Source organism: Xenophilus arseniciresistens, from assembly GCF_028023875.1.
Taxonomy (GTDB): domain Bacteria; phylum Pseudomonadota; class Gammaproteobacteria; order Burkholderiales; family Burkholderiaceae_C; genus Xenophilus; species Xenophilus arseniciresistens.
Genome location: NZ_JAQIPB010000010.1, coordinates 167,877 through 223,271 on the forward strand (window position 1 = coordinate 167,877; position 55,395 = coordinate 223,271).

At 68.5% G+C, this 55,395-nt stretch carries 50 protein-coding genes (2 of these 50 running past the window's edge); 32 read left to right on the forward strand and 18 right to left on the reverse strand.

The features are described 5' to 3' along the window. On the reverse strand, positions 1 to 106 hold the start of the coding sequence (locus tag PGB34_RS19700) for an IclR family transcriptional regulator (protein WP_271429809.1). Its footprint begins 692 nt before the window's first position; the window shows 106 of its 798 coding nt (coding positions 1–106); its start codon is at positions 104 to 106; its stop codon lies off the left edge, out of view. A gap of 187 nt (positions 107 to 293) precedes the next feature. Here PGB34_RS19700 and PGB34_RS19705 point away from each other — a divergent pair, with 187 nt between their 5' ends. The 4 genes from PGB34_RS19705 to PGB34_RS19720 all read left to right on the forward strand — a co-directional run bounded on the left by PGB34_RS19705 (position 294) and on the right by PGB34_RS19720 (position 5,389). Then, positions 294 to 1,859, forward strand: coding sequence for an acyl-CoA synthetase (locus tag PGB34_RS19705; RefSeq protein ID WP_271429810.1), 1,566 nt, complete (start codon positions 294 to 296; stop codon positions 1,857 to 1,859). Positions 1,860 to 1,904: 45 nt separating this feature from the next. Continuing rightward, the gene (locus tag PGB34_RS19710) at positions 1,905 to 3,044 is read left to right on the forward strand and encodes an FAS1-like dehydratase domain-containing protein (protein ID WP_271429811.1); all 1,140 of its coding nucleotides are present in this window, start codon (positions 1,905 to 1,907) and stop codon (positions 3,042 to 3,044) included. Between the two features lie 108 nt (positions 3,045 to 3,152). Beyond that, on the forward strand, positions 3,153 to 4,367 hold the full coding sequence (locus PGB34_RS19715; RefSeq protein WP_271429812.1) for a CaiB/BaiF CoA transferase family protein: 1,215 nt from the start codon (positions 3,153 to 3,155) through the stop codon (positions 4,365 to 4,367). Between the two features lie 47 nt (positions 4,368 to 4,414). Beyond that, positions 4,415 to 5,389 (forward strand): Bug family tripartite tricarboxylate transporter substrate binding protein, encoded by a 975-nt coding sequence (locus PGB34_RS19720; RefSeq protein ID WP_271429813.1) that lies wholly within the window; start codon positions 4,415 to 4,417, stop codon positions 5,387 to 5,389. A 45-nt stretch (positions 5,390 to 5,434) separates the two neighbouring features. Here the strand turns inward: PGB34_RS19720 and PGB34_RS19725 are convergent, their stop codons facing one another. Beyond that, on the reverse strand, positions 5,435 to 5,845 hold the full coding sequence (locus PGB34_RS19725; protein ID WP_271429814.1) for a Fur family transcriptional regulator: 411 nt from the start codon (positions 5,843 to 5,845) through the stop codon (positions 5,435 to 5,437). A gap of 346 nt (positions 5,846 to 6,191) precedes the next feature. Between PGB34_RS19725 and PGB34_RS19730 the strand changes: the two genes are divergently transcribed. Beyond that, the gene (locus tag PGB34_RS19730; RefSeq protein WP_271429815.1) at positions 6,192 to 8,483 is read left to right on the forward strand and encodes a DUF6351 family protein; all 2,292 of its coding nucleotides are present in this window, start codon (positions 6,192 to 6,194) and stop codon (positions 8,481 to 8,483) included. 25 nt (positions 8,484 to 8,508) lie between these two features. On the opposite strand, the gene PGB34_RS19735 is transcribed toward PGB34_RS19730, so the two are convergent. Further along, complete coding sequence (locus tag PGB34_RS19735) at positions 8,509 to 9,387, reverse strand: NUDIX hydrolase (RefSeq protein WP_271429816.1); 879 nt, start codon at positions 9,385 to 9,387, stop codon at positions 8,509 to 8,511. 185 nt (positions 9,388 to 9,572) lie between these two features. Between PGB34_RS19735 and PGB34_RS19740 the strand changes: the two genes are divergently transcribed. The 4 genes from PGB34_RS19740 to PGB34_RS19755 all read left to right on the forward strand — a co-directional run bounded on the left by PGB34_RS19740 (position 9,573) and on the right by PGB34_RS19755 (position 13,668). Next, complete coding sequence (locus PGB34_RS19740) at positions 9,573 to 10,454, forward strand: alpha/beta hydrolase (RefSeq protein WP_271429817.1); 882 nt, start codon at positions 9,573 to 9,575, stop codon at positions 10,452 to 10,454. Between the two features lie 122 nt (positions 10,455 to 10,576). Beyond that, entirely contained in the window at positions 10,577 to 11,317 is a 741-nt protein-coding gene (locus PGB34_RS19745; protein WP_271429861.1) for a transporter substrate-binding domain-containing protein, read from the forward strand. A gap of 289 nt (positions 11,318 to 11,606) precedes the next feature. After that, a complete protein-coding gene (locus tag PGB34_RS19750) occupies positions 11,607 to 12,605 on the forward strand; it encodes an arsenic resistance protein (protein ID WP_271429818.1) in 999 nt (332 codons plus the stop codon). Positions 12,606 to 12,663: 58 nt separating this feature from the next. Then, positions 12,664 to 13,668 carry an LLM class flavin-dependent oxidoreductase gene (locus PGB34_RS19755; protein WP_271429819.1) on the forward strand — a complete coding sequence of 335 codons (1,005 nt, stop codon included), beginning with the start codon at positions 12,664 to 12,666 and terminating at the stop codon, positions 13,666 to 13,668. A gap of 20 nt (positions 13,669 to 13,688) precedes the next feature. Here PGB34_RS19755 and PGB34_RS19760 read toward each other — a convergent pair whose 3' ends face one another. Further along, positions 13,689 to 14,114 carry a type II secretion system protein N gene (locus PGB34_RS19760; RefSeq protein WP_271429820.1) on the reverse strand — a complete coding sequence of 142 codons (426 nt, stop codon included), beginning with the start codon at positions 14,112 to 14,114 and terminating at the stop codon, positions 13,689 to 13,691. Between the two features lie 160 nt (positions 14,115 to 14,274). Here PGB34_RS19760 and PGB34_RS19765 point away from each other — a divergent pair, with 160 nt between their 5' ends. From PGB34_RS19765 to PGB34_RS19785, 5 genes are all read left to right on the forward strand, one after another. Then, complete coding sequence (locus PGB34_RS19765) at positions 14,275 to 15,474, forward strand: MBL fold metallo-hydrolase (protein WP_271429821.1); 1,200 nt, start codon at positions 14,275 to 14,277, stop codon at positions 15,472 to 15,474. A 9-nt stretch (positions 15,475 to 15,483) separates the two neighbouring features. Continuing rightward, complete coding sequence (locus PGB34_RS19770) at positions 15,484 to 15,870, forward strand: hypothetical protein (protein WP_271429822.1); 387 nt, start codon at positions 15,484 to 15,486, stop codon at positions 15,868 to 15,870. 150 nt (positions 15,871 to 16,020) lie between these two features. After that, positions 16,021 to 17,001: a Bug family tripartite tricarboxylate transporter substrate binding protein gene (locus tag PGB34_RS19775; RefSeq protein WP_408647927.1), complete on the forward strand. Its 981-nt coding sequence runs from the start codon at positions 16,021 to 16,023 to the stop codon at positions 16,999 to 17,001. A gap of 34 nt (positions 17,002 to 17,035) precedes the next feature. Continuing rightward, on the forward strand, positions 17,036 to 17,488 hold the full coding sequence (locus tag PGB34_RS19780) for a tripartite tricarboxylate transporter TctB family protein (RefSeq protein ID WP_271429823.1): 453 nt from the start codon (positions 17,036 to 17,038) through the stop codon (positions 17,486 to 17,488). Beyond that, positions 17,488 to 19,008 carry a tripartite tricarboxylate transporter permease gene (locus PGB34_RS19785; RefSeq protein ID WP_408647928.1) on the forward strand — a complete coding sequence of 507 codons (1,521 nt, stop codon included), beginning with the start codon at positions 17,488 to 17,490 and terminating at the stop codon, positions 19,006 to 19,008. The genes PGB34_RS19780 and PGB34_RS19785 overlap by 1 nt, the downstream gene beginning before the upstream one ends. Here PGB34_RS19785 and PGB34_RS19790 read toward each other — a convergent pair. Together PGB34_RS19790 and PGB34_RS19795 are read right to left on the reverse strand one after the other, a co-directional pair. After that, on the reverse strand, positions 18,990 to 20,393 hold the full coding sequence (locus tag PGB34_RS19790; RefSeq protein ID WP_271429825.1) for a sensor histidine kinase: 1,404 nt from the start codon (positions 20,391 to 20,393) through the stop codon (positions 18,990 to 18,992). The two genes, PGB34_RS19785 and PGB34_RS19790, sit on opposite strands and share 19 nt — an antisense overlap. After that, on the reverse strand, positions 20,390 to 21,061 hold the full coding sequence (locus PGB34_RS19795) for a response regulator (RefSeq protein ID WP_271429826.1): 672 nt from the start codon (positions 21,059 to 21,061) through the stop codon (positions 20,390 to 20,392). The genes PGB34_RS19790 and PGB34_RS19795 overlap by 4 nt, the downstream gene beginning before the upstream one ends. A 156-nt stretch (positions 21,062 to 21,217) precedes the next feature. Here PGB34_RS19795 and PGB34_RS19800 point away from each other — a divergent pair, with 156 nt between their 5' ends. Further along, positions 21,218 to 22,717 (forward strand): hypothetical protein, encoded by a 1,500-nt coding sequence (locus PGB34_RS19800; protein WP_271429827.1) that lies wholly within the window; start codon positions 21,218 to 21,220, stop codon positions 22,715 to 22,717. 6 nt (positions 22,718 to 22,723) lie between these two features. Here the strand turns inward: PGB34_RS19800 and PGB34_RS19805 are convergent, their stop codons facing one another. The 4 genes from PGB34_RS19805 to PGB34_RS19820 form a co-directional block, all read right to left on the reverse strand. After that, positions 22,724 to 23,608 (reverse strand): hypothetical protein, encoded by an 885-nt coding sequence (locus PGB34_RS19805; RefSeq protein ID WP_271429828.1) that lies wholly within the window; start codon positions 23,606 to 23,608, stop codon positions 22,724 to 22,726. Between the two features lie 153 nt (positions 23,609 to 23,761). Continuing rightward, the gene (locus tag PGB34_RS19810; RefSeq protein WP_271429829.1) at positions 23,762 to 24,541 is read right to left on the reverse strand and encodes a 5'-methylthioadenosine/adenosylhomocysteine nucleosidase; all 780 of its coding nucleotides are present in this window, start codon (positions 24,539 to 24,541) and stop codon (positions 23,762 to 23,764) included. Between the two features lie 72 nt (positions 24,542 to 24,613). Further along, positions 24,614 to 25,528 carry a LysR family transcriptional regulator gene (locus tag PGB34_RS19815; protein WP_271429830.1) on the reverse strand — a complete coding sequence of 305 codons (915 nt, stop codon included), beginning with the start codon at positions 25,526 to 25,528 and terminating at the stop codon, positions 24,614 to 24,616. A 128-nt stretch (positions 25,529 to 25,656) separates the two neighbouring features. Next, on the reverse strand, positions 25,657 to 26,754 hold the full coding sequence (locus PGB34_RS19820; RefSeq protein ID WP_408647931.1) for a porin: 1,098 nt from the start codon (positions 26,752 to 26,754) through the stop codon (positions 25,657 to 25,659). Between the two features lie 307 nt (positions 26,755 to 27,061). On the opposite strand from PGB34_RS19820, the gene PGB34_RS19825 reads away from it, so the two are divergent. Together PGB34_RS19825 and PGB34_RS19830 are read left to right on the forward strand one after the other, a co-directional pair. After that, entirely contained in the window at positions 27,062 to 27,913 is an 852-nt protein-coding gene (locus tag PGB34_RS19825) for a TauD/TfdA dioxygenase family protein (RefSeq protein ID WP_271429832.1), read from the forward strand. A gap of 271 nt (positions 27,914 to 28,184) precedes the next feature. Next, a complete protein-coding gene (locus tag PGB34_RS19830) occupies positions 28,185 to 29,177 on the forward strand; it encodes a Bug family tripartite tricarboxylate transporter substrate binding protein (protein WP_271429833.1) in 993 nt (330 codons plus the stop codon). 12 nt (positions 29,178 to 29,189) lie between these two features. Here the strand turns inward: PGB34_RS19830 and PGB34_RS19835 are convergent, their stop codons facing one another. The 4 genes from PGB34_RS19835 to PGB34_RS19850 all read right to left on the reverse strand — a co-directional run bounded on the left by PGB34_RS19835 (position 29,190) and on the right by PGB34_RS19850 (position 36,022). Next, positions 29,190 to 30,926: a long-chain-fatty-acid--CoA ligase gene (locus tag PGB34_RS19835; protein ID WP_271429834.1), complete on the reverse strand. Its 1,737-nt coding sequence runs from the start codon at positions 30,924 to 30,926 to the stop codon at positions 29,190 to 29,192. 191 nt (positions 30,927 to 31,117) lie between these two features. Then, positions 31,118 to 32,794, reverse strand: a complete 1,677-nt coding sequence (locus PGB34_RS19840; RefSeq protein WP_271429835.1) for a long-chain-fatty-acid--CoA ligase — start codon at positions 32,792 to 32,794, stop codon at positions 31,118 to 31,120. Positions 32,795 to 32,968: 174 nt separating this feature from the next. Further along, positions 32,969 to 34,381 (reverse strand): Re/Si-specific NAD(P)(+) transhydrogenase subunit beta, encoded by a 1,413-nt coding sequence (gene pntB / locus PGB34_RS19845; protein ID WP_271429836.1) that lies wholly within the window; start codon positions 34,379 to 34,381, stop codon positions 32,969 to 32,971. 33 nt (positions 34,382 to 34,414) lie between these two features. Then, a complete protein-coding gene (locus tag PGB34_RS19850) occupies positions 34,415 to 36,022 on the reverse strand; it encodes a Re/Si-specific NAD(P)(+) transhydrogenase subunit alpha (RefSeq protein WP_271429837.1) in 1,608 nt (535 codons plus the stop codon). Positions 36,023 to 36,344: 322 nt separating this feature from the next. On the opposite strand from PGB34_RS19850, the gene PGB34_RS19855 reads away from it, so the two are divergent. The 3 genes from PGB34_RS19855 (at position 36,345) to PGB34_RS19865 (ending at position 40,064) form a co-directional block, all read left to right on the forward strand. Next, positions 36,345 to 37,073, forward strand: coding sequence for a response regulator transcription factor (locus PGB34_RS19855; protein ID WP_271429838.1), 729 nt, complete (start codon positions 36,345 to 36,347; stop codon positions 37,071 to 37,073). A gap of 61 nt (positions 37,074 to 37,134) precedes the next feature. Then, the gene (locus tag PGB34_RS19860; protein ID WP_271429839.1) at positions 37,135 to 39,543 is read left to right on the forward strand and encodes a CHASE2 and HATPase_c domain-containing protein; all 2,409 of its coding nucleotides are present in this window, start codon (positions 37,135 to 37,137) and stop codon (positions 39,541 to 39,543) included. Positions 39,544 to 39,545: 2 nt separating this feature from the next. Continuing rightward, positions 39,546 to 40,064: an NUDIX hydrolase gene (locus tag PGB34_RS19865; protein ID WP_408647929.1), complete on the forward strand. Its 519-nt coding sequence runs from the start codon at positions 39,546 to 39,548 to the stop codon at positions 40,062 to 40,064. A 12-nt stretch (positions 40,065 to 40,076) separates the two neighbouring features. Here PGB34_RS19865 and mnmA read toward each other — a convergent pair whose 3' ends face one another. Together mnmA and corA are read right to left on the reverse strand one after the other, a co-directional pair. Next, complete coding sequence (gene mnmA, locus PGB34_RS19870) at positions 40,077 to 41,216, reverse strand: tRNA 2-thiouridine(34) synthase MnmA (protein ID WP_271429840.1); 1,140 nt, start codon at positions 41,214 to 41,216, stop codon at positions 40,077 to 40,079. A gap of 115 nt (positions 41,217 to 41,331) precedes the next feature. Beyond that, a complete protein-coding gene (corA, locus tag PGB34_RS19875; protein ID WP_271429841.1) occupies positions 41,332 to 42,318 on the reverse strand; it encodes a magnesium/cobalt transporter CorA in 987 nt (328 codons plus the stop codon). A 236-nt stretch (positions 42,319 to 42,554) separates the two neighbouring features. Between corA and PGB34_RS19880 the strand changes: the two genes are divergently transcribed. From PGB34_RS19880 to hprK, 4 genes are all read left to right on the forward strand, one after another. Further along, the gene (locus PGB34_RS19880) at positions 42,555 to 44,669 is read left to right on the forward strand and encodes an ATP-dependent helicase (protein ID WP_271429842.1); all 2,115 of its coding nucleotides are present in this window, start codon (positions 42,555 to 42,557) and stop codon (positions 44,667 to 44,669) included. A gap of 333 nt (positions 44,670 to 45,002) precedes the next feature. Continuing rightward, positions 45,003 to 45,335, forward strand: coding sequence for a ribosome hibernation-promoting factor, HPF/YfiA family (gene hpf / locus PGB34_RS19885; protein ID WP_271429843.1), 333 nt, complete (start codon positions 45,003 to 45,005; stop codon positions 45,333 to 45,335). 154 nt (positions 45,336 to 45,489) lie between these two features. After that, entirely contained in the window at positions 45,490 to 45,957 is a 468-nt protein-coding gene (locus PGB34_RS19890; protein WP_271429844.1) for a PTS sugar transporter subunit IIA, read from the forward strand. Positions 45,958 to 45,974: 17 nt separating this feature from the next. Continuing rightward, positions 45,975 to 46,919 carry an HPr(Ser) kinase/phosphatase gene (gene hprK / locus PGB34_RS19895; RefSeq protein WP_271429845.1) on the forward strand — a complete coding sequence of 315 codons (945 nt, stop codon included), beginning with the start codon at positions 45,975 to 45,977 and terminating at the stop codon, positions 46,917 to 46,919. A 15-nt stretch (positions 46,920 to 46,934) separates the two neighbouring features. Here the strand turns inward: hprK and PGB34_RS19900 are convergent, their stop codons facing one another. Beyond that, positions 46,935 to 48,056 carry a magnesium transporter CorA family protein gene (locus PGB34_RS19900; protein WP_271429846.1) on the reverse strand — a complete coding sequence of 374 codons (1,122 nt, stop codon included), beginning with the start codon at positions 48,054 to 48,056 and terminating at the stop codon, positions 46,935 to 46,937. A 21-nt stretch (positions 48,057 to 48,077) separates the two neighbouring features. Beyond that, on the reverse strand, positions 48,078 to 49,082 hold the full coding sequence (gene hemB / locus PGB34_RS19905) for a porphobilinogen synthase (protein WP_271429847.1): 1,005 nt from the start codon (positions 49,080 to 49,082) through the stop codon (positions 48,078 to 48,080). Between the two features lie 304 nt (positions 49,083 to 49,386). On the opposite strand from hemB, the gene PGB34_RS19910 reads away from it, so the two are divergent. The 8 genes from PGB34_RS19910 to fusA all read left to right on the forward strand — a co-directional run. Continuing rightward, positions 49,387 to 49,815 (forward strand): CopD family protein, encoded by a 429-nt coding sequence (locus tag PGB34_RS19910; RefSeq protein ID WP_271429848.1) that lies wholly within the window; start codon positions 49,387 to 49,389, stop codon positions 49,813 to 49,815. A gap of 45 nt (positions 49,816 to 49,860) precedes the next feature. After that, positions 49,861 to 51,021 carry a VanZ family protein gene (locus PGB34_RS19915; protein WP_271429864.1) on the forward strand — a complete coding sequence of 387 codons (1,161 nt, stop codon included), beginning with the start codon at positions 49,861 to 49,863 and terminating at the stop codon, positions 51,019 to 51,021. Positions 51,022 to 51,103: 82 nt separating this feature from the next. Further along, on the forward strand, positions 51,104 to 51,448 hold the full coding sequence (locus PGB34_RS19920; protein WP_408647930.1) for a (2Fe-2S) ferredoxin domain-containing protein: 345 nt from the start codon (positions 51,104 to 51,106) through the stop codon (positions 51,446 to 51,448). Positions 51,449 to 51,520: 72 nt separating this feature from the next. Continuing rightward, positions 51,521 to 52,156: an alpha/beta hydrolase gene (locus PGB34_RS19925; protein WP_271429850.1), complete on the forward strand. Its 636-nt coding sequence runs from the start codon at positions 51,521 to 51,523 to the stop codon at positions 52,154 to 52,156. Between the two features lie 78 nt (positions 52,157 to 52,234). After that, positions 52,235 to 53,407 carry a D-alanyl-D-alanine carboxypeptidase family protein gene (locus tag PGB34_RS19930; protein ID WP_271429851.1) on the forward strand — a complete coding sequence of 391 codons (1,173 nt, stop codon included), beginning with the start codon at positions 52,235 to 52,237 and terminating at the stop codon, positions 53,405 to 53,407. A gap of 191 nt (positions 53,408 to 53,598) precedes the next feature. Further along, entirely contained in the window at positions 53,599 to 53,976 is a 378-nt protein-coding gene (gene rpsL / locus PGB34_RS19935) for a 30S ribosomal protein S12 (RefSeq protein WP_066122869.1), read from the forward strand. A gap of 162 nt (positions 53,977 to 54,138) precedes the next feature. After that, on the forward strand, positions 54,139 to 54,612 hold the full coding sequence (gene rpsG, locus PGB34_RS19940) for a 30S ribosomal protein S7 (RefSeq protein ID WP_271429852.1): 474 nt from the start codon (positions 54,139 to 54,141) through the stop codon (positions 54,610 to 54,612). Between the two features lie 85 nt (positions 54,613 to 54,697). Then, positions 54,698 to 55,395 carry the 5' end (the start) of an elongation factor G gene (gene fusA, locus PGB34_RS19945; protein ID WP_271429853.1) on the forward strand. It continues 1,405 nt past the right edge of the window, so 698 of the gene's 2,103 nt are visible here — the first part of the coding sequence; the start codon lies at positions 54,698 to 54,700; its stop codon lies off the right edge, out of view.

Sequence of the window (55,395 nt, forward strand, 5' to 3'; positions counted from 1 at the left end):
TGTGCTGGCCCAGCAGCCGGAGGATGGCCAGAGCGCGCGAGACGGCGGGAACGGGGCGGACGCGGGGGCCGGCGGCTGGCGAAGGGGCGGGTGCGTTGGAAGGCATGGCAGGGGTGCGCGATGGAGGCCAAGCATACGGCCCTTTGCCGGGCGGAAGCCGCCCGCCCAGCCAGGCGATGTGAGGGTGTTCGGTCATGATGAGTTGTCTATAGACAACTGATAGTCGTATTTGACAATCTTAGGGCCGACGCGCAAAGTCTGTCCATCGACGAAAACACGCAGAGACAGACGCCATGACCCTTCTGACGGATCACACGAGCTACGCCGACGCGCAGGCCCTTTGCAGCCCGGCGCGGCTGTGGGAGCTGTTCGACGGCGATGCGCAGCAGATGAACATCGCGCACGAATGCATCGACCGGCATGCCGCTGCCGATGCCGGCCGCGATGCGGTGGTGCTGGTGCGCGCCGGGGGCGACGACGAGGTGCTGGGCTTCGGCCAGATCTCCGAAGCCTCGGCACGCCTGGCCCATTGGCTGGTGGCACAGGGCGTGCAGCCCGGCGATCGCGTGGCCGTGATGCTGGAGCCCTCGCTGGCCTTCTACGCCGCCATCTTTGGCGCGATGAAGATGGGGGCCATCGCGGTGCCGCTGTTCACGCTCTTCGGCCCCGACGGCATCCGGCTGCGCGTGCAGGACTGCAAGCCGCGCCTGCTGGTCACCAACGCCGAGAAGGCCGGCATGGTGCCCGCGGTCGAGGGCCTGCGGGTGGTGGTGGCCGACGATGCCTTCCTGGCGTCGCTGCAGGCCTATCCGGCGCAGTTCGCCACGCAGACGCGGGCCGACGACCTCGCCATCTTCCAGTACACCTCGGGCACCACGCGCGAGCTGCCCGATGCGGTGAAGCACACGCACCGCGCCATCGTCACGCTGATGCTGGCCGCGCTCTACGGCACCGGCGTGCGGCCCGGCGACCGCTTCATGTGCCCGTCCTCGCCGGCCTGGGGCCATGGCCTGTGGCACGGCACGCTGGCGCCGCTGGCCCTGGGCGTGACCGTGGGCGCCTATGCCGGCAAGTTCAGCGGCGAACGGCTGCTGCAGGCCCTGGAGGCGCATCGCTTCAACAACCTGTCGGCCGCGGCCACGCACTACCGGATGATGCGCAACTGCGGCGCCGCTCCCAGGCACCGCTACTTCCTGGACAAGCTCTCGTTCACCGGCGAGCCCATCGACAGCGAGACGGCGGCCTTCGTCCAGGCCACCTTCGGGCATCAGGCCTGCAGCATGTACGGCACCACCGAGATCGGCGTGTGCCTGGTCAGCTACCCCGGCGCGCCGGATTTCCCGGTCAAGGCCGGCTCGCTGGGCAAGCCGGTGCCCGGCCTGCGCGTGGAGGTGCAGGACGCCCAGGGCCGGGCCTGCCCGCCCGACGTCACCGGCGAGCTCAAGCTCTGGCGCCGCGGCGAATGGGTGGCCACCAAGGACCTGGGCCGGGTCGATGCCGACGGCTACTTCTGGCACGGCGGCCGGGCCGACGACGTGATCATTTCCGCCGGCTGGACCATCGGCGCGGTGGAAGTGGAGGACGCGGTCCTCAAGCACCCCGACGTCAAGGAGGCGGCCGCCATCGGCGTGCCCGATGCGCTGCGCGGGCTGGTCGTGAAGGCCTTCGTGGTGTCCGACCGGCCGGCCAGCGAGCTCTTCGTGCAGGAGATCCAGGACACCGTGCGCCTGCGCCTGAGCCAGCACGAGTACCCGCGCCAGGTGGCTTTCGTGGCCGAGCTGCCCAAGACGCCGGCCGGAAAGATCCACCGCAAGAAGCTGCGCGAGCAGGAGGCCGCAGGCGCTCCTGTCACCGCCTGAGCCCCCCCCTCATTGCCAGCACCTCATTCAACAGCAGGAGACAGCATGTCCACGACCATCGAACGCAGCTTTCCCAAGATCACCGAGAACGGCCTGGACGAGCTGCGCCAGCGCATCGGCCAGAAGATCGGTGCCACCGCCGAGCCCTGGTGCTACGAGGCCACGCGCGACAACATCCGCCACTACGCACACGGCATCGGCGACGACAACCCGCTGTGGTGCGACCCGGACTATGCGGCCAAGACCCAGTACGGCGGCATCATCGCGCTGCCCAGCTTCCTGTTTGCCACCAGCCGCATCGTGTCGGGCTACGTGGGCGGGCTGCCCGGCGTGCACGCCATGTGGTCGGGCGCCGACTGGCAGTGGCACCAGCCCATCAAGCGCAACGACACGATCCAGACCGAGGCCTACCTGAAGGACCTCATCGAACACGAGACGCGCTTTGCTGGCCGCGCCGTGCAGCAGATCTACCACGTCGACTTCTTCAACCAGCATGGCGACAAGGTGGCCGAGGCCGACAGCTGGTGCTTCCGCACCGAGCGCGACCATGCGCGCGAGCAGGGCAGCAAGTACAAGGAAGTGCGCGCGCGCGAGCCTCGCCGCTACTCGGTCGAGGAGATCCAGGAGGCGTACAAGCTCTACGCGCAGGAAGAAGTGCGCGGCAGCACGCCGCGGTACTGGGAAGACGTGAAGGAGGGCGAGTCCCTGCCCACCATGTTCAAGGGGCCGATGACCGTGACCGGCTTCATCGCCTACGCGCAGGGCTGGGGCGGCCTGTACATCCGCGCCAACAAGCTGGCCTGGAAGCTGATCGACGCGCATCCCGGCGTGGGCATCACCAACCGCTTCGGCATTCCCGACGTGCCTGAGCGCGTGCACTGGGAAGAGGACTTCGCGCTGGAGGTGGGCGCGCCCGGCGCCTACGACTACGGCCCGGAGCGCACCTCGTGGCTCACGCACCACCTGACCAACTGGATGGGCGACGCCGGCTTCCTGCGCAAGGCGCACTGCAAGATCCGGCGCCACAACCCCGAAGGCGACATGCTCTTCATCAAGGGGCACGTGGTGCGCAAGTTCGTCGAGAACGGCCGGCACCTGGTCGAGATCTCGCAGGAGGCGCACAACCAGGACGACGAGCTGTCGGTGCTCGGCTCCGGCGTGGTGGAGCTGCCCTCGCGCGGCTGAGCGACTCGCGCACCGGCGCGCCCGCGGGCTGCGCCGGGCTTGTTCATCGGGCACGGGCCGTCCCGCTGCAGCGCAGCGGGCTCGCGCCTGCCCTTCCAGAGGTCGGCCATGCCACATTCTTCGCAGCCTCCCCGGGGCGCGCTTGCGGGCCTGCGCGTCATCGATCTGTCGCGCGTGCTGGCCGGACCGCTGTGCACGCAGATGCTCGCGGACCATGGCGCCCAGGTCATCAAGATCGAACCTCCGGGCGGCGACGAGACGCGCACGCTCGGGCCGCCCTTCGACGACGAGGGCGACGCCGCCTACTTCACGGCCGTGAACCGCGGCAAGCGCGGCATGGCCATGAACCTGTCGCAGCCCGAGGGGCGGCAGACCCTGCTGCAACTGCTCGAAGGCGCGGACGTGCTGGTGGAGAACTTCATCCCCGGCACCATGCGGCGCTGGGGCCTGGACTTCGAGCGCGACCTGCAGCCGCGCTTTGGACGGCTGATCTACTGCGCGATCTCCGGCTTCGGCGCCGACGGCCCGATGGGCGGCCTGCCGGGCTACGACGCCGTGCTGCAGGCCATGTGCGGCCTGATGAGCGTCAATGGCGAGCCGGCCTCGGGGCCCACGCGGGTGGGCATTCCGGTGGTCGACCACCTGACCGGCTACAACGCGCTGACCGGCATCCTGCTGGCGCTGCACCACCGCGACCGCACGGGCGAAGGCCAGCGCGTGGAAGCGACGCTGTTCGACAGCGCGCTGAGCCTGCTGGTGCCGCACGCGGCCAACTGGATGTATTCGGGCCAGGCGCCCGAGCTGCTGGGCAGCGCGCATCCCAACATCGCGCCCTACGACCGCTTCGCCTGCCAGGACGGGGAGGTCTTCCTGGGCATCCTCAACGACCGCCAGTTCTCGCGCTTCTGTGCGCTGGTGGGCCTGCACGCGCTGCCCGAAGACGCGCGCTTCGCGACCAACGCCGCGCGCCTGCGGCACCGCGCGGTGCTGCGCGGCGAAATCGAGGCCGCGCTTGCGCACTGGCGGCGCGAAGCCATCTGCCATGAGCTGATGCGAAACGGCGTGCCGGTCGGCCCGGTCAACACCGTGCCCGAGGCCTTTGCGCAGGCCCATGCCGCGCACCGCGGCATGCAGGTGCAGGACGGCGGCTACCGCGGCATCGGACTGCCGGTGCGGCTGTCGGCCACGCCGGGCGCCGCCCGCGGCGCGCCGCCGCGCATGGGCGAGCACGCGCAAGCCATTCTTGAAGAAGCGGGCCTGGACGCGGCCGGCATCCAGCGGCTGCGGACACAGGGTGTGCTGTGTTCACGGGATGGACCCTGAGGGCGAAGAACCCCGGGGCCATGAAACTACCAACAGGAGACATCACCATGAAGTACTGGAAGCATCTCGCCCTTGCTGCGGCGCTGGTGTGGAGCGCCTCGGGCGGGTCCATCGCCGCCGCGCAGGCCTATCCCGCCAAGCCGGTGCGCATCATCGTGCCCTACCAGGCCGGCCAGGGCACCGACGTGGCCACGCGCTACCTCGCCGAACACCTGGCCCGCGCCATGGGGCAGCCGATGGTGATCGAGAACCGCGCCGGCGCGGGCGGCAACATCGGTGCCTCGGAGGCCGCACGCGCCGCGCCCGACGGCTACACGCTCGTGATGGGCACCAACGGCACGCACGTGCTGAACCCGTTCCTCTACGCCAGCATGCCCTTCGATGCCGAGAAGGACTTCGAGCCCGTCGCGCTGGTCAGCACCTTCCCGATGGTGGTGGTGGCGAACACGGCCAGTCCCTACAAGAGCGTGTCGGACCTGCTGGCCGATGCGAAGGCCAGGCCCGACACCGTGAACATGGCCTTGCCCAGCACCACGGCGCGGCTGGTGCTGGAGCTTTTGGGCCAGCAGGGCAAGGTGGCCATGCGCGGCGTGCCGTACAAGGGCTCCAGCACCTCGATGACCGATTTGATCGGCGGCCAGGTCATGGTGGGCATCGACACCGCCAGCGCCGCGCGGCCCTTCATCGCCAACGGACGGCTCAAGGCACTGGGCGTCACCTCGCTGGGCAAATCGGCGCTGCTGCCCGAGGTGCAGCCCGTGGCCACCTTGCCGGGCATGGAGGGCTTCCAGGTGGTGGCGTGGAACGGGCTGTACGCGCCGCACGGCACGCCTGCGGCCGTGGTGCGCAGGCTCAACGCCGAAGTGGCGAAGGTGCTGGCCCTGCCCGAGGTGCGGCAACGTCTTCTGGAGCTGGGCCACGAGGCCGCGGGCGGCCCGCCGGACGAACTGGCCGCCTTCGCGCGGGCCGAGCGCCACAAATGGGGCAGCCTCATCAAGACCGTTGGCCTGAAGGCGGAGTGAGCGCCGCGGCCCCTGCAAGGCGGCGCTGACCCGGCGCCTGCCCCGTCAGGCTCTGGCGGCCTTGCGCGCGCAGTCCGCGCAGCGGCCGTACAGCGTCAGCTCGTGTCCGTCCACCAGGAAGCCAGGCGGTGCCCAGCGCGCGAAGTCTTCGTGGCAGCCATGCACGTCGAACACGCGCTGGCAGCCGCGGCACTGGAAGTGATGATGGTGCCCATGGTGCGCCGACTCGAAGCGCGGCGCTTCGCCGGGCAGCTCCACGGCGCGGATCTCGCCGGCTTCCTGCAGCAGCTTGAGGTTGCGGTAGACCGTGGCAATGCCCATCTCGGCCACCTGGCGCTGAGCCAGCTCGAGGATCTCCTGCGGCAGCAGCGGCCGCTTGGCCGCATCGATGGCATGGCGGATGGCCGCGCGCTGGCGCGTGCCGCGCTGGAAGGTGCTGGGCGGGTCGATGGACATGCGCAGGACTATAGAAGAAGCGCCGCCGCCAGCGCGCCGCAGCGGCATGCGGCCTGATTCGAAAAGCCGATGAGTTGATCCAATCTTTCGATTTCACGGATCAAGGGCCGCCCCCTAAATTCGCTCCCCGGAGACAACACGACAAGGCCGCGGACGCACAAGAACAGGTCCGCAGGCCCGATGGAACGCACAAGCCGGCCCCGCGCGCCGGCTGGGGTTCCCCTGCGTCCACGAAACGCATCGCGCTGTCTCTGCCAGAAGTCGGCGCCAGCCGCGGCGGCGATTGCCGCCCCAAGGCAAAGGCTGCCGACTCCCCTTCAAGAGCGAGAGAGAGCGAGGAGCAAGGATGAGACGCAAGATTCGAATGCAGCAGGCCGCGCTGGTGGCGTGCATCGCCGCCCTGACCGCCTGCGGCGGCGGCAATGACGGGCCGCGGTTTCCGATATGGGGTGCCAACCCCGGCACACCGCCGCCCACCGGGCCGGGCAATCCCGAGCCCGGCGCCGCACCCACGCTCAGCGTGGTGTCCAACCGCGCCGACCTGGTCTCCGGCGGCAACGCGCTGGTGGAAGTGCGCACGGCCGACGGCGTCTACGAGCAGGTCAAGGTGATGCGCGACGGCCAAGACGTGAGCGCCGCCTTCGCGCTGCGCGAGAACGGCCGCTACATGGGGCTGGTCGAAGGCCTGGCCGTGGGTGCCAACACCCTCACCGCCACCGTGGGCGGCGGCCGCGCGGCCAGCCTGCAGGTCACCAACCATCCGCTGGGCGGCCCGGTGTTCTCGGGGCCGCAGGTCGACTTCTGGGAATGCACCACCAAGGTTGCCTCGCCCACGGCCAGCAACCCGGATCTGGGCGATGCGCTGGACGCGCAATGCAACATCGCCGCGCCCGTGGTGCGCTACCAGTACCGCACGCTGGCCGGTGCCTTTGCGAACTACGACCCGGCCAGCCCGCCCGACAGTGCGCTGATCGCGCGCACCACCACCGACGCCGGCCACAGCGTGCCCTACATCGTGCGCATCGAACGCGGCGTGATCAACCGCGGCAAGTACGACATCGCCATGCTGGCCAGCCCCACCGACGTGACGGCCCGCTGGCAGCCCTGGCAGAGCGTGGACAACTGGAACCGCAAGCTCTACTGGAAGTTTGGCTCGGGCTGCGAGTTCGGCCGCACCCAGACCAACCCCGGCAGCGTGATGGACCACGTGGCGCTGAGCCGCGGCTTCATGGTGGCCAGCTCCGAGATGACCAACTACGGCTCGCACTGCAACGACGTGACCTCGGCCGAGACGGTGATGATGCTCAAGGAGCACATCACCGAGCAGTACGGCCCGATCCGCTACACCATCGGCGAGGGCAACTCCGGCGGCGCGCACCAGCAGCACCTGCATGCCACCAACTACCCGGGCCTGCTGCAGGGCATCCTGCCTTCCAACGGCTGGCAGGACACCTGGACCACCGGGCGCGAGTTCGCCGACTGCGGCCTGCTCAAGCGCTTCTACGACGGCGGCTCCGCGGGCCTGAGCTACACGGTGATGAACCGCGCCAACATCGCGGGCCACCGCTGGAACCAGGTCTGCGAAGGCCCGGCCAACGTCAACATGGCCAGCCGCACGGCCTTCTACATCGACCCGACGGTCGGCGGCCAGGGCTGCGGCACGCATCCCAACCGCTGGTCGCTGGCCAACCTGGGCGGCATCCGCTGCACGCTGCAGGACTTCAACATCGCCATCTTCGGTGCGCGCGGCGCCAGCGGCTATGCCCGCACGCCGCTGGACAACGTGGGCGTGCAGTACGGCCTGGTCGCGCTGAACAAGGGCGAGATCGACGCCGAGCAGTTCGTGGCACTGAACGAGCAGATCGGCGGCTACGACATCAACGGCCAGTGGCAGCCCTCGCGCATGCGGGCCGACGAGGGTGCGGCGCGCATCGCGCATGCCTCCGGCCGGGTGGCGCACGGCAAGGGCCTGGGCGAGGTGGCCATCATTGCCGGCGTGAACTGGCAGATCCAGGAGGAGCACTACGACTTCCGCAACTACGTGATCCGCAACCGCATCCTGGAACACCATGGCGACCACGACAACCAGGTGCTGTGGCGCTACAAGGGCAACCCGCCCGACTTCGCCGAGCGCCGCTTTGCCACCATGAATGACTGGCTGGCCGCGGTGGAGCAGGACCAAAGCAGCACCCGCACGTCGCGCGAGAAGATCATCGCCAACAAGCCCGCGCTGGCCACCGACAGCTGCTGGAGCGCCAGCGCCGGCTGGAGCACCGATGCCGCGCTGTGCAACACCTCGGCCAACCCGCACACGCAGTCCACCATCACGGGATCGGGCGCCAGCGCGCTGTACGAGCCTGCCGAAGGCGAATGGCCGGTGTGGCGCGACACGCGCGTGGCCGCGGGCGAAGACCTCACCAGCGACACCATGCAGTGCCAGCTCAAGCCGCTGGTGGCCAGCGACTACCCGATCAGCTTCACCACCACGCAGTGGTCGCGGCTGAATGCGGTTTTTGCCGATGGCGTGTGCGACCACAGCAAGCCGGGCCAGGGGCAGAGCGGGCCGCCCGAGCAGTGGCTCAGCTACATGGATGGCCCTGGCGGCAAGCCGCTGGGCGCTGCGCCGCAGTCGCGCTGAAGCGCCAGGCCGTGCCCGCGGTCTTTCAGGCCAGGAAGTCCGCCAGGCCGCCGGCCGGCTCCATGCGCGCGCCGCGCTGCACCAGGCGCAGCGGGCCGGGCATCACCGGCCCGGGCTCGGGGTGGCGCGGATCGCCCGGGTAGGCGATGGCGCGCGCGCCTTCGTGCTCGAAGACCTCGGGCCGCACGCAATGCGGCGCGCGGGCCGCTGCGGCGGCCAGCAGGTCGGCCGTGCCGGCATGGCGCGCCAGGTGGGCCAGGCTCATCAGCTGCGGCGGCACCAGCAGCATCTCGCCCTCCCAGTAGCGCTGCAGCGCCTCGCGCGGCGTGAACCAGCGGCCATCGCTGGACTCGCGCGCGTCGGGCTCGGGCTGCTGGCCCTCGGGCAGGGCGGCGATGAAGAAGCGGGTGTCGAAACGGCGCGTGTTGATGAAAAGGCTCTGCACCGGCGTGACCCAGCGCGACCAGGGGCGCAGGGTGGCGGTGTTCAGCCGCAGGTCGTGCTGGCGCAGCAGGGCGCCGAAATCGGCGTCGCGCGGCGCGTCCAGCGGCAGTTGCGATGCCGGGCCATGCGCAAAGAGCACGCCGCATTCCTCGAACACCTCGCGCGCGGCCGCCACATGCAGTGCGGCAGCGGCGGCACGGTCGATCTCGCTTTCGGCCAGCCGCTGCTGCAGCGCCTGGGCCGGCAGATCGATGTGCGCCTGCAGGGCAGGGGCGGCGTCGGCCGCGTCCACCTTGCCGCCCGGAAAGACCCAGGCCCCGCCGAGCACGCTGGCCTGTTCATGCCGGCGCAGCAGATACACCTCCAGGCCGGCGGCGCCATCGCGCACCATGAGCACCGAGGCGGCCGCCTGTGGCAGGGCGGGCGCGGGGGAAGGCGACGCGGGATGAGGCTCGGGCAAGGACGGTCTCCGGTTGTTGTTGTGAGGGGCCTCGGCATTCTGCGCCCCGGGCTTGGCGGCGGCGGTGTCGCCAGGGCGGCATCCCCGGGTTGATCCGGGGCTGCCGGGCCGCCGCCAGCAGGCGCGGCGGTGTCGCGATAGGCTTGGATCTTCCACGCACCGCCTGCAGCGCACCGCCTCCGCCCATGACGCCCTTCGCCTTTCCCCACGGCTTCGACAGCCAGGCCGCCATCGATGCCGCCTACAACCCTTCGCTCATCGTGGTCGACCCGGTGGCCGAGCGCGCGCACTTCGAGGCGCGCAGCGACGAGGCGCGGCGTGTGCTGAGCTGCCAGCTCAACGTGCCCTTCGGCCCCACGCTCGACGAAACGCTGGACATCTTCCCGGCCGCGCAGCCCGGTGCGCCGGTCTTCGTGTTCATCCATGGCGGCTACTGGCGCGCCGGCACGGCGGCCGACTACAGCAGCGTGGCGCTGGGGCTGCAGCCGCTGGGCATCACCACCGTGGTCGTCAACTACGCGCTGTGCCCCAAGGTGCGGCTGGACGAGATCGTGCGCCAGGTGCGTGCCGCGCTGGCCTGGGTGCTGCGCAACATAGCCGCGCACGGCGGCGATGCGGCGCGCGTGGCCATCGGCGGCCATTCGGCGGGCGGCCACCTGGGTGCGATGGCGCTGCTGACCGACTGGGCCGGCGACTATGGCCTGGACGCAGACCCTTTTGTGGGTGCGCTGCTGGTCAGCGGGCTGTACGACCTGGCGCCGCTGCGCTACAGCTACCTGCAGCCCATGATCCAGCTCGATGAAGCACTGGTGCGCGAACTGTCGCCGCTGCACCAGGTGCGGCCCTGCGCCACGCCCGTGGTGCTGACCTGGGGCAAGCTCGAGCAGGATGCCTTTGCCCACCAGTCGCAGCGCTTTCAGGCCGCGTGGGCGCAGGCCGGCAACCGCGCCGAGCTGGTGCCGCAGGCCGACGCCAATCACTTCTCGGCCATCCACGGCTTCGAACAGCCGGGCAGCCCGCTGGCACGCGCCGTGCAACGCCTCCTGGGCCGCGCAAGGCCCGATTGAAATCGGAGGCTGGCGTATGCTGCGCGCGGCCTTTTTTCGTCTTCATCCATGGCCGCCCCACGAGGAGATCTCCCATGCGCCTGACCCGCCGCCGCCTTGCCGCCGCCACCACCACCGTGCTGATGGGCCTGGCCGTCTTCACGCTGCCTGCGCAGGCCGGCCCGCGGCTGGACAAGGTCATGGACAGCAAGACCCTGCGCGTGGGCACGCCCGGCGACTACCGGCCCTTCGCCATCAAGGCCGAGGGCGGCTACAGCGGCCACGACATCGACCTCATCGAGGCCATGGCCAAAGAGCTGGGCGTGAAGGTGGAATACGTCGCCACCAGCTGGCCCAGGCTCATGGCGGACCTGCAGGCCGACAAGTTCGACATTGCGGTGGGCGGCATCACGCGCAACGTGGCGCGGCTGCGCCAGGTGGAGATGCTTCCGGGCTACGCGCCCTTCGGCAAGGTGGCGCTGGTGCAGGCCGCGGCCAAGGCGCGCTTTTCCACCCCGCAGAGCCTGAACCAGGCCGACGTGCGCGTGATCAAGAACCCCGGCGGCACCAACGAGGCCTATGTGCTGCAGAACCTCACGGCCGCGCAGGTCAGCACGCACGACAAAAACGCCGAGATCCCGGGCCTGATCGCCGAAGGCAAGGGCGACGTGATGATCACCGAGACCTACGAGGCCCTGCACTACGCGCGCACCGACCCGCGCCTGCACGCGGCCTTCATCGACGCTCCGCTGACGCCCGTGAACACGCTGGGCTTCATGATGCCCGTGGACGACGCCGACTATGTGCGCGTGATGCGCTTCACCTGGGAGCTGATCGACAGCCGCGGCGCCGTCAAGGCCGCGGCGCAAAAGTGGCTGAAGTGAGCCGGGGCTCCGGCGCGGCTGGCGCGCTCAAGGCGTCCCGGCCTACAACGCCGACATCGCCGCTGCGCGAGAAACACCTTGCGGCCGGCCCCGACCTTCGGAGTTTCGGACGCCGCCACCGATTGGCTCGGTCTCAGTGCATTGCAAAGGGGAAGCCCGCTGCGAAGCCAGCAGACCGATGCCACGGCGGCAGCGCCCCCGGATTGACGGGTCGTCGCCAAGGGCACCTGCGGGTGCCCTTTGTTTTGCTGCACCTGCGGGTGCCCTTCGTTTTGTGCGGGCGCGCGCGATGAGCGGTGCAGCACGCATCGCCGGCTGGCGTGAATGGCTGGAGCACCAGCAGGTCGCGCTGTACCTGGCGGCGCTGGCGGGCGGCGCGCTCGTGGGCTGGCTCGGCCCCGGCGCGGTGCCGGCCGCACTGATCGACCCGGCCATTGCGCTCATGCTCTATGCCACCTTCCTGCAGGTGCCCATGCGCGCCCTGTGGCGTGGCTGGGGACAGGGGCGCTTCCTGCTGGCGCTGGGCGTCGCCAACTTCGTGCTGCTGCCGCTGCTGGTGTGGGCGCTGGCGCAGGCACTGCCCGCGACGCACCCGCAGGCCGAGCTGATGCGCCTGGGCCTGATGTTGGTGCTGCTGGCGCCGTGCATCGACTACGTGGTGACCTTCGCCCACCTGGGCCGGGCCGATGCGCGGCTGCTGCTGGCGGCTACGCCGCTCCTGCTGATCGCGCAGATGCTGCTGCTGCCGCCGTACCTGCACCTGATGCTGGGCGAAGCGGCGGCCCGTCGCGTGCAGGCCGGGCCCTTCGTGCAGGCCTTCGTCTGGCTGATCGCCGTGCCGCTGTTGCTGGCCGCGCTCACGCAGGCGGCCGCGGCGCGCCAGGCGTGGGCACGGCGCGTGTCCGAGGGCATGGGCCTGCTGCCCGTGCCGGCCACGGCGGGCGTGCTGTTCGTGGTGGTGGCGGCGCTGCTCGCGCAACTCGGCCCCGCGCGCGAGGCCGTCTGGCGCGTGGCGCCGCTGTATCTGCTCTTTGCCATGCTGGCGCCGCTGGCCGGCTGGGCCGTGGCGCGCGCGCTGCGCCTGCCGGCGCCCGCGGGGCGCGCCGTGGCTTTCAGCGCCGGCACGCGCAATGCGCTGGTGGTGCTGCCGCTGGCCCTGGCGGTGCCCGGCGGTGGCGCGCTGCTGCCGGCCGTGGTGCTGACGCAGACCTTCGTGGAGCTGCTGGCCGAGCTGGCTTATGTGCGCGTGATCGCGCGCTGGGGCGCAAAGCGGGCCGCGCTGAGCTAGCCGAAGTCGCAAGACCCTGCTGGAGCAGGCTGCGGCGCTTCGCGCCATCATTGCGCCCATGACCGACGTCGCCCTCTCCATCCTCGACCTCTCCCCGATCCGCGAAGGCGGCGATGCCAGCGAGTCCTTTCGCAACTCGCTGGCGCTGGCGCAGCACGGCGAGGCGCTGGGCTTTTCGCGCTACTGGCTGGCCGAGCACCACGGCATGCCCGGCATCGCCAGCGCGGCCACGTCCACGCTGCTGGCCTTCATCGGCGCGGGCACCCAGCGCATCCGCATCGGCGCAGGCGGCATCATGCTGCCCAACCATTCGCCGCTGGTCATCGCCGAGCAGTTCGGCACGCTGGCGGCGCTGTACCCGGGCCGCATCGACCTGGGCCTGGGCCGCGCGCCGGGCTCGGACCAGCGCACGGCGCGCGCGCTGCGCCGTGACCTGATGAGCGACGCAGACCGCTTCCCGCAGGACGTGGTCGAGCTGATGGACTTCATGAGCCCCGAGCCGCGCCAGAGCGTGCTGGCCGTGCCGGGCCAGGGCAGCCAGGTGCCGGTGTGGATCCTGGGCAGCAGCACCTTCGGCGCGCAGCTGGCCGCGCATCTGGGCCTGCCCTTTGCGTTTGCCTCGCACTTCGCGCCGCAGATGCTGATGCCCGCGCTGCAGATCTACCGCGACAACTTCCAGCCCTCGGCGCAGCTCGCCAAGCCCCATGCGATGGCCGGCTTCAACATCTTCGCGGCCGACGACGAGGCCCAGGCCCACTGGCATGCCAGCTCGTGGCAGCAGTCCTTCGTGCGCCTGCGCACCGGCATGCCGGGCCGGCTGCCGCCGCCCGTGGAAGGCTACCGCCAGCGCATCGGCGCGGCCGAGAACGCGCTGCTCGATTCGGTGCTGTCCTGCTCGGCCATCGGCACGCAGGAGCAGGTGGGCCAGCGCCTGCGCGAGTTCGTGGCGCAGACCGGCGTGGACGAGCTGATCATCGCCAGCGGCATCTATGACCATGCGGCGCGGCTGCATTCCTACTCGCTCGCGGCCGAAGCGGCCAAGGGGCTGCGCAAGCCGGTTTGAGGGCGGGCTCTGACATCGCGCTAGTCGTTGGCCGGCAGATTGAACTCGTCCTCGGCCGCCTGAATCATCTTCGGATTGGGCAGCGCATCGACCCTCACGGAGGGCAGCCGCGGGGCCGGGCCGTCCGTCGAAAGCGCATGCGCCTGCCTCATCAGCAGCCGCGTGAGGCTGCCGCCTCTGGCGCTCAGGATGACTTCGTCGGGATCGATGCGGTGCACCCGCCAGTGGGACGCGAACTCCGCGCCAACGCGGTACGGCGCGCCGGGATTGCCATCCGACGCAAGGATGGCAATGCTCGAAGAGGGCGTGTGCCGGATCAGCGTGCCTTCCAGGCGCACATTCAATGCGGCCAGTCGCGCCGCATCCGTGTCTTGCGCGAGGGCGTGCCGCAGCCACGACAGCGGCGCCGCTGCCGCGATCGCGCCGGCGAAATGTCGACGATTCATGCGATGACTTCTTTTCCACAGTGTCAGTTTTGCGACCGGGTGCCTCCTAGATAGGGCATGTCCCGACAGCCATTGAAAGCCGACTGAAAGGTGGGCGCGCAGATGCTTCGGGCCTCGGCGATGCCGCGTTGGCACCGCTTCACTCCCAGGAGACATACCGATGAAAAAAAAGCTGTGGGCCTTGTCGAGCGTGTGCGCGGCCGTGGTGATGCTTCAGGCATGCGGAGGCAGCGGCGGGTCCAATCCGTTCGCCGGCCTTCCCGCGCCCGCCCCGGCGCCCGCGCCTGCCCCCGCCCCCGCGCCTGAGCCGGAGCCCCCCAAGCCCGACCCGCTGGCCAAGGCTCCCGCCGACGTGAAGATGACCTGGTTCGGCATCACCAACTGGCACTATCAGATTGGCGACAAGGGCGTGATGCTCGATGGCGAGGTGGTCAACGGCGGGCGCAGCGCGAATGCCGCTGCGGTGACGAAGGCGCTGGACACCCTGATTTCAGGCGTGGAAGGAAATTCAGTCGATGTGGTCCTGCTGGGCCATGTGCATCCGGACCACTCCATCCAGCTTCCGGAATGGGCCAAGCAGACCGGCAAGAAGGTGTATGCACCGCCGGCCGCATGCACCACGCTCGTGGGAACGCATGGCATTCCCGCTGACCAGTGCGTGGGCCTCAAGGGCGGCGAGGTCATTGCGCTGGATGAGTTCACGAACATCCATGCCGTGCGCTGGGTCCATAGCGTGAGCTGCGATGAGTTCAGCAATGGCACGGGCGGGCCGGAGACCTTCGGCTTCCTCTTCGTCACCAGGATCAAGTCCGGCCAGACGCTCAGCTGGTTCGTCTCCGACAGCGGCGCCGGAGGGCCGGACCTGACTACACCCCGCAAGGTGACCACCACCGTGGACGGGCAGCAGGTCACCACGACCTATGGGTCGCCCATCGAGAACCTGAAGGCCGCACTCAAGGCGCAGGGGCTGAGCGGTTTCGAGGTCTGGCAGGGCGGCCCGGAATCCCGCATGGTCTACCAGGCGCGCACCGTGATTCCCGAGTTCGACGTCAAGCTCTTCATGCCGCACCACCTGAACTCCCGTTCGGCCGGCGGCCAGCCCTTCGACCTCACGTATGGGATGCACTATGCCTACAGCGAGGACGACCAGCCCAAGCTCAAGCAGTTCCTTGCCGCCGTCGAGGTGCCCCAGATGTACCCCACCAATTACTGGGACGCCTGGCGCTATGGCGCCGACGGCGTGAAGGCCATCCCGAATCCAAAGATGAAGGCCGCCTACGGCCTGCCAGAAAGCGGCCCGGGCCCCGGCAAGCTGTTCCCGAACCCGCGCGCCGGCGATCTGGAATGCGTCTATGACTGACGGTTTGCGATGCGCATCCAGCTGATCGCCCTTCTGGTGTCCCTGCCGCTGGCGGTCCTGGCGCACGGCGACTGGCCGCCCCGGCATGGCGGCACCATGAATGTCGGTGGTGAGACCTCTTTCGAGATGGTGCGCCACAGGAATGGCATGACCTTCCACATGTCCGACCACGGGGAGGACCTGCCCACGGCCGGGAGCAAGGCGGTGCTGACGGTCGGCCAGGCCGGCGAGCAGCGCCGCTACGAAGGGCAGGCTCGCGGCAGCAATGAACTCCACTTCCCGGGGGCCAGAGTCGCGCGCGGCGAGGCAGCGGTGGTCAAGGCAACGCTGGGCAACGGCGCCATCGTCGTCGGGCGATTTCCCGCGCAGCAGGCGGCGGCTTCTGCCAGGCCCTGAGCGGCCGACCCTGCGCAAACCACAAGCCATTGGGGCCATCGGCCCCATTCTTTTCGAGCCGCACGCACCACGGGTTTCCCCTTGCTTGCGGTGAAAGCTGAGCGAAAGCACGCCCGCGATAAGGTGCTCACTCAATTTCCTGGAGACACGATGACCATCCTCAAATTCAGCATGGCCGCAGCCCTGCTTGCAGCAACGGCCCTGGCTGCGGCCGGCCCGCTCGACAAGACCGAATGCATCGCGCCGGCCAAGCCGGGCGGCGGCTTCGACCTGACCTGCAAGCTGGTGCAAAGCGGCCTGCTGGAAGGCAAGTACATCGCCGATCCGATGCGCGTGACCTACATGCCCGGCGGCATCGGCGCGGTGGCCTACAACACCGTGATCGCGCAGCGCCCCGATGCCGCCAACACGCTGGTGGCCTTCTCCGGCGGCTCGCTGCTGAACCTGGCGCAGGGCAAGTTCGGCCGCTACAACGAGAACGATGTGAAGTGGCTCTCGGCCATCGGCACCGACTACGGCGCCGTGGTGGTGGCCGAGAACTCGCCCTACAAGACGCTGCAGGACGTGATGGCCGCCATGAAGACGGACCCCACCAAGGTGGTGCTCGGCGCAGGCGGCACCATCGGCAGCCAGGACTGGATGAAGGCGGCACTGCTGGCGCGCGCGGCCGGCGTGAACCCGCGCACCATGCGCTTCGTCGCCTTCGAAGGCGGCGGCGAGGCCATGACCGCGCTGCAGGGTGGCCACATCCACGTCTTCACCGGCGATGCCGCCGAAACCCTGCAGCAGCAAAAGGCGGGCGCGAAGGTGCGCGTGCTGGCCGTGATGGCCGACAAGCGCCTGCCCGGCGACATGGCCAAGGTGCCCACCGCCAAAGAGGCCGGTGCCGATATCCAGTGGCCCATCGTGCGCGGCTTCTACCTGGGCCCCAAGGTCAGCGAGGCGGACTACAAGGTCTGGGCCGACACCTTCGCCAGGATGATGGCCACGCCCGCCTATGAAAAGCTGCGCGACGAACGCGGGCTGTTCCCGCTCGCGCTGACGGGCCCGGAACTGGACGCCTACGTGAAGCAGCAGGTGGCCGGCTACCGCAAGCTGGTGGAAGAGTTCGGCCTGAAGGTGGCCAACTGAGTGGCGCACTGCAGAACATCAGGGAGTACGCATCTTGTTGAGTGACCGCATCCTGGGGGCCGTGTGCCTGCTGCTGGCCGTGTCGATGGCGTGGGCCGCGCAGTCCTACGTGGCTGAAATTTCCTACGAGCCCGTGGGCCCGCGCGCCTTCCCCATGCTGCTGGCGGCCCTGCTGGCCGCGGGCGGGCTGTGGCTGGTGTTCAAGCCTGCCGCCGAAGGGCAGGCCCGCTACGCGCAGGTGCCGCTGAAGCTGGTGGCCCTGACGCTGGGCACCGTCTTCGTCTATGCCTTTGCCTTTGAAACGCTGGGCTTCCCGCTGGCCACGGCGCTGATGGCCGTGCCCGTGGGCATGGCCTTCGGCGGCAGGCCGCTCAAGTGCCTGGCTGCCGGCGTGGTGCTGGGCGTGGGCTGCTTCTTCATGTTCGACCGGCTGCTGGACGTGGTGCTGCCCGCCGGTCTGCTGGCGCCGCTGCTGGGAGCGCTGTGATGGACATCCTTTCCCATCTGATCAGCGGCTTCGGCGTGGCCTTCACGCCCGTGAACCTGATCACCGCCGCGCTGGGTTGCCTGATCGGCACCGTGGTGGGCCTGCTGCCGGGGCTGGGGCCCATCAACGGCGTGGCCATCCTGATGCCGCTGGCCTTTGCCATGAAGCTGCCGGCCGAGACGTCGCTGATCCTGCTGGCCGCCGTGTACATCGGCTGCGAATACGGCGGGCGCATCTCGTCGATCCTGCTGAACATCCCGGGCGACGCCGGGGCGATCATGACCGCCCTCGACGGCTACCCCATGGCGCGCAAGGGCCAGGGCGGGGTGGCGCTGTCGATCTCGGCCTGGAGTTCCTTCATCGGCTCGCTGGTGGCCACCCTGGGCATCGTGATGCTGGCGCCGCTGCTGGCGGGCTGGGCCATCTCCTTCGGGCCGGCGGAGTACTTCGCGCTGATGTGCTTCGCCTTCGCCTGCATTGCCGGCCTGCTGGGCGATTCGCCGGTCAAGGCCGGCATCGCCGCGGTGCTGGGCCTGGCGCTGTCCTGCGTGGGGCTGGATTCGAACTCGGGCCTGTACCGCTTCACGGGTGACGACGTGCATCTGTCGGACGGCGTGCAGTTCGTGGTGGTGGTGATCGGCGTGTTCTCGATCAGCGAACTGCTGCTGATGCTCGAGAGCCATCACAGCGCAACGGGCATCGTCACCCACACCGGCCGCAAGATGTTCAACTGGGCCGAGACCAAGCTGACCTGGTGGGGCACGCTGCGCTCCAGCGTGGTGGGCTTCGTGGTGGGCGTGCTGCCCGGCGCGGGCGCCACCGTGGCCAGTGCCATGACCTACACCATGGAAAAGCGCCTCACCGACAAGGAAGGCACCTTCGGCAAGGGCGACATCCGCGGCGTGGCCGCGCCCGAGGCGGCCAACAACTCCGCGGCCACGGGCTCTTTCGTGCCCATGCTCACGCTGGGCGTGCCGGGCTCGGGCACCACGGCCGTGATGATGGGCGCGCTGGCGCTCTACAACATCACGCCCGGCCCCGCGCTGTTCACCATGCAGCCCGACCTGGTCTGGGGCTTCATCGCCTCGCTGTTCCTGGCCAACGTCATGCTGCTGCTCATGAACATCCCGATGGTGGGGCTGTTCACCAAGCTGCTGTCGGTGCCCAACTGGCTGCTGGTGCCCTCCATCCTGGCCGTGAGTGCGGTGGGCGTGTATGCCGTGCATGCCACCACCTTCGACCTGGTGCTGATGGCGGTGCTGGGCGTGGTGGGCTACCTGCTGCGCAAGCAGGACGTGCCCATGGCGCCGCTGATCCTGGGCTTCGTGCTGGGCCCGCTGATGGAGCAGAACCTGCGCCGCGCGCTGTCGATCACGCAGGGCGACACGGCCATCCTGGTCGAAAGCCCGATCTCCGTGGGCCTGTGGATCTGCGCGGCGCTGATGCTGGTGGTGCCGCCGCTGCTGCGCTGGCGCAGGCTGCGCGGCGAAGGCGCACCTGCTCAGCTCAACGCCGGCTGATCCGGCGCGGCGGGCAGCTCGATGCTCGCGCGCAGGCCGCCTTCCACGGCGTCCCGCGCCAGCACCAGGCGGCCCTGGTGGCGGCTGGCGATGGACTGGACGATGGCCAGGCCCAGCCCCGAACCCTGCCCCTGGGCGTTGCTGGCGCGAAAGAAGCGCTGCGGCGCCAGGGGCAGTTCTTCTGGAGGAATGCCCGGGCCGGTGTCTGAGACATGCAGGCAGGCCCATTGCGCCGAGCCTTCCACGCGCACGGTCACGCGCCCGCCGGGCGGCGTGTGGCGGATCGCGTTGTCGATCAGGTTCGACAGCGCCTCTTCCAGGAGTGCTGCATGCACGCGGGCAAGGACCGGGGCCGGACCGGCTTCGAAGCCCAGGTCCAGCCGCTGGCCGCGCGCGGCGGGCCACAGGCGCCGCGTGAGCGCTGCGGCCAGCGCGTTCAGATCGGTCACGCGCGTGCGCATCTCCGAGGTGTCGGCCCGGGCCAGCGCCAGCAACTGGTTGGCCTGGCGGATGGTGTGGCGCAACTGCCCGCGCATCGCATCCAGCGTCTGGCGCAACCGGCCCGTGTCCTGCTCGCGCAGCGCGTAGCTCACCTGCGTGAGCAGCGTGGCCAGCGGCGTGCGCAATTGATGCGAGGCGTCGTCCAGGAAGCTGCGCTGCGCACTCAGCAGTGCCTTGTAGCGCAGCAGGTGGTCGTTCATCGCGTCCACCAGCGGCCGCACGTCCACCGGCACGCGTCGCGTGTCGAAGGGCGAGAGGTCGTCGCTCCTGCGCGCCGTCACCTCGTCCTTGAGCTGGCGCAGCGGCCGCAGCGACCAACTGACGGCCACGGCCACCATGCCCGCGGCCAGCACGGCCAGCAGCACGTCGCGGGCCACGGCGTTGACGATGAACTGCTGGCTGAACTCCTCGCGCGAGGTCAGCGATTCGGCCACCTGGATCACCAGGTTGCCCTGCACCGGCCCCGTGAGCGGCCGCACGTAGGTGCCCACGCGCGTGAGCTGGCCGAAGTAGTCCAGCGTCTGGAAATGCGGCGTGCGCAGCGGCACGGTGCCCTCGGGCATCGGGATGTCGGGGCTGCCGATCTCCACCAGGCCGTCCTCGGTGGCGATGCGGTAGTGCACCGTGCCGCTGGCCGTGAGCTCGAAGAACTCGAACAGCATGTAGGGCAGCTCCACGCCGATGCCGCCGCTGTCGGTGGAGACGTTGGCGTCGATGGCGCGGATCGCGCCGTACAGCGAGCGGTCGAAGGCCGCGTTCACGGCATCGCGCGCGGTGAACCAGGTCATGTAGACCTGCAGCACGCCGCCGATGAACACGCCCGCGAGCAGGGCGGCGATCAGCGTGCGGCGCAGGCTCGTGCGATGCAGGGCGTCCAGGGTCATGGGGCGCTCTGCTCCAGCACGTAGCCCAGGCCGCGCAGCGTGGTCACCTGCACGTCGCTGCCGGCCAGGCGCTTGCGCAGCCGGTGCACGATGACCTCCACCACTTCGGGGCTGGCATCGCTTTCGTCGGTGAACACCTTGTCCAGGATCTCGGGCTTGCTCATGGGCTCGCCCGGCGACTGGATCAGGGTGCGCAGCACCGCGTGTTCACGGCCCGTGAGCGTGAGCGGCTCGGCGCCGAGCATGAAGCGCTTGGCCGTGGCGTCATAGTGCAGGGAGCCGCACGAGAAGCGGGCGCTTTCGCGCCCTCTGGAGCGGCGCACCAGCGCCAGCAGCCGCGCTTCCAGCTCCTCCACCTCGAAAGGCTTGGCCAGGAAATCGTCGGCGCCGCCGCGCAGCGTGGCCACGCGCTCGGCCAGCGTGTCCCGCGCCGTGAGCACCAGGATCGGCAGGCCGTTGTCGGATTCGCGGATGTCGCTGAGCACGTCGTGGCCGTCCAGGCCAGGCAGGCCCAGGTCGAGGATCAGCGCGTCATAGCTGGCGCAGCGCATCGCGCGCCGCACCAGCCGCCCGTCGGCCACCCAGTCCACGCTGCAGCCGCTTTGCGCCAGCGCCTTCACCAGCCAATCGGCCAGCGCGGCCTCGTCTTCTGCCAGCAGCAATCGCATCCTCTGTCTCCACGCCAACATCCCGGTCGCCATTGTCCGGTCGCCGCGCCGTGGTTCACAAATCAATTCGGCTGTCGAGCCCTCGATGGGGCATCCCCCTGGCCCACGGATCGCGGTACGCTGGCGGTCGGGAATCAAGTGGACGGAGGTGCCCCGATGAGAGTCCTGACCCGCCTGGAATGCAGCCGCTCCTGGATGGCTCGCTGGTTTCCATGCACGATCGTGGCTGAGCCTCCGATCCCGACGCGCTCGTCGGCACAGCGATCAGTTCACAACGTGCTTGTCGCCGCGTTGTTCGGGTGCGCGGCCACTGGGCATGCCGCCAACTGCACGGTTGAAATCCCGGAGTATCTCGGACAGCGGTCTGGCGAATGCTTTGTCGATAGCGCAAGCCAAGTGGTTGTGATCTACGACGCCGAGTACTGGGGCAACCGCGGTCGAAAGCTACTGGTGCCGCTGGCAGCGAATGGCCGCAAGACAGATGCGTTCATCGAGATCTCGCCCTCCGACGTGCGATCCAACAACGTGGCGCACCAGATGAGCTATGGCATCACGATCAAGACGCGTAAAGGCGTCTACAGGTTTGAAGGAAGGACGAGAACCCAGACGTACCAAGCTCATACGCCACCAGAGCAATGGGTGAGGCAGCGGCCCAATGAGGCCATGAATCTCGAGCACAAGTTCACCACCGCTGAAATGCTGGCGGAGATCCAGACCTTGAAATCCACCGGGCCGGCATTGCCGCTTGATGTGATTGAAAAAGTGGTCTCTCAGAATCAGGATCTTTCTGACCGGCTCCCGACACTCGCTGGCATCTCGCAGGAGGGACAGCAGGTGCTGCAATCGCGGTCGCAAGCATCAGCGGGCCTCTCGCCGCGATTCCCGCAGCCTGACGCACAAGCGCAGACGCGAGCCTCGACTGTCGGCGCGGGCCGTGGCGAAAGCAGTGCCAAGGCTGCGAACCCGGCGACAAGCACCAGCAACTCCGGCCTCCGCCCCATCTGGCCCTCAGACATGGAGGCCGGCAACATCTACTTCGTCGTTCAGCAGGGCAACGAACAGGATGCCCCCTTGATGGTGTCAGCCCTCAGCGGGCAAGAGGCGGTGGCCCGCGTGCAGGCCGCCTGGGCCAAGGACCCCTACCTGCGTCCGACGACCTTCCACCTCGTGCCAGGGCGCGAATGCATCGGCCCTTCCTGGGGCGCCGTGGTCAGCAACGCCGGCAGGGTTCGCTGGGGCGCGGCCTGCGCCACCACCCCGGCGGCGGCCATCGAAGGGGCTTTTACCGCCTGCCGGCAAAAGAACCCCCCAGGCCAGCTCTGTGAAGTGGAGGCGTCCATCGTGCTGGTGCTCAGTGGCAGCACTTCCTGGGGGCCAGGCCTCAGCGGTGGTGGCGGACATGGCCTGCGGGGCGGCTTTGGTGCCTACAGCGCGCAGACCTGGATGGAGCAGTACACGCAGAGTCCCGTGAAAAGCATGCAGCAGGCGCTCTCGGGCTTCGACAAGGCCTGTAACGATGGGCGGCCCTGCTACAAGACCCCGGCGAACATGGCCTGCATTCATCAGACCGAGCATGCGCAGACGCTCGACAGGTGCCTGGACCGCAAGCTCACGCCTGTCGGGCTGAGCGGCTCCATTCGCACCCGGCTGCGCTGAAGGCGATCAGAACCGCGCCTTCACCCCCAGCACCGGCCCCTGGAACTTCAGGCGTGCGCGCTGCAGGCCCGATTCGTCGCGCTTGAGGTCCACGTCGGTCACGGCGTAGGCCAGGGTCACGCCCACATGGCGCACGGGGAACCATTCCACGCCCAGTTGCGCGTTGTAGATGCTGCCGTGCACGCCGCCGCCGCCCTTGTGGATGCCCGAGCCGTCGAAGAACACGCGCAGGTCGGGCGAGAAGGCATGGCGCACGCCCACTTCCAGCATCGGCGCCACGGCATCGTCGCTGTCGCTGCGCGAGTAGTAGTCGTTCCAGCTCGTGAAGCCCAGGCCCGTGAGCGCGGCATTGGCGGCGCCGAAGGCCGTGGTGTCCAGCTTCACGCGGTAGTAGCCCAGCCCCGCGCCCAGGCCCACCACGGTGTTGCCGCTGCCGAACCAGTAGCGATAGCCCAGGCGCGCCACGTCCAGGCTGAAGTCCAGGTTCACGCCGCCCACGGCCGTGGCGCTGAACGGGCCGCTGGAATAGGTGCCGCCCACGGCCTCGTCGAAGTTGCTGCTGAATTGATAGGCATCAAAAGAGATGCCGTGGTTCCTGCCCAGCAGGAACTCACCCGACACGCGCGGCATGGTCTTGCGGCTGGTTTCGTAGGTGCCGGTGTCGTAGTAGGCCAGGCCGTTGCCGATGCCCGCGCCGATCTTGGGCTTGGCGCTGAAGGCGCCGACGGAAATGTTCATGCGGTCCAGCGCGGGCGACACGGTCTCGGGAGCGCCCTGCGCCCAGGCGGCGCTGTTGCAGGCACCCAGCGCCAGCAGGCCCAGGGCGGCGCCGCGGCTGTGCTTGCGCAGCTTGGAGGAAGACGGGGACGAAGAGGCACGGGGGAATGGCATGGAGGGCTCCGGAATTGACGAATGTTGCAAGCGGCAAGACAGTCGCATGAGCCTAAGTGCCGTGCATCGCCCCTCCTGTAGGTGGACGGCGTGACAAATGTCAGCAGGCGGCGCTGTGCCCCGCCTGCCGCCGCCCGCGCTGCGGGGCCGCCGTCAGCGGCCGGCCAGCGCGCGCAAGCTGTGGCGCACGATGGCCAGGCTGTAGTGGCTGGCCACCGCCGCCACGAAACGCGGGAAGTCGGTGTGGGCCGTGTCGTCGGCGCGGTCGGAGATGGTGCGCACCATGGCAAAGGGCAGGCTGTAGTCGTGGCAGACCTGGGCCAGCGCGGCGCCTTCCATTTCCACGGCCAGTGCGTCGGGCAGCGCGTCGCGCAGGGCCTGGCTTTCGTGCGCGGTGCAGACAAAGCGGTCGCCGCTGATGACCAGCCCGCGGTGTACGCGCGGCGCCTGCAAGCCGAACTCGGCCTGCGCGGCTGCACCCACCAGCGCGGCGGGGTCGGCCAGTGCCTGCGTGGCCGCCTGCATCAGCGCGTTCGACAGCGGTGCATCGGCATCGAAGCGCGCGCGGCCGGTCAGCGGCACCTCGTGCCGCGGGAACAGCGGCGAGGCGTCCATGTCGTGCTGCAGCAGCGCATCGGCCACCACCACGTCGCCCACGTTCACGCCGGTGCCCAGGCCGCCGGCCACGCCCGTGAACAGCAGCGCGCGCACGCCAAAGCGCTCGGCCAGCACCGTGGCTGTGGTGGCTGCTGCCACCTTGCCGATGCGCGAGAGCACCACCACCACGGGTGTGCCGTCGAGGTGGCCGCGCCAGAACTCGCGCCCGGCCACGCGCACCGGCGCCTCGTCGGGCATGGCCGCCAGCAGCGCGGCGATTTCCTCGTGCATGGCGCCGACGATGGCGATGGGCGCGGGTTCGGATGAAGCTTGCATGGGCCGCGGTACGCGCAGGGCAGGGAAGAAGAGAAAGGAAGGAGCCGTGGATTGTGCGCGGCCCGGTCAGGGTCAGCCGCGCACCGGCTCCAGCAGCGCGCGCTGCGTCAGCGCCTGCAGCAGCTCCAGCGTCTGCGTCTGCAACTGGTTGCGCGGGCCGCGCTGCGGCGTGACGAAGGAGACCACGCAGTCGATGGCGGGGTCGACGATGCGCTGCGCGACGATGCTTTCGTGCGCGCCCGAGTCGCGGATCATCGCCAGCGTGCCGATGGTCTGGCCCACGCCTTTTTCCACCAGCCGCAGGATGGCTTCCACGCCGTCCACCTCGTAGCCCACTTCAAAGCTCAGGCCCTTGCGCGTGGCTTCGGCCTCCACCAGCATGCGGATCGGGTTGGGCTGCGATGGCAGGATCAGCCGCTGCTGCGGCAGGGCCGAGAAGGCGACGCTCTGCGGCGCCTGCGCGCCCACCGTCTCGCGCGCCGACAGCAGGTACAGCGACTGCGTGCACAGCGGCTGCACCTGCAGCGAGCTGCTGGGCGGCGGGTCATAGAGCAGGGCGATGTCCACGCGGTCGCCGAGCATGCGGTCCACCAGCACGCGGCTGAGCCCTTCGACGATGGACAGCCGCGCCAGCGGGAATTCGGCCTGGAAGGCCTGCACCAGCGGCACGGCCAGGATGCGCCCCAGCGTGGGCGGCAGGCCCACGGTCACACGGCCGGTCAGGCGCGAGCTGTCGCCGGTGAAGATGTCGCGCGCCTCGTCCACCTGCTCGAAGATCTTGGCCACCAGCGCGCGCAGGCGGTGGCCCTCGTCGGTCAGATGAATGCCCCGGCCGTGGCGGTGGAACAGGTTGCGCCGCAGCTCCACCTCCAGCTGGCGGATGGAGCGGCTGATGGCGGGCTGGCTCATGTCCAGCGAAAGGGCGGCGCGGGTGAAGCTGCCGTATTCGGCAACCCGGGCGAAGTGCAGGAGCTGGTCGAGGTTCATGGGGCGACTCTTCGTGAACGCGAAAGCGCCGCCCCGCATGCGGCGGGTGGCGCCATCTCATGATCCCATGAAGCAAATTGCGGACCGGTCGCGCCCGCGCCCGCCTGCAACCGGCCTTGAACAGGTTCCTAGAACTGGTGCACCACGCCCACCGTCAGGCCGTTCTGGCGCCCGCCGCGCGCCGAATTGGCGCCGCTCTGGCCCGAGCTGACCGAGAAGCTGGCATTGCCTTCGTTGTCGATGCGCGCGACGGAGGTGTAGAGCGAAGTGCGCTTGCTCAGCGCGTAGTTGCCGCGCAGGATCAACAGGCGCGCCGAATCGGCACTGGCCTTGAGGTCGTAGCGCAGCACCTGGGCCGTGAGCGTGAACTGCGGCGTGAAGGCATAGCTGCCGCTGAGCGTCCAGATGTCGCTGCGCGGCGTGAGCGCAGAGGCGCCGTTGTCGCGCCGCACCAGGCCCAGGCCCACGCGCAGCTTGTCGAACTGCGCATAGCCCGAGACGGCCACGCGCCGGTCCAGCATGTCGCTGCGCAGGCCGCCGAAGGCGCCCGGCCCGCCGCGGTTGACGTCGGTCGCGATGGCGGCGCCCCAGCGCTTGTCGTCGTAGCGCAGCACGGCCGACCAGGCGCGGCAGGCGCGCTTGTCCGTCACACCCTCGCCGGGGCAGTTGGTGCCTGCGGGGCTGGGCCCGGCGTTCACCGCATCGCGGCCCAGGCTGTACAGCGCACCCACCGTGAAGCCGCCGAACTTGCCGCGCCAGGCGATCGAGTTGTCGGCGCGGGCGTTGGGAAAGTAGGAGTCCAGCGCCGCGATGCTGTGCGTGGCCGGCCCGACGAAGTCGGCGGCCGAGGTGGCGGTGCCGATCAGCGTGTACTGCCGGCCCAGCGACACCGTGCCCCAGCGCCCGCCCAGGCCCACCCAGGACTGGCGGCCGAAGCCGCGCCCGCCCTGGTTGAGCGTGCCGGTGTCGGGGCCGAAACCCATTTCCAGCGCGAAGCTCACGTTCAAGCCGTTGCCCAGGTCTTCACGGCCCCTGAAGCCCAGGCGCGAGGGCGTGCTGCCCGACAGCCCGGGCATGCGCGTGACCGAGGCACCGCCCGCGTCCAGGCTGCTCACGTGGTCGATGGCCACGTCCACGATGCCGTAGACCGCCACCGAGGAAGCCGCCTGCGCGGCCATCGGCAGCGCAGCGCCGGCCGCCAGCGTGATTCCCAAACAGGCCCTCATCCGTTTATTCATCGTCTTTTTTCCGTTCAGTTGAAATCGCGTGCGGCCGATGCTTTTTTGCAGGCGCACGCAGCAATCCGTCGTCACGCATTCATGCTAGGGACGGGCAAAAGACGAAGGCAGGGGCAAAAAAGGTCTACCTGCTATGCATGGAATTCATTGCACGCGATTCATTGCCATTCACGCGGCCCATGCATGCCGGCCCATGCACGCCGCACATAGCTGCTAGTGGGCTGGAAGTGCTGTTGCGCGCGCAGGGGCCTGCCTAGAATTTTTTCGTCGAACACACCCGAAGCGAAATCAATTCATGGACAAGCCGGCAATCACTCCATCCCCAGCGGCCTATGCGCACATCACCGTCACGCCCGTCTCGCCGCACATCGGCGCCGAGATCGGCGGCATCGACCTCACCGCGCCCCTGCCCGCGGCGCAGCTGGCTGAAGTCAAGCGCGCCTTTCTCGAATTCCAGGTCATCTTCTTTCGCGAGCAGAAGATCGGCTTCGACGACCAGATCCGCATCGCCTCCGAATTCGGCCCGCTGGGCCAGCACGTGGGCGTCAACACCATCAGCAAGAAGACCGACAACCCGCTGGTGCGCAAATTCCATTACGACGAGACCTCCAAGCGTGTCTCGGGCGAGAACTTCCACAGCGACCAGTCCTGCGCCGAGGTGCCGCCGCTGGGCAGCATGCTCTACAACCACACGGTGCCGCCGCACGGTGGCGGCGACACCATGTTCTCGAGCATGTACGCGGCCTACGAGGCGCTGTCGCCGCGCATGAAGCAGTACCTGGACGGCCTCACGGCCACGCATGACGGCACCCGCGTCTTCGGGCCCGGCACGCCGGTGTCGGTGCATCCGGTGATCACGCGCCACCCAGAAACGGGGCGCAAGGTGATCTTCGTGAACACCGACTTCACCTCGCACATCAACGAGGTCTCGCGCGCCGAAAGCGATGCTGTTCTGCAGTTCCTCTACCAGCACTGCAACCGCGCCGAATGGACCTGCCGCTTCCGCTGGCGCGACCATTCCATCGCCTTCTGGGACAACCGCTGCACGCACCACAAGGCCATCTGGGACTACTGGCCCCACGTGCGATCAGGCTTTCGGGTGCAGGTCGAAGGCACTGAATCGCCAAAGGCCGGCCGGCTGGACTGAGAGGAAGCGTCAAGGCGCTGTTTTTCAGATTGCATGTTTCCCCCTTTTTGAACAACTCCGCTGCGGCGGAGTTTTTTGATGGCAATGGCGCCGTGCGATCCGCCAATGCGCATGGGCATTTCAAGGCATGTGCCAGACGAATAGCCGCTAGTGCGCAGCCGCACTAGCTGCAGGGGGTTCGACCCCACAGAATCAGAAATCGTGGCGCGGTGCTTGCTCTCTTCGTGGCCACGTACCGCCGCCCCAATCTGCTTTCCAAATATTCGCTCCCATGAAAAGACGCTCCCTCCTTCGCCTGTTGCCTGCCGTGGCCGTGCCCGGCGCTGCTGCTGCGTGGTCGCCATCGCTGCTTGCTGCAACGCCGGCTTTTCCTTCAGGCGTCATCAAGATCGTGGTGCCCTTTGCGGCCGGCGGCTCCTCGGATCTGCTGGCGCGGGCGATAGCCAAGTCGATGGGCGAGAGCCTCAAGGCCACCGTGATCGTGGACAACCGGCCCGGTGCGGGCGGCGTGATCGCGATGGAGGCCGTGATGGCGGCGCCGGCCGACGGCCACACGCTGCTGCTGGCCACCAACGGCACGCACAGCATCGGCCCTGCGCTGTACCCGGGCCGCAGGATCGACCCGCTCAAGGCTTTCGCGCCCGTGGCCCGCATGCACAAGCTGGCCAATGTGCTGCTGCTCAACCCGCAGGTGCCGGCGCGCAACGTGGCCGAGCTCATCGCCCATGCCAAGGCCAACCCGGGCATGCTGAGCTTCGCTTCGGCGGGCAATGGCTCGGCCTCGCACCTGTTCGGCGAGCTGTTCAAGTCGCAGGCCGGCGTGGAGCTGATGCATGTGCCCTACCGCGGCGGCAGCGCTGCCATGCCGGACCTGGCCTCGGGCGCGGTGTCGATGATGTTCGAGACCATTCCCAACGCACTGGCCCAGGTCAAGGGCGGCCGGGTGCGCGCGCTGGGTGTGACCACGGCCACGCGCGCAGCAGGCGCGCCCGAGATCCCCACCATTGCCGAAAGCGGCCTGCCGGGCTTCGACGTGGCCTCCTGGAGCGGCCTGTGCGCGCCGGCCGGCACGCCGCCCGCCGTGCTGGCGCTGCTGAACGCGCAGGCCAACCAGGTCTCGCGCGACCCGGCCTACCTGCAGGTGCTGGCCAACCTGGCCGTGGAGCCCGTGATCGAGACGGCCGAGGCCATGGACGCCTACACGCGCCAGGACCTGGCGCGCTGGCAGCAGACGGTCAAGGCCGCGAAGATCCAGCTGGACTGAGCGGACCTCGGCTCAGCCCGCCGCGCGCCTGCGCGCCTCTTCGTCCACCAGGTCCTTCTTCGACAGCTTGCCCACGGGCGTCTTGGGCAGCTCGGCGCGGATCTCGAGTTCCTGCACCATCTCGTGCTTGCCCAGCCGGTCTTTCAGGAAGTGCTTGAGCGCGTCGATGTCGAAGGGCTCGGCACCGTCCTTGAGCTTGACGAAGGCCTTGGGCGACTGGCCGCGGTAGGCGTCCGGGATGCCGATCACGCAGACCTCGGCCACCGAGGGGTGCTCGTAGATCGCCTCTTCGAGCACGCGCGGGTAGACGTTGAAGCCGCCGCACAGCAGCATGTCCTTGGTGCGGTCGACGATGTAGACGAAGCCGTCGGCGTCCATGCGCGCCACGTCGCCGGTCCTGAAGTAGCCGTCTTGCGTCATGGCCTCGGCCGTGGCCTGCGGGTTGTTCCAGTAGCCCTTCATCACGTTGGGGCCCTGGATGCACATCTCGCCGGGCTGGCCCACGGGCACTTCCTGGCCCGAGCCGTCCAGCGCCAGGAACTTGAAGCGCACATGCGGCAGCGGCATGCCGCAGGAGCCGGCCTTGCGCTTGCCGCGCGCGGGCGTGAAGGTGCCGCTGGGCGAGGTCTCGGTCATGCCCCAGCCTTCGTTGAGGTGGCAGCCCGTGAGCTCGAAGAAGCGCTGCTCGATCTCCACCGGCAGCGGTGCGCCGCCCGAGCCGCAGAACTTGAGCGAGCGCAGGTCCAGCTCCCTGGCCTTGGGATGCGTGAGGATGCCCATGAACATGGTGGGCACGGCCGGGAAGACGGTGATCTTGCTGGCCGAAAGCTCCTGGATCACGGCATCGGCATCGAAGCGCGTGTGCAGCACCAGCGCCGCGCCCAGGCGGATGCCCAGCAGCATGGCCGCGCTCAGCGCATAGATGTGGAACAGCGGCAGCACCACCAGGAAGCGCTCCACGCCCTCGGCCAGGATGGGCGGATTGCCGCGCGTCGATTCGAGGTACTGCACGTTGGTCGCGCACAGGTTGGCATGCGTGAGCATGGCGCCCTTGGGCAGGCCGGTGGTGCCGCCCGTGTACTGCAGCACCACGATCTCCTCGCGCACGTCCTTCACGGCATGCGGCGTGAAGGCGCCGTCGTTGTCGAGCAGCGCGGCGAAGCTCAGCTGCCGCGCATCCTGCGCGCGCGGCGCGATCTGCTGGGCTTTCTCAAGGTGCGCGCGCACGGCCGCGGGCGCGCCTGCGAACTCGGCCAGGTCGCCCACGACCAGGTGCCTGAGGCGCGAGGGCCCCAGCTGCCGCGCGGTCTGCGGGTACAGGCTGGCGAGGTCCAGCGTGATCAGCACGTCGGTGCGGCTGTCCTCGATCTTGTGCGCGATCACGCGCTCGGCGTCCAGCGGCGAATAGTTGACCACCACGCCGCCGGCCTTGAGCACGCCGAAGAAGGCAATGATGTAGTGCGGGCTGTTGGGCAGGTACAGGCCCACATGCACGCCCGGCCCCACGCCCAGCTTCTGCAGGCCGCGCGCGGCCTGGTCGCTGAGCCGGTCCAGCTCGCGGTAGCTGATCGTGCGGCCCATGAACTCGATGGCGCTGTTGTCGGGCCAGCGCTGCACGGCGTCTTCGAGAAAGCGCGTGACCGGCTGCAGCGGCAGCTCGCAGTCCCAGCGCATGCCGCTGGGGTAGTGGGCCGTCCAGGGCATGGAAGCGGGGGCGGGGGATGAGGCGGGGCTGGCGGCTGCGGCCATGAAGGGTGTCTCCGGAAGCGATGTGGCAAGAGGCCACATGCATTCTTGTGCGCTTCGCGCACAGGGGGAATGCCCGCTGGCGCGCGGCATGACACGCGGGCGACAGCGGCGCTGCCCGCCCGGAAAAAAGGCGCCGCACGCGACTCGCGTGGGCGCCTGTGCGGCGGGCGCGCTGCTGCTGCGCGCGTGCCTTACTTGCTGTCGCGCAGCTCGCGCCGCAGGATCTTGCCCACCGGCGTCTTGGGCAGCTCGGTGCGGAACTCGATCACGCGCGGCTGCTTGTAGCCCGTGAGGTTGGCGCGGCAGAAGGCCTTGACGGCTTCTTCGGTCAGCGACTCGTCCTTCTTCACGATCACCAGCTTCACGGCCTCGCCGGTCTTCTCGTCGGGCACGCCCACCACCGCGCACTCGAGCACGCCAGGCAGGGCGGACACCACGTCCTCGACCTCGTTCGGATAGACGTTGAAGCCGCTGACCAGCACCATGTCCTTCTTGCGGTCGATGATCTTGAAGAAGCCGCGCGCATCCATGGTGCCGATGTCGCCGGTCTTGAAGTAGCCGTCGGTGGTCATGACCTTGGCCGTCTCGTCGGGCCGCTGCCAGTAGCCGGCCATCACCTGCGGGCCCTGGATGGCGATCTCGCCGGGCTGGCCCGCGGGCACTTCCTGGCCCGCGTCATCCAGCAGCTTGAAGGAGGTGCTGGGCAGCGGCACGCCGATGGTGCCCGAGAACTCCTTGCTGGTGGTCGGGTTGCAGCTGGCCGAGGGCGAGGTCTCCGACAGGCCGTAGCCCTCGCAGATCGGGCAGCCGGTCTTCTCGAGCCACAGCTTGGCCACGGCACTTTGCACCGCCATGCCGCCGCCCACCGAGATCTTCAGGTGGCTCCAGTCCACGGTGTTGAACTGCGGGTGGTTGGCCAGGCCGTTGAACAGCGTGTTCACGGCCGGGAAACTGTGCACCTTGTGCTTGGACAGCTCCTTGAGCACGGCCGGCAGGTCGCGCGGGTTGGGGATCAGGATCAGCTTGCCGCCCGTGCGCATGCTCAGCATCATGCCCACGGTGAACGCGAAGATGTGATACAGCGGCAGCGCGCACACGCTGGTGGGCTGTTCGCCCTGCGGCACGCGGTCCATCACGGGCTGGTTCCAGGCTTCGGACTGCAGCACGTTGGCGATGACGTTGCGATGCAGCAGCACCGCGCCCTTGCTCACGCCCGTGGTGCCGCCGGTGTACTGCAGCACGGCCACGTCCTCCGGTCCGACGGCCGGCGGCGTGAGCGTGCGGCCCGCGCCTTGCGAAAGCGCGTCATTGAAGCGCACCGCGCCGGGCAGGTTGAAGGCCGGCACCATCTTCTTGACGTTGCGCACCACGTAGTTGACCAGCGTGCCCTTGAGCAGGCCCAGCCGGTCGCCCATGGCCGCCAGCACCACATGCCTGACCTGCGTGGCGGCCATGCATTTCTGCAGCGTGGCGCCGAAGTTCTCCATGATCACGATGGCCTTGGCGCCCGAGTCCTTGAGCTGGTGCTCCAGCTCGCGCGCCGTGTACAGCGGGTTCACGTTCACCAGGATCAGCCCGGCCCGCAAAATGGCCGCGACCGCGATGGGGTACTGCGGGCAGTTGGGCATCATCACGGCCACGCGGTCGCCGCGCGCGAGGTTCAGGCTCTGCAGGTAGGCCGCAAAAGCCTGGCTCTGGCGGTCGGTCTCGCCATAGCTCAGGTCCTTGCCCATGAAGCTGTAGGCCGTGCGGTCGGCGTACTTGCGAAAGCTCTCCTCCATCAGGCCCACCAGCGAGCTGTACTGGCTCGCGTCGATGTCGGCGGGCACGCCGGCGGGATAGGCACTGAGCCAGGGACGTTCGGTCATAGGTCTGTCTCGCGTTCTAGGTTTTCGACAACAACAAGAAGAAGGGATGGCGCCGGCACATGCGGCGCGGGGGCCTTGGTGGCCCCCCGATGCCTGCGCATGCTAACCAATCCCCCGGGGCGCAGCGTCCCGGCGAAACCCCGGCACGGCCGCGCGCGCGGCCGGCGGGGGTTCTCAGCCCTTCAATGCGCCCAGGACCTCGTCGAGCATCTTCTTGGCATCGCCGAAGAGCATGCGGTTGTTCTCTTTGTAGAACAGCGGGTTGTCCACGCCCGCGTAGCCCGAGGCCATCGAGCGCTTCATCACGATGGAGGTCTTGGCCTTCCACACTTCCAGCACGGGCATGCCGGCGATGGGGCTGGTGGGGTCGTCCTGCGCCGCGGGGTTCACGATGTCGTTGGCGCCGATCACCATGGCCACGTCGGCCTGCGGGAAGTCCTCGTTGATCTCGTCCATCTCCATCACGATGTCGTAGGGCACCTTGGCTTCGGCCAGCAGCACGTTCATGTGGCCCGGCATGCGGCCGGCCACGGGGTGGATGGCAAAGCGCACTTCCACGCCCCGGCCGCGCAGGGTCTTCACGATCTCGTTGACCGTGTGCTGCGCCTGCGCCACCGCCATGCCGTAGCCGGGCACGATGATCACGCTGCGGGCCTCGCGCAGCAGCTCGGCGGTTTCGGCGGCGCTCACCGGCACGGCTTCGCCCTGCGGCTCGGCGGCCTCGCCCTTCTTGGCCGGCGTGCCGCCGCCCGAGCCGAAGCCGCCGGCGATCACGCTGATGAAGTTGCGGTTCATCGCGTTGCACATGATGTAGCTCAGGATCGCGCCCGAGGAGCCCACCAGCGCGCCCGTGACGATCAGCAGGTCGTTGCTCAACATGAAGCCCGTGGCCGCCGCCGCCCAGCCCGAGTAGCTGTTGAGCATGGACACCACCACCGGCATGTCGGCCCCGCCGATGGCCATGACCATGTGGATGCCGAAGAGCAGCGCGATCACGGTCATCACGATCAGCGGCAGCATGCCCGATTGCACGTCGGGTGCGGCAATGAAGCGCGCGCCGAAGCCGATCACCACCAGCAGCGCCACCAGGTTCAGCCAGTGGCGCGCCGGCAGCAGCAGCGGCTTGCCGCCGATCTTGCCGTTGAGCTTGCCGAAGGCGATCAGCGAGCCGCTGAAGGTGACGGCGCCGATCAGGATGCCGACGTAGATCTCCACCTCGTGGATCACCTTCTCGGCGCCCGCCAGCTGGATGGATGTGTCGACGTAGCTGGCAAAACCCACTAGGCAGGCCGCCAGGCCCACCAGCGAGTGCATGAGCGCGACCAGCTCGGGCATCTGGGTCATCTTCACGACCTTGGCCGCGTAGAGGCCGATGCCGCCGCCGATCACCAGCGCAGCCACGATCCAGGCGATGCCCGAGGTGCTGACGCTGGGCCCGAACACCGTGGCCAGCACGGCCAGCGCCATGCCGACCATGCCGAACAGGTTGCCGCGGCGCGAGGTCTCGGGGTTGGAGAGCCCTCCCAGGCTCAGGATGAACAGGATGGCGGCGCCCAGGTAGGCCACCGTCGCAAGGCTTTGAGACATGATCGTTGCTCCTCTTCGTTCTTGTTGTTGTTCTTACTTGCGGAACATGTCCAGCATGCGCCGCGTGACGGCGAAGCCACCGAACATGTTCACGGCCGTCAGCACCAGCGCGGCGAAGGCCAGCCACTGGATCAGCCCGTCGGGCCGCCCGTTCATCCCGGCGCCGGGCGGCGCGATCTGCACCAGCGCGCCGATGGCGATGATGCTGGAGATGGCGTTGGTCACGCTCATCAGCGGCGTGTGCAGCGCGGGCGTCACGTTCCACACCACCATGTAGCCGATGAAGCAGGCCAGCACGAAGACCGTGAAGTGGCCCAGGAAGGCCGCCGGCGCATAGGCGCCGATGAACCAGAACGCGACGGCCGCGACGGCGAAGAGGATGGCCAGGGTTTTTGCCGGCAGCGGGCCGCTCGCGCCATGGCCGTGGCCGCCTTTCTTCTGCTCGACCGGGGCTGCGGCGGCCTTGGGCGCCGGCGGGCTCGCCTGCTGCAGCGGCGGCGCGGGCCAGGTGATGGCGCCGTCCTTGATCACCGTGAGGCCGCGGATCGCGTCGTCCTCCATGTTGACCACGGCGCGGCCATCCTTGGCCTTGCACAGCTCCTCGAGCAGGCGCAGCAGGTTGGTGGCATACAGCGTGGACGACTGCCGGGCCAGGCGCGAGGCCAGGTCGGTGTAGCCGATGATCGTCACGCCATGGCGCACCACGGCCTCGCCCGGCACCGTGAGTTCGCAGTTGCCGCCCTGTTCGGCCGCCATGTCCACGATCACGCTGCCGGGCTTCATGGTCTGCACCATCTCGGCCGTGATCAGCTTGGGCGCCGGCTTGCCGGGGATCAGCGCGGTGGTGATGATGATGTCGGACTCCTTGGCCTGCTGCGCGTACATGGCGCGCTGCGCGGCCTGGAAGCCTTCGCTCATCACCTTGGCGTAGCCGCCACCGCCCGAGCCTTCTTCCTCGTAGTCGACCTTCACGAACTCGCCGCCCAGCGACTTGACCTGGTCGGCCACCTCGGCGCGCGTGTCGTTGGCGCGCACGATGGCGCCCAGGTTGGCCGCGGTGCCGATGGCCGCCAGGCCGGCCACGCCGGCGCCTGCGATGAAGACCTTGGCCGGCGGCACCTTGCCCGCGGCCGTGATCTGGCCGTTGAAGAAGCGGCCGAAGGCATTGGCGGCTTCGATCACGGCGCGGTAACCCGAGACGCCGGCCGTCGAGGTCAGCGCGTCCATCTTCTGGGCGCGGCTCAAGGTGCGCGGCAGGCAGTCGATGGCCAGCACCGTGGCCCGGCGCGCAGCCAGCTGCTGCATCAGGTCGGGGTTCTGCGCCGGCCAGATGAAGTCGATCAGCAGGCTGCCTTCGCGCAGCAGGCCCGCTTCCTCGGGGCTGGGCGGGCGCACCTTGAGCACGATGTCCGATGCCGCCCACAGGGCCGCCGCATCCGCGATGACCTCGGCGCCCGCGGCGCGATAGGCCTCGTCACTGAAGTTGGCGGCTTCGCCGGCGCCGGATTGCACCGCCACCTTGAAGCCGAGCTTGATCAGCTTCTCCACCACTTCGGGCACGGTGGCCACACGCTTTTCGCCGGGATGGCTTTCCCGGGGCACGCCGATGCACTGCACCGCCGGGACAAGGCTGCTGGACATGGAATCTCCTCGCGTTCGGGTTCTTCTTCTCGGTCCTGCGCAGTCTGGATGCAGCGGGCCCGGACCTGTGGTTCGGCCGGCACCGCGTGCAGACCGCGCCGCAGCTTACACGAGGCGCGCAGCCGCACATGACGCCGACAGGGCAGTGCGGGCATAGGCGCGGCCTTGAGCGCTTTTGTGTCTGCCGGCTTTTTAATTGAGATATTTGATATACGAACGTCGCAACTCTGTGTACAAGTTCGCGGTCTTTTCTGCGCCGGGCCCTTCTGTCAAGCGGGGCTTGGGCCTAGACTTGTCACATAAATGACAGGGAGACTTCGCTATGCGCATTGCAGCTCTGGACGATGAGCCCAGCCAGCTTGACTTGATCCGACAAACCCTGGAGGGGCTGGGACACGAATGTCACGGCTTCCCCGACGGACGCAGTCTGCTGCGGGCCCTGCGCCAGGAGAGCTTCGACCTCCTGGTGCTGGACTGGACCCTGCCCGACATGTCCGGGCCGGACGTGGTCAGGGTCATCCGCCAGGAGATGCTGAACCGGCTGCCGGTGCTGTTCGTCACCAACCGGCGCGAAGAGGCCGACCTGGTCGAGGGCCTCAGCGTGGGCGCCGACGACTTCATGGCCAAGCCCATCCGCCAGGGCGAACTGACGGCGCGCGTGGCGGCCCTGCTGCGCCGGGCCTACCCGGGCCAGCACGAGGCTGAAGTCAGCTTCGGCCCCTATCACTTCCTGCCCCATTCGCGCAGCCTGAAGATGAATGGCGCGCCGATCGAGCTCAAGCACCGCGAGTACGAGCTGGCCCTGTTCCTGTTCCAGAACATGGGCCGCCTGCTGTCGCGCGAGCACCTGCGCGAGTCGGTGTGGGGGCAGGGCCCCGAGGCAGCCTCGCGCTCGCTGGACACCCACATCTCCCGGCTGCGTACCAAGCTGGACCTGCGACCCAGCAACGGCTTCTTGCTGTCGGCCATCTACGGACTGGGCTACCGGCTCGAAGCCATCGATGTCGATACGCTGAACACGCGCGAGGGCACACCCGAGCCGGCGGGCTGAGAGCACCCCGCGCCCGCATCCGCACCGCTTCTTCGCCGCATTGGCCCTTCGGTGCCTTGCCGTGCACGCGCCTGCGTCCGCGCCTGAATCCTCGGCTGCCCTGAGGACGGCCCATTGGCTGGGTCGGCGCGGCAGCTGGGCCTATTTCTCCCTGGGCTGCCTGCTCCTGGCCGCGCTGCTGAGCTGGGTGCGCCCCTTCACCAGCATCGACCGCCTGCTGCAGGACCACACGCTGGCGCACTGGCATCGCCACCATGGCGATGACATCGTGATCGTCGAGCTCGACGAGCGCTCGCTGGAGGTGATGGGCCGCGACCTCTGGAACCGCTCGCTGCACGCGCGGGTGCTTCAGAACATCGCGGCCCAGGCCCCGCGCTGCATCGGTCTGGATCTGCCGCTGTCGGACCGCGATGCACCCGACGTGCAGGAAAACGCGCTGCTGGCCGCGCAGATCGAGCGCAGCGGCTGCGTGGTGCTGCCGATGCGGCTGGAGATGCGCGGCTCCGGCGCGCCCTTCGAGCGCACGCCCACGCTGGAGCTGGCGCGCGTGGCCAGTGCCATCGGCCACGACCATCTCGAGGTGGATGCCGACGGCGTGGTGCGCAGCGTCTACGCGAGGGAGGGCTTCGAGGGGCGCCTGTGGCCCCACTTCGTGGACGTGCTCCAGAAGGCGGCGCAGGCGGACGCGTCTGCCGCTGCGCCCTTGCCCTTTCCGCCGCTGCCCGCGCCGCCCGGCGCCATGCAGGGGCCATGGCAGCAGCAGGACAAGCAGGTGCTGATGTTCAGCGAAGGCAAGCCGCCGTTTCGACGCATCTCCTATTTCGATGTCTGGGCCGGCCATGCACCGGCCGACATCTTCACGGCGCGCTATGTGCTCGTGGGCATCACGGCGCAGGGCGCGGCCCAGTTCCATGGCACGCCCGTGCAGGACAAATGGGCCCCGCGTGCCGCCGTGGAGATCTACGCCTATCTGCTGGAAGGACGCATCGACGACAAGCCGGTGGCCGTGAGCCAGCCCTGGCAGGACGTGATGCTGAACCTGCTGCCGCTGACGGTGCTGCTGCTGTGCCTGCAGCGGCTGCGGCCCTGGGGCATGCTGGCGCTCGTCCTGGGCCTGCAGGCCTTCCTCATCGGCGTGCAGTTGGCGCGGCCCTGGCTGGGGCTGCAGTTCTCGCCCGCCGTGGGCTTTCTGGCGCTGCTGGTGGTCTACCCCGCGTGGATCGGGCTGCGGCTGGGCCTGGCGCTGCGCCGCATCCGCAACACCACGGCCGAACTCAATTCGGAGTTCGACGGCTTTCCGCTCCTGCCCGCGCCGATCGCCGGTGGCAACGGCGACTTCCTGGATCGCCAGGTCAGCGCGCTGTCGCAGGCCGCGATCCGCATGCGCGACCTGCACCGCTTCGCGCGCGACGGCCTGGACCACCTGCCCGACCCGCTGCTGGTGCTGGACGTGCGCGCCCATGTGCTCATCGCCAATCGTGCGGCGCTGATCCATTGGGGTGCGGCCGACCTGGCGGCGCAGGACGCGCACGCGCTGCTGGGCAACTTGAAGGTGCGCGCCAACGGCAGTGCCATGGTACCGCCCGGTGCTCTGGGCCAGAGCCTGGCGCCGCGCATGGGCGAAGCCACCGACGACCAGGAGCGGTCGCTGCTCGTGCGCTGCGTGCCCTTTTTCGACACCCTGCAGCGCCATGTGGGCTGGATGGTGGCCCTGGTGGACATCACGCGCATGCGCCAGGCCCAGAGCCAGCGTGACGAGGCGCTGCGCTTCATCTCGCACGACATGCGCGAGCCCATGGCCGCGATCCTCACGGTGCTGCAACTGCTTCGCGCGCCGGTGGATGCCGCTTCGCTGCCGCGGATGCTGGAGCGCATCCACCGTCATGCGAGCACCGGCCTGGAGCTGGCCGACGGCTTCGTGAACGTGGCAAGGGTCGAGGTGCAGGCCTTCCAGCCCACCTGTGTGGACCTGGTGCCGCTGCTGCAGGAGGCGGTGGACCTGGCCTGGGTGCAGGGGCGGGCGCGGCAGGTGGACGTGCGCATCACGCATGGCCCGGCGCAGGCCTGCGTGCGGGGCGACCGCAGCCTGCTGCGCCGCGCTCTGGCCAATGTGATGAGCAACGCGCTGAAGTACTCCCCGACGGGCGGCGAAGTGTTGTGCTGGATCGACGAAGGGCCTGAAAGCTGGCGGCTGAGCGTGCGCGATCAGGGGCCGGGCATCCCGCCCGAGCTACAGTCGCAGCTCTTCGTGCCCTTCCATCGCCTGCACCATGAATCGCACCCCGAGGTGCATGGCGTGGGGCTGGGCCTGCTGCTGGTCCGCACGGTGATGCAGCGCCACGGCGGCGGTGTGCAGATCCAGAGCGCCGCCGGCGACGGCTGTTGCGTGAGCCTGCAACTGGTGCGGATCGAACCCGAAGACTTGACGACCGACTTCGGCACCGACTCAACACAACAACACGCCCCATGACGATGAGCATGCCTGCCCCTCCCACCGTGCGTTGGCGCCCCAACGTGACCGTCGCCGCGATCATCGAGCACCAGGGGCGCTTCCTGCTGGTGGAAGAACACACCGACCGCGGCCTCAAGCTCAACACGCCCGCAGGCCACCTGGATCCGGGCGAGTCGCCGGCCGAAGGCTGCGCGCGCGAGGCCCTCGAAGAAACGGCCCACCACTTCAGGCCCACGGGGCTGGTGGGCATCTACATGGCGCGCTTCGAACGGGCCACGCCCGGCGATCAGGGCGAGACCGACATCACCTACATGCGCTTCGCCTTCTGCGGCGAGCTGGGTGCCTTCGAGCCGGACCTGCCGCTGGACACCGGCATCGAGCGCACCGTGTGGATGACGCCCGATGAGATCCGCGCTTCGGTGAGCCGCCATCGCAGCCCCCTGCTGCTGCAGTGCGTGCAAGACTACCTGGCCGGCCAGCGCTATCCGCTGGGGCTGTTCCACATGGACCCGTCGATCCGGGCCCCGGGCCCCGCCTGAGCCTGTGCGCGCTCAGGCCGCGGCGGCCATCGGCACGGCTTGCGCGGCCGCGATGACGCCGCCGCCCAGGCAGACCTCGCCGTCGTAGAGCACGGCCGACTGGCCCGGCGTCACGGCCCATTGCGGGTGCGCGGGCGGGAAGACCAGCTGGAAGCCGCGTTCGCCATCGGCCTGCAGCGTGCCGGGTGCATCGGCCTGGCGGTAGCGCGTCTTCACGCCGTACTCGCCTGTCGCGGGCGCATGGCCTGCCACCCAGCTTGCATCGTCGGCCTGCAGCCCTTGCGACAGCAGCCACGGATGGTCATGGCCCTGCACCACCCACAGGGTGTTGCGTTCCACGTCCTTGCGCGCCACGAACCAGGGCGCGTGCTCGCCGCCGCCGCGCTGGGCTCCCTTTTCCTTGACGCCGCCGATGCCCAGCCCCTGGCGCTGGCCCAGCGTGTAGAAGGACAGGCCGTGGTGCTCGCCCAGCACGCGCCCGCGCGCATCCTTGATCGGGCCCGGCGCCTTGCTGATGTAGCGGTTGAGGAATTCGCGAAACGGCCGCTCGCCGATGAAGCAGATGCCGGTCGAGTCCTTCTTGGCCGCCACGGGCAGGCCGATCTCGGTGGCGATGCGGCGCACTTCGGTCTTGTGCAGCTCGCCCACCGGGAACAGCGCCTTGCTCAGCTGCGCCTGATTCAGCCGGTGCAAAAAGTAGCTCTGGTCCTTGGCCGGGTCCAGGCCCTTGAGCAGCTCGTACAGGCCCGTGTTCGCGTTGTGGCGCACGCGGGCATAGTGGCCGGTGGCGATCTTCTGCGCGCCCAGGCGCATCGCATGGTCCAGGAAGGCCTTGAACTTGATCTCGGCATTGCACAGCACGTCGGGGTTGGGCGTGCGGCCGGCCTGGTACTCGCGCAGGAACTCCGCGAACACGCGGTCCTTGTAGTCGGCGGCGAAGTTGACGTGCTCGATCTCGATGCCCAGCACGTCGGCCACGCTGGCGGCGTCCACGAAATCGGCATTCGACGAGCAGTACTCGCTGTCGTCGTCATCCTCCCAGTTCTTCATGAAGATGCCGACCACCTCGTGCCCCTGCTTCTTGAGCAGATGGGCCGTGACGGCGGAATCCACGCCGCCCGACAGGCCGACGACGATGCGGTGATGGGTCATGCCCCGATTGTCGATAAACGCGCCGGCAGGCGCTCTGGCAGGGCTTTGCGCGCCAAACAGCAACGCTTCAGCTGCCCCCTTGAGGGGGAGGGGCCGCAGGCGCCTTGGGGGCAGGCTATTTCAACCAGCCTCGCTTGCGGAAGTACAGCATGGGCCCCAGGGCGCTGGCCACCATCAGAGCCAGGGCGTAGGGGTAGCCCAGCGCCCAGTCCAGTTCGGGCATGAACTTGAAGTTCATCCCGTACACGCTGGCCACCAGCGTGGGCGGCAGCAGCGCCACGCTGGCCACCGAGAACAGCTTGATGATCTTGTTCTGGTTGATGTTGATGAAACCGACGGTCGCATCCATCAGGAAGTTGATCTTGTCGAACAGGAAGGCCGTGTGGCTGTCCAGCGACTCGATGTCGCGCAGGATCTGGCGCGCGTCCTCGAACTGCTCGGCGTCCAGCATGCGCTGGCGCATCATGAAGCTGACGGCGCGGCGCGTGTCCATCGCGTTGCGGCGGATGCGACCGTTCATGTCTTCCTGGCGCGCGATCAGGCCCAGCACCTCGCTGGCCGTTTCGTCGCTCACGTTGCCGCGCAGCACGCGCTTGCCGGCTTCCTCGAGTTCGTCATAGATGCCCTCGAGCGTATCGGCCGAGTACTCGGCGTCGCCGTCGAACAGTGCCAGCAGCACGTCCTTGGCATCGGTGATCAGGCCGGGCGCGCGGCGCGCGCGCATGCGCAGCAGCCGGAACACCGGCACGTCCTCGTCGTGAATCGAAAAAAGCACGCCGCGGCTCTTGAGCTCGGCGTTGTGCTGGTTGAGGATGAAGGCCACGCGCACGTTGCGCGGCTCGTCGGGGTCGGCGATCAGAAAGTCGCTGCGCACATGGAGGTCGCCGTTGTCTTCCTCGTAGAAGCGCGCGGATTCCTCGATGTCCTCGTCGGTCACGTCCTCGGGAATGGACAGGCCGTAGTACTGCTTGACCCAGCGCTTTTCCTCCACCGTGGGCGACTCCAGGTCGACCCAGATGGGCTGGAAATGCGAGAGCTCCTCCAGCGACTCGATCTCTTCCTGGGCGAGACGGCCGTTGGCAAGGGTGAAGATGTTGAGCATGGCGTGCTCCCCGGCGAAAAGGCTTGAGACGAAAAGAAAACGGGGTGGGGCGCTTTCAATGTCCTCGCCATGGCCGGACGGGCACTCAGGCGGGCATTGAAAGCTGCCAAGACGGGGCGGTTTCCATGAGGACTCTCCGGTGGTTGCAGCGGCGCGGATTATGGCACTGCAACAACAGTGTCCCGCACATGACTGGATGGGTATCCAGTACATTTGCGCTCTGCTGCCCCTTCGCCATGTTGTCCCTTCCCGAGCTCGATTCCGCCCCGGACCTCGCCCTGAACGCGCGGCTTGCGCAGGCCTTGGCCACCTTGAACGAGGCCCAGCGCCAGGCCGTCGAACACGGGCTGGCGCGCTCGGCCGCCGAGGCCGCGCAGGCGAGCGCGCTGCTGGTGATCGCGGGCGCCGGCTCGGGCAAGACCAGCACGCTGGCGCATCGCGTGGCCACGCTCATCGCGCGCGGGGCCGATCCGCAGCGCATCCTCCTGTTGACCTTCTCGCGCCGCGCGGCGCAGGAGATGTCGCGCCGCGCCGGCCAGGTGGCCGCACGCGTGATGGGCCTTCGCGGCGAGGCCGTGCCAGCCCTGCCCTGGGCCGGCACCTTCCACGGCGTGGGCGCGCGCCTGCTGCGCGACTACGCGCCGCAGATCGGCCTGGACGCGGACTTCACCATCCACGACCGCGGCGACGCCGAGGACCTGATGGGCTGGGTGCGCCACGAGCTGGGGCTGTCGTCCTCGGCGCGCCGCTTTCCCCTCAAGAGCACCTGCCTCTCGATCTACTCGCGCTGCGTGAACACGCAGGCGCCGCTGGCGCAGGTGCTGGCCCACAGCTTTCCCTGGTGCGCCGATTGGGTGGAAGCGCTGCCGCGTTTGTTCGCGGCCTATGTGGAGGCCAAGGCGCAGCAGAACGTGCTGGATTACGACGACCTGCTGCTGGCCTGGGCCGAGATGATGGCCGAGCCCGCGCTGGCCGCCGAGGTGGGCGCGCGCTTCGACCATGTGCTGGTCGATGAGTACCAGGACACCAACCGCCTGCAGGCCCGCATCCTGCTGCAGCTGCGGCCCGATGGCGCGGGCGTCACGGCGGTTGGCGATGACGCGCAGTCCATCTATTCCTTCCGCGGCGCCACGGTGCACAACATCCTGCAGTTTCCGCAGCAGTTCGCGCGGCCCGCGCAGGTGGTGGCGCTGGAGCGCAACTACCGCTCCACCCAGCCCATCCTCGATGCCTCCAACGCCGTGATGGCGCATGCCACCGAGCGCCATGCCAAGCAGCTGTGGACCGACAAGGCTTCGGCCGGCAAGCCGCAGCTGGTGCTGGTGGCCGACGAGGCCGCGCAGGCCCATTGGGTGGCCGACCGCACCCTGGAACTGCGCGAGAACGGGCTCACGCTCAAGCAGCAGGCGGTGCTGTTTCGCACCGCCAGCCACAGCGCGGCCCTCGAGCTGGAGCTGGTGCGCCGCAACATTCCCTTCGTCAAGTTCGGCGGCCTCAAATTCCTGGAAGCCACGCACATCAAGGACCTGCTGGCGCTGCTGCGCTTCGTGCACAACCCGCGCAGCCGGCTGGCCGGCTTCAGGGCCGTGCAGCTGCTGCCCGGCATTGGCCCTGCCACGGCCGCCCGGCTGCTCGACGCCATGCAGGCGGCGGCCGACCCCGCGGCCGCGCTGCAGGCCTTCGAGCCGCCTGCCAACGCGCAGCAGGCCTGGCAGGACTTCGCGCGCGTCTGGCACGCCCTGCGGCACGAGGCCGGCTGGCCCGCGCAGATGGAACTGGCCCAGCAGTGGTACCAGCCGCACCTGGAGCGCCTGCACGAAGACGCCATGGTGCGTGCCGGCGACATCGCGCAATTGGTGCAACTGGCCGCCGGCTATGCCTCGCGCGAGCGCTTCATCACCGAGCTGACGCTGGACCCGCCCGAATCCACCAGCGACCGGCCCGGCCCGCCCCTGCTCGACGAGGACTACCTGATCCTCTCGACCATCCATTCGGCCAAGGGCCAGGAGTGGAACGCCGTCTCGGTGCTCAACGTGGTCGACGGCTGCATGCCCGCAGACGTGGTGCAGGGCGCCCACGAGCTGGAGGAAGAGCGCCGCCTGCTCTACGTGGCCATGACGCGGGCCCGCGATCACCTGCACCTGGTGCAGCCGCAGCGCTTTCACGTCACGCAGCAGACGCCGCGCGGCGACCGGCACATGTATGCGGGCCGCACGCGTTTCATCCCCGATGCCGACCTGGGCGGCTACGAACGGCAGACCTGGCCGCCGCCGGCGCCGCAGCCGGTGTTTGTCCCTGCGCCGCCTGCGGTCATGGACCTGCGCGAGCGCCTGCGCAAGGCCTGGCGCTGAGCGGCCCCGGCGGGCCGCATGCCGCGCGGGGAAGCGCGACGCTGCTACAGCCCGTGCAGCACCTGTGCGCAGGCCCGCAGGCTTTTGACGAAGTGGGGCACAGCCGGTATTGCAAATCCGTGACAGCGCGGGCATAGTGAATTCGACAGCCGACGCTTCCTACTTTCTCCCCTTCCTCCTCCCCCTCTTTTCTTCCCCTTCTCTTCCTCCCCTTCATTCCTGGCGTTCGCGCCTTCACGAAAAAAATCTGTCCAGCGCACGAGCAGTTTTCCCGCAGACGGCTGGCTTCCCGGGCGGCCGTCTTTTCCCAACCGTCAATTCCAGGAGGTATTCATGAATTTGACGATCAGCGGTCATCACCTCGACGTCACCCCCGCACTGCGCAGCTACGTGACCAGCAAGCTAGACCGGATCACCCGGCACTTCGATCAGGTGGTCGACGTCAAGGTGATCCTGACGGTGGAAAAGCAGAAGGAGAAGGAAAAGCGGCAGCGCGCGGAATGCAACATCCACGTCAAGGGCAACGACATGTTCGCCGAGTCCAGCCACTTCGACCTCTATGCCGCGGTGGATGAACTGGTGGACAAGCTGGATCGGCAAGTGGTGCGGCACAAGGACCGCATGCAGGATCACCACCACGTGGCGCCCAAGCGCGTCATTCAATGATGAATGAGCCAATGATGTAGCCTTTGGTGGTGCATCCTGCGGAGCCCCGAGCGGGGCTCTTGGGGCAAGCCCTCTTGCCAAGCCGCCTTCGGGCGGTTTGTTGTTTCTGGTGCATCGCGGCCCACGGATGCATAATCGCGCCCCGAATCCCACCATGAACAGACTCGCGTCCATCCTGCCGTCCGCTCAAGTGCTCGTGAGCGTCGATGCCACCAGCAAGAAGCGTGCTTTCGAAGAAGCGGGCTTGCTGTTCGAGAACCTCCATGGCCTGAGCCGGGCCCTGATCACCGACAGTCTGTTCGCGCGCGAGCGCCTGGGCTCCACCGGGCTGGGGCATGCGGTGGCCATTCCGCATGGGCGCATCAAGGGCCTGAAGTCGCCCATGGCGGCCGTGTTCCGGCTGGCCAATCCCATCGGTTTCGACGCCCCCGACGAGCAGCCCGTCGTGCTGCTGATCTTCCTGCTGGTGCCCGAGGCGGCCACGCAGAAGCACCTGGAGATCCTGTCGGAGATTGCCGAGATGCTCAGCGACGCGCCGCTGCGCGAGAAGATCAAGTCCAGCACCGACGCCGTCGAACTGCATGGCCTGATCGCCGGCTGGCGCTCCACCCAGACGGCCTGAAGGCGCCGCAGCCGACGGTGAAACCCACGGTCATCAGCGCCGATGCGATGTTCGAGGAGTTCCGCGGCTCGCTGCGCTGGGAATGGCTGGCGGGTCTGGGTGCTTCGGAGCGGCAGTTCGACGCCGATGTGATCAGCCGGGCCCAGTCGGCTGCAGACCTGGTCGGCTACCTCAACTACATCCATCCCTACCGCGTACAGATCCTGGGCGCGCGCGAGGTGGCCTACCTCACGCGCAGCACGACCGAGGATTGCGAGCGCCGCATCGCGCGCATCGTCACGCTGGAGCCGCCCATGCTGGTGCTGGCCGATGGGCAGGCGCCGCCAGAGGAACTGCTGTCGGTGTGCGAGCGCGCCCAGCTGCCGCTGTTTGCCACGCGCGAATCCGCAGCCTTCGTCATCGACGTGCTGCGCGCCTACCTGTCCAAGCACTTCGCCGAGCGCACGTCGATGCACGGCGTGTTCATGGACATCCTGGGCATGGGCGTGATGATCACGGGCGAGTCGGGCCTTGGAAAGAGCGAGCTGGGCCTGGAGCTGATCTCGCGCGGCAACGGCCTGGTGGCCGATGACGCGGTGGACCTGTTTCGCATCAACCAGGCCACCATCGAGGGCCGCTGCCCCGAGCTGCTGCAGAACCTCCTGGAAGTGCGCGGCATCGGCCTGCTGGACATCAAGGCCATCTTTGGCGAGACGGCCGTGCGCCGCAAGATGCGCCTGAAGCTGATCGTGCATCTGGTGCGGCGCGACTCCTTCGAGCGCGACTACGAACGCCTGCCGGCCGAGCCCCTCACGCAGGACGTGCTGGGCGTGCCGATCCGCAAGGCCGTGATCCAGGTGGTGGCCGGGCGCAACATCGCCGTGCTGGTGGAGGCTGCCGTGCGCAACTCCATCCTGCAGTTGCGCGGCATCGACACCTATGCCGATTTCGTGGCCCGCCACCACAAGGCCATGGAAGGCTGAAGCGCCTCCTGCCTGCTACTTGGCCGTGCGCGCCAGGTAGCGCTTGCGCCAGAACACCAGCACCAGCCCCACGGCGATGGCCAGCATCAGCGCCATCGCGATCCAGAAGCCGTCGGCCTTGTGGACCAGCGGCACGAACTCGAAGTTCATGCCGAAGATGCCCGCGATCAGGTTCAGTGGCAGGAACACGGCCGTGAGCACCGTGAGCACGCGCATGATGTCGTTGGTGCGGTGGCTCTGCACACTGAAGTGCAGCTGCACGGCGGTCTCGGCGTTCTGTTCCAGCCGCCTCACGTGGTGCACCACGCGCTGGATGTGCTCGAGCAGGTCGCGGCTGCGCACCAGCAGCAGTTCGCGCTCGCGCTGGCCCTCGGCCGTGGTCGGCGGCGCCAGGGTTTCGACGGCATCGATCCAGTCCTGCATGGCCGCACGCTGGTCCTCGCAGATTTCGTCCAGGTGGTGCAGGGCCTGGCGCGACTGCATCAGCGCGCTCCAGTTGGAAAAACGCGTCTTGGGGTCGATCAGCTCGGCCTGCCAGTGGTCGAGCTGGCGCGTGAGCTCGCGCCGCAGCTCCAGGTAGCCGTCCACGATCTGGTTGAGGATGCGCAGCATCAGATCGGCCGGGCTGGTCGGCAGCCGGGCCGAGGTGGCGCGCGCGTCCAGGGCCGGCGCCGCGGCCGGCGCGCTGGCCGCCAGCAGCCGCGCGGCCATGGCCTCTCGCATGCTGGCGTCGGCCGGATGCACGGTGAGCAGCACGCGGTCGAACACCACGAAGCCCACGGGGCGGGTGTCGATGCGGCGCAGCGCCGGCGGGCCATGGCGCAGGGCTGCGCTTGGCGCGGGCGCGGGGGCCGTGGCGGCGCCGGCGGCCAGGCGCCGCATCACCAGCAGGTCGTAGCTGGAGGTGTAGTCGTAGTGCGAGGGCAACTGCTCGTTGAGCAGATCGCTGACGTGCAGGTCCACCAGCGTGCTGCCGCCCAGCGAGTGCAGCGCGCGCTGGATGCCGGCCAGATCGGCTTGCAGTTCCTCGCGCGTGACGGACAGCCACAGAAAGCCCGCCGACGCGCCGGCGGCCAGCAGCGGCGCAAGCTCGGCGTGCTCCTGCACGCGGCTGGGCTGGATCTGGAGGATGCGCATCGTGCGCGCAGCGGTGCCGCGTCAGCCCTGGCGCAGGCGCCGGGCGGCGTCCAGCGCGAAATAGCTCAGCACGCCGTCGGCGCCCGCGCGCTTGAAGGCCAGCAGGCTTTCCATCATGGCGCCTTCGCCGTCGAGCCAGCCGTTGCGGGCCGCGGCCTGCAGCATCGCGTATTCGCCGCTGACCTGGTAGGCGAAGGTGGGCACGTGGAACTCGTCCTTCACGCGGCGCACGATGTCCAGGTAGGGCATGCCGGGCTTGACCATCACCATGTCGGCGCCCTCGGCGATGTCGATCGCCACTTCGCGCAGCGCCTCGTCGCTGTTGGCCGGGTCCATCTGGTAGACCTTCTTGTTGCTCTTGCCCAGGTTCGCGGCCGAGCCCACGGCGTCGCGGAAGGGGCCGTAGAAGACGCTGGCGTACTTGGCGCTGTAGGCCATGATGCGCGTGTGCACGTCGCCGCGCGCTTCGAGCGCGTTGCGGATGGCACCGATGCGCCCGTCCATCATGTCGCTGGGCGCCACGATGTCCACGCCCGCGGCCGACTGGGCCAGCGCCTGGCGGGTCAGCACTTCCACGGTGGGGTCGTTGAGGATGTAGCCATGCTCGTCGAGCAGCCCGTCCTGGCCGTGGCTGGTGTAGGGGTCCAGCGCCACGTCGGTCATCACGCCCAGTTCCGGGAATTCCTTCTTCAACTGCGCCACCACGCGCGGGATCAGGCCGTCCGGGTTGAAGGCTTCCGCGCCGTCCGGCGTCTTGAGCGCCGGATCGATCACCGGAAACAGGGCCAGCACCGGAATGCCCAGGCCAACGCATTCCTCGGCCACGGGCAGCAGCAGGTCCAGGCTCAGGCGTTCCACGCCGGGCATGGAGGCCACGCTTTCGCGCCGCTGCTGGCCGTCCAGCACGAACACCGGATAGATCAGGTCATGGACGCTCAGGGCGTTCTCGCGCACCAGATTGCGCGTGAAGGCATCGCGGCGCAGCCGGCGCGGTCGGCCGGCGGGAAAGGGGGCGTGCTGGGTCATGGCGGCATTGTCCGTCAGGGCCGCGCTGGCACACCGGGCGGCAGCACTTGGTGATAAATCGCAACTATCCAGTGAGGCGGGATGCATCGAGAAAATATGCGAAACGGTCTTGCTGGCCTCGGATGACTTTGTTAAATTCTGTCTCGGGCGGCTTGCCGCTCCCCGCTTTTCCTCCCTGAGCGGGTGCCTTGATGTGTGACAGCAAAAGGGCTTCCCAGGCCCGGCGTTTCAATGACGCCGGGCTTTTTTTTGCGCGCGCCGGTCTGTGGTCTGGCTGGCGGAACGCGCCCGTACACTGCCGCCGATGCTCTGGGTCAAGTCCTTCCACATCGTCTTCATCGCCAGTTGGTTCGCCGGCCTGTTCTATCTGCCGCGCATCTTCGTGAACCTGGCCCTGGTGCCGCCGGAGTCCGTGGCCGAGCGTGAGCGCTTGCTCCTGATGGCCCGCAAGCTCTGGCGCTTCACCACTTTCCTGGCCGTGCCGGCGCTGGGTTTCGGGCTCTGGCTGTGGCTGGGCTACGGCATCGGCCGGGGCGCCGGCAATGGCTGGATGCATGCGAAGCTCGCGCTGGTGCTGCTGGTGCTGGGCTACCACCACGGCTGTGGCGTGCTGCTGCGGCGATTCGTGGCGGGGCAGAACAAGCGCAGCCACCGCTGGTTCCGCTTGTTCAACGAAGTGCCGGTGCTGCTGCTGCTGGCCATCGTCGTCCTGGCGGTGGTCAAGCCGTTCTGAGGGCGCACGCGTGGCCGCATGCCTGATGGCCAGAAAAGGGCCGTGATGCAGGGCCCGCCGGCCGTGAGCACGCCCTGGGGCGTGACGAGCCCGAACCACAAGTCGTCCGCCTGGCCGCTGGCCCTGAGCTACGCGGCGCTGATCGTCTACGCCAGCCTGTTCCCCTTCACGGGCTGGCGCGACCAGGGGCTTGCGCCCTGGTCCTACCTGAGCGCGCCCTGGCCGCGCTACTGGTCGGGCTTCGACCTGGGGATCAATGTCGTGGGCTACGTGCCGCTGGGCTTTCTGCTGGCCGTGGGGCTCATGCGCGCGCGGGCGTGGCGCCTGGGCGGGCTGCCGGCCGTGGGCCTGGGCACGCTGGCAGGTGCGGCCCTGGCCTTCGTGATGGAGTCGCTGCAGAGCTACCTGCCGATGCGCATCGCTTCCAACCTGGACCTGGGCCTGAACGCGATGGGGGCGCTGATCGGCGCCACGCTGGCGGCGGGGCTGGTGCGCCTGGGCCTGGTCTCGCACTGGGAGCGCGCGCGCAGCCTGTGGTTCGTGGACGAGCCGCGCGGGGCGCTGGTGCTGCTGGCGCTGTGGCCGGCGGCGCTGCTGTTCCCGGCCGCCGTTCCCTTCGGGCTGGGGCAGGTGTTCGAGCGGCTGGAGGAGGCGCTGGCCGAGTGGCTGACGGACACGCCCTTCCTGGCCTGGCTGCCACAGCGTCCGTTCGAGCTGCAGCCACTGGCGCCCGCGGGGGAGATGCTCTGCGTGGCGCTGGGCTTGCTCGTGCCCTGCCTGCTGGCCAGTTCGGTGGCGCGCTCGTTGGCGCGGCGGGCCCTGCTGGTGGCGCTGGTGCTGCTGGCCGGGTTGGCCGTGAGCGCGCTGTCGTCGGCGCTGAGCTGGGGGCCCGTCCATGCCTGGGCCTGGCTCACCACGCCCGTGTTCGCGGGCGTGGTGCTGGCGGCGGTGCTGGCGCTGGCGCTGCTGCGCGCGCCGCGCCGGCTGAGCCTGGTGCTGGTGCTGCTGGCGGTGCTGCTGCACCTGAGCCTGCTGAACCAGGCGCCGCTCAATGCCTACTTCGCGCTCACGCTGGCGACCTGGGAGCAGGGGCGCTTCATGCGCTTTCATGGTCTGGCGCAGTGGCTGGGCTGGCTGTGGCCTTTTGCCGTGATCGTGTATGCGGCGGCGGTGCTCTCGCGCCGGCCCGTGTCTGCAACGTCCTGAAACGGGCATGCGCGCCGCGTGCTTGCCCCATGCAAGCGCCCTTGCCGCTCGATCCGCGAAGAGCCTCCCTAGAATGCCGGCCATGTCCGAGCCTTCTGCCGGCGGCTACTACGCCCGCCACATCTTCTTCTGTCTGAACGAGCGCAAGAACGGCGAGGACTGCTGCGCCGCGCATGGCGCGCAGGCCGGTTTCGACCACTGCAAGGCGCGCGTCAAGGCCGAAGGGCTGGCTGGCGCCGGCAAGGTGCGCGTGAACAAGGCCGGCTGCCTGGACCGCTGCGCGGGCGCGCCGGTGGCGGTCGTCTATCCGGAGGCGGTCTGGTACACCTTCGTGGACCTTGAGGACATCGACGAGATCGTCGAGTCCCACCTCAAGAACGGCCAGGTGGTGCAGCGGCTTGTGCTGCCGCCGCAAGTCGGTCGCTGAATTGCGGAACCTAGCGCGCCAGGGCCGATCAGTCGCTGCGTCCCTTCCTTTTCTCCTCCTCCCTTCCTTCTCATGAACACGCAGACTGAAAAGCTCCTGCTGCAAGGGGCTGCGGGCCGGATCGAGGCCCTGCGCGACCAGCCTGCCGGTGGGCAGGCGCCGGTCGGCGTGGCGGTCATCGCCCATCCGCACCCGCTCTTTGGCGGCACCATGGACAACAAGGTGGTGCAGACGCTGGCGCGCGCCTTCGTGGCCTGCGGCTGGACTGCCGTGCGCTTCAACTTCCGCGGTGTGGGTGCCAGCGAAGGCGTGCACGACGAAGGCCGCGGCGAAGCGCAGGACTTGCTGCGCGTGGTCGAGCAGGTGGCGCCCGAGGGTCCGCTGGCCCTGGCCGGCTTCTCCTTCGGCGCCTTCGTGACCAGCCAGGCCCTGCTGCCGCTGTGGCCTGCGCGCGATGTGCGCCAGGTGGTGCTGGTGGGCACGGCGGCATCGCGCTTTTCGGTGGCCGCGCTGCCGCCCGAGGCCCATGAGCGCACCCTGGTCGTGCACGGCGAAAGCGATGACACCGTGCCCCTGGCCGCAGTGATGGACTGGGCCCGGCCCCAGTCACTTCCCGTGACGGTCGTCCCCGGGGGCGGCCATTTCTTTCACGGACAATTGCCGCTGCTCAAGGGCCTGGTGACGCGCCATCTGCGTGCGCAAGCCTGAAACCCGGACGGCCCGCATGCCCGTCCTGCTGCCTCCCGCGACGAGGCCTTTCGACCCCTTCTTCCCTTTCTGATTCCGATGACCTTTCTCTCTCCCGTGCGTCGCTGGCTGGTGTTGGCCGTTGTCACTTTCTCGGCCGCCTGGGCGCAGGCGCAGACCGCGCCGCAGCCGCCCGAAGTGGCGGCGCGCAGCTACATGCTGATCGACGTGACCGCCAACCAGGTGCTGGCGCAAAAGGATGTGGACATGCCGGTGGAGCCGGCGTCGCTGACCAAGCTCATGAGCGCCTACCTGGTCTTCGACGCGCTCAAGGCCAAGAAGATCACGCTGACCCAGACCCTGCCGGTCAGCGAGCTGGCCTGGAAGATGCCCGGCTCGCGCATGTTCATCGACCCCAAGATGCAGGTGCCGGTGGACGACCTGATCAAGGGCATGATCGTGCAGTCGGGCAACGACGCCACGGTCGCGCTGGCCGAAGGCGTGGGTGGCACGGTCGAGCACTTCGTTCATCTGATGAACGAGCAGGCCAAGGCCCTGGGCATGAAGAACACCGGCTACCGCAACCCCGAAGGGCTGACGGCCGCCGGCCACACCACCACCGCGCGCGACCTGAGCATCCTGGCCACGCGCCTGATGCGTGACTTCCCGCAGTACATGCACTACTACGCGATCAAGAAGTACCGCTATCCGGGCACGCCTTCGACCAACGACACCAACCGCAACCTGCTGCTGTTCCGCGACCCGACGGTGGACGGCCTCAAGACGGGCCACACCAACGCGGCCGGCTACTGCCTGATCGTCACGGCCAAGCGCGACTTCCCCAACCTGCCGGGTGGCCGCCGCCTGCTGTCCATCGTGCTGGGCACGGCCAGCGAGACGGTGCGGGCCAATGAATCGCAGAAGCTGCTGAACTGGGGCTACACCGCCTTCGACGCCGTGCGCCTGTTCGATGCCAACCAGGCCGTGGCCACGCCGCAGGTCTGGAAGGGCAAGACTCCCAGCGTGAAGCTGGGGCGCACCGAGCCCATCGTGGTCACCGTGCCCTCGGGCAGCGCCTCGCGCGTGAGCACGCAGGTGGTGCGCCCCGATCCGCTGATCGCGCCGCTGGCCAAGAACCAGGCCGTGGGCAGCCTCAAGATCGCCCTGGGCGACCAGGCCCTGGCCGAGGTGCCACTGGTGGTGCTGGAGCCCGTGGAGCAGGCGGGCGTGCTGGGCCGCGCCTGGGATGCCGTGCGCCTGTGGATCAAGTAAGCGGCTGCCCCTGCAGCCCCTTCAAAGGCCCGGGCTTGCAGCCCCGGGCTGCTGATTGCTAGAATCGCGGGCTTTTCGGAAATTTCCGAAGGGTTTCACGTTTTCGTTTCCCGGGCGCGTTCCTCGTTTTTTCATCGAGGGCCGCGTCGGCCTGTCACGGGGCTGTCGGGAGTTTTTGGGACTATTCATTCATGCCAACGATCAATCAACTGGTGCGCCAGGGTCGCGAGGTCGAAACGACCAAGTCGAAGAGCCCTGCCATGCAGAACTCGCCGCAACGCCGCGGCGTCTGCACCCGGGTCTACACCACGACCCCCAAGAAGCCGAACTCCGCTCTGCGTAAGGTTGCCAAGGTGCGCCTGACCAACGGTTTCGAAGTCATTTCCTACATCGGCGGTGAAGGCCACAACCTGCAGGAACACAGCGTGGTGCTGGTTCGCGGCGGTCGTGTGAAGGATCTGCCCGGTGTTCGCTATCACATCGTGCGCGGTTCGCTGGACCTGCAGGGCGTGAAGGATCGCAAGCAGTCGCGCTCCAAGTACGGCGCCAAGCGTCCCAAGAAGGCCTGATCGGTTTTCTTGTTTTCATAGGTGTTCGAACTGCCCAGGCTGGCGGTGCGAACGTAGTGACCCGAAGCGCAAAAGTCTGCGTGGGTCGAGTAAGTGAGGGTCCTGATGGCTCTCGCGGTGTCGCCGGAAGGCGGTGCCAACTGAAGCAAAGAGGTTCAGAAAATGCCACGTCGTCGCGAAGTCCCCAAACGTGAAATCCTGCCGGACCCGAAGTTCGGCAATGTCGAGCTGTCCAAGTTCATGAACGTGATCATGGAAGGCGGCAAGAAGGCTGTCGCCGAGCGCATCATCTATGGCGCACTCGAGTTCATCGAGAAGAAGAACCCGGGCAAGGACCCGCTGGAAGCCTTCATCGTGGCCATCAACAACGTCAAGCCGATGGTCGAAGTGAAGTCGCGCCGCGTTGGCGGTGCCAACTACCAGGTGCCCGTCGAGGTGCGTCCGGTTCGCCGTCTGGCGCTGTCGATGCGCTGGATCAAGGAAGCCGCCCGCAAGCGCGGCGAGAAGTCGATGGCCCTGCGTCTGGCCAACGAACTGCTGGAAGCCACGGAAGGCCGTGGCGGCGCAATGAAGAAGCGCGATGAAGTGCATCGCATGGCCGACGCCAACAAGGCGTTCAGCCACTTCCGCTTCTGATTTTCGTCCCCAACTAACCTACGGCCGGGAGCCCGACCTGTCATTTCGACGGGCGGGCTCTCTGCGATTCACGGAGTAAATTCTCATGGCCCGCAAAACCCCCATCGAGCGCTACCGCAACATCGGTATCTCGGCGCACATCGACGCTGGCAAGACCACGACCACTGAGCGCATCCTGTTCTACACCGGTGTGAACCACAAGATCGGTGAAGTGCACGATGGCGCGGCCACCATGGACTGGATGGAGCAGGAACAAGAGCGCGGCATCACGATCACCTCGGCTGCCACGACCTGCTTCTGGAAGGGCATGGACCTGTCCTACCCCGAGCACCGCTTCAACATCATCGACACCCCCGGCCACGTGGACTTCACCATCGAGGTGGAGCGTTCCATGCGCGTGCTGGACGGCGCCTGCATGGTGTACTGCGCCGTGGGTGGCGTGCAGCCCCAGTCGGAAACCGTCTGGCGCCAGGCCAACAAGTACAAGGTGCCCCGTCTGGCGTTCGTCAACAAGATGGACCGTACCGGTGCGAACTTCTTCAAGGTCTATGAGCAGATGCGTCTGCGCCTGAAGGCCAACCCCGTGCCGATCGTGATCCCGATCGGTGCCGAAGAAGGCTTCAAGGGCGTGGTCGATCTGATCAAGATGAAGGCCATCATCTGGGACGAAGCGTCCCAGGGCATGAAGTTCGAGTTCCAGGACATCCCGGCCGAGCTGGTCGAGACCGCCAAGGAATGGCGCGAGAAGATGGTTGAGGCTGCTGCCGAAGCCAGCGAAGAGCT

What these genes read in the sequence shown, in the direction of transcription:
- PGB34_RS19745 (WP_271429861.1), top strand. Translation starts at nt 10,577, where the DNA reads ATGGGCCTGGCCGTCTTCACGCTGCCTGCGCAGGCCGGCCCGCGGCTG.
- rpsL (WP_066122869.1), top strand. Translation starts at nt 53,599, where the DNA reads ATGCCAACGATCAATCAACTGGTGCGCCAGGGTCGCGAGGTCGAAACG.
- PGB34_RS19915 (WP_271429864.1), top strand. Translation starts at nt 49,861, where the DNA reads ATGCAGGGCCCGCCGGCCGTGAGCACGCCCTGGGGCGTGACGAGCCCG.
- pntB (WP_271429836.1), bottom strand. Translation starts at nt 34,381, where the DNA reads ATGTCTCAAAGCCTTGCGACGGTGGCCTACCTGGGCGCCGCCATCCTG.
- PGB34_RS19775 (WP_408647927.1), top strand. Translation starts at nt 16,021, where the DNA reads ATGACCATCCTCAAATTCAGCATGGCCGCAGCCCTGCTTGCAGCAACG.
- PGB34_RS19890 (WP_271429844.1), top strand. Translation starts at nt 45,490, where the DNA reads ATGAACAGACTCGCGTCCATCCTGCCGTCCGCTCAAGTGCTCGTGAGC.
- PGB34_RS19920 (WP_408647930.1), top strand. Translation starts at nt 51,104, where the DNA reads ATGTCCGAGCCTTCTGCCGGCGGCTACTACGCCCGCCACATCTTCTTC.
- PGB34_RS19795 (WP_271429826.1), bottom strand. Translation starts at nt 21,061, where the DNA reads ATGCGATTGCTGCTGGCAGAAGACGAGGCCGCGCTGGCCGATTGGCTG.
- PGB34_RS19925 (WP_271429850.1), top strand. Translation starts at nt 51,521, where the DNA reads ATGAACACGCAGACTGAAAAGCTCCTGCTGCAAGGGGCTGCGGGCCGG.
- PGB34_RS19760 (WP_271429820.1), bottom strand. Translation starts at nt 14,114, where the DNA reads ATGAATCGTCGACATTTCGCCGGCGCGATCGCGGCAGCGGCGCCGCTG.
- PGB34_RS19715 (WP_271429812.1), top strand. Translation starts at nt 3,153, where the DNA reads ATGCCACATTCTTCGCAGCCTCCCCGGGGCGCGCTTGCGGGCCTGCGC.
- PGB34_RS19750 (WP_271429818.1), top strand. Translation starts at nt 11,607, where the DNA reads ATGAGCGGTGCAGCACGCATCGCCGGCTGGCGTGAATGGCTGGAGCAC.
- PGB34_RS19785 (WP_408647928.1), top strand. Translation starts at nt 17,488, where the DNA reads ATGGACATCCTTTCCCATCTGATCAGCGGCTTCGGCGTGGCCTTCACG.
- PGB34_RS19710 (WP_271429811.1), top strand. Translation starts at nt 1,905, where the DNA reads ATGTCCACGACCATCGAACGCAGCTTTCCCAAGATCACCGAGAACGGC.
- rpsG (WP_271429852.1), top strand. Translation starts at nt 54,139, where the DNA reads ATGCCACGTCGTCGCGAAGTCCCCAAACGTGAAATCCTGCCGGACCCG.
- mnmA (WP_271429840.1), bottom strand. Translation starts at nt 41,216, where the DNA reads ATGACCCATCACCGCATCGTCGTCGGCCTGTCGGGCGGCGTGGATTCC.
- hemB (WP_271429847.1), bottom strand. Translation starts at nt 49,082, where the DNA reads ATGACCCAGCACGCCCCCTTTCCCGCCGGCCGACCGCGCCGGCTGCGC.
- PGB34_RS19850 (WP_271429837.1), bottom strand. Translation starts at nt 36,022, where the DNA reads ATGTCCAGCAGCCTTGTCCCGGCGGTGCAGTGCATCGGCGTGCCCCGG.
- PGB34_RS19725 (WP_271429814.1), bottom strand. Translation starts at nt 5,845, where the DNA reads ATGTCCATCGACCCGCCCAGCACCTTCCAGCGCGGCACGCGCCAGCGC.
- PGB34_RS19865 (WP_408647929.1), top strand. Translation starts at nt 39,546, where the DNA reads ATGAGCATGCCTGCCCCTCCCACCGTGCGTTGGCGCCCCAACGTGACC.
- PGB34_RS19880 (WP_271429842.1), top strand. Translation starts at nt 42,555, where the DNA reads ATGTTGTCCCTTCCCGAGCTCGATTCCGCCCCGGACCTCGCCCTGAAC.
- PGB34_RS19770 (WP_271429822.1), top strand. Translation starts at nt 15,484, where the DNA reads ATGCGCATCCAGCTGATCGCCCTTCTGGTGTCCCTGCCGCTGGCGGTC.
- hpf (WP_271429843.1), top strand. Translation starts at nt 45,003, where the DNA reads ATGAATTTGACGATCAGCGGTCATCACCTCGACGTCACCCCCGCACTG.
- corA (WP_271429841.1), bottom strand. Translation starts at nt 42,318, where the DNA reads ATGCTCAACATCTTCACCCTTGCCAACGGCCGTCTCGCCCAGGAAGAG.
- PGB34_RS19755 (WP_271429819.1), top strand. Translation starts at nt 12,664, where the DNA reads ATGACCGACGTCGCCCTCTCCATCCTCGACCTCTCCCCGATCCGCGAA.
- PGB34_RS19815 (WP_271429830.1), bottom strand. Translation starts at nt 25,528, where the DNA reads ATGAACCTCGACCAGCTCCTGCACTTCGCCCGGGTTGCCGAATACGGC.
- PGB34_RS19825 (WP_271429832.1), top strand. Translation starts at nt 27,062, where the DNA reads ATGGACAAGCCGGCAATCACTCCATCCCCAGCGGCCTATGCGCACATC.
- PGB34_RS19830 (WP_271429833.1), top strand. Translation starts at nt 28,185, where the DNA reads ATGAAAAGACGCTCCCTCCTTCGCCTGTTGCCTGCCGTGGCCGTGCCC.
- PGB34_RS19820 (WP_408647931.1), bottom strand. Translation starts at nt 26,754, where the DNA reads ATGAGGGCCTGTTTGGGAATCACGCTGGCGGCCGGCGCTGCGCTGCCG.
- PGB34_RS19790 (WP_271429825.1), bottom strand. Translation starts at nt 20,393, where the DNA reads ATGACCCTGGACGCCCTGCATCGCACGAGCCTGCGCCGCACGCTGATC.
- PGB34_RS19705 (WP_271429810.1), top strand. Translation starts at nt 294, where the DNA reads ATGACCCTTCTGACGGATCACACGAGCTACGCCGACGCGCAGGCCCTT.
- PGB34_RS19765 (WP_271429821.1), top strand. Translation starts at nt 14,275, where the DNA reads ATGAAAAAAAAGCTGTGGGCCTTGTCGAGCGTGTGCGCGGCCGTGGTG.
- PGB34_RS19855 (WP_271429838.1), top strand. Translation starts at nt 36,345, where the DNA reads ATGCGCATTGCAGCTCTGGACGATGAGCCCAGCCAGCTTGACTTGATC.
- PGB34_RS19930 (WP_271429851.1), top strand. Translation starts at nt 52,235, where the DNA reads ATGACCTTTCTCTCTCCCGTGCGTCGCTGGCTGGTGTTGGCCGTTGTC.
- PGB34_RS19835 (WP_271429834.1), bottom strand. Translation starts at nt 30,926, where the DNA reads ATGGCCGCAGCCGCCAGCCCCGCCTCATCCCCCGCCCCCGCTTCCATG.
- PGB34_RS19805 (WP_271429828.1), bottom strand. Translation starts at nt 23,608, where the DNA reads ATGCCATTCCCCCGTGCCTCTTCGTCCCCGTCTTCCTCCAAGCTGCGC.
- PGB34_RS19810 (WP_271429829.1), bottom strand. Translation starts at nt 24,541, where the DNA reads ATGCAAGCTTCATCCGAACCCGCGCCCATCGCCATCGTCGGCGCCATG.
- PGB34_RS19730 (WP_271429815.1), top strand. Translation starts at nt 6,192, where the DNA reads ATGAGACGCAAGATTCGAATGCAGCAGGCCGCGCTGGTGGCGTGCATC.
- PGB34_RS19840 (WP_271429835.1), bottom strand. Translation starts at nt 32,794, where the DNA reads ATGACCGAACGTCCCTGGCTCAGTGCCTATCCCGCCGGCGTGCCCGCC.
- PGB34_RS19800 (WP_271429827.1), top strand. Translation starts at nt 21,218, where the DNA reads ATGAGAGTCCTGACCCGCCTGGAATGCAGCCGCTCCTGGATGGCTCGC.
- PGB34_RS19720 (WP_271429813.1), top strand. Translation starts at nt 4,415, where the DNA reads ATGAAGTACTGGAAGCATCTCGCCCTTGCTGCGGCGCTGGTGTGGAGC.
- PGB34_RS19900 (WP_271429846.1), bottom strand. Translation starts at nt 48,056, where the DNA reads ATGCGCATCCTCCAGATCCAGCCCAGCCGCGTGCAGGAGCACGCCGAG.
- PGB34_RS19740 (WP_271429817.1), top strand. Translation starts at nt 9,573, where the DNA reads ATGACGCCCTTCGCCTTTCCCCACGGCTTCGACAGCCAGGCCGCCATC.
- PGB34_RS19910 (WP_271429848.1), top strand. Translation starts at nt 49,387, where the DNA reads ATGCTCTGGGTCAAGTCCTTCCACATCGTCTTCATCGCCAGTTGGTTC.